A 54761-nucleotide genomic window follows, 5' to 3' on the forward strand; every position below is an offset into this window, starting at 1 on the left:
GAATAGGTTTCACTGCGCAGCAGGCCCCAGCAGATAATACCGCCCATTGAGCCGCAGGCCACCACCACCCGGGCTCCCGGGGACACCTGTTTCTGAGACTGGATCAGGGCCGCGACATCCGCCGTGCCACGCCGGTCAAAGCTGGTAATGTCCACGGTCAGATAGGCCCCGCCATTGCGGACCATCAGGTTCTGGATTCGGTTGAAATTGCCACCGAAGGAGACATCATTCATGCCCTGGAAGCGGTTGCCTCCCTGGCCATGAACATAGATCACAATGGTTCTTGCCCCGCCTTTCCACTTGCCAGTGCCCATATATTTGATGGTCCGGCCATTGGCCTGAAGCTTCGCGCTGCCGCGGCCGCGTTTGGGCTTGTAGGACACGTAGTTGCCGAAGACCTTGCGTTCGTCCACCTCGTCCCGGTCCCTGAGGTCCCGTTGCTTGGAATATTCCACGACGATGAAATCACCGTCATAGAGGGTTTCGCTCACGGTCTTGTAGCGGAACAGCCGGTCCTTGTAAGGTTTCAGCGCCTCGGCCTGCGCGGCGCCGGACCCAGCCACCGGAATCGCGCTCGGGACGGCGAGCCCCGCCGCCAGAACGATTCCCCCGAGACGCCGGGCCAGCCGGAATGACATCGATCTGTGCAGCATGGCACCCTTTCCGTTACGATAGCAGGTGATCGGTTCAGCCTGTCTTTAAAGGACCGGTGAAAAATGTCATCCCCATGGCATTTTTGACACAGAAACGCCAATCTGTTGAACCATTTTCAACACTTTCCAGCCTAACCTATGCTTGGCGCTTGGTTAGTTCAATCGAACGCTGCCTGAGGGCTGCGGCTCCCCTTCCGCGCTGCTCCCCTCGACCAAAGACGCGTCCAGCCCCTTCTCCCCGCGCTGCGCAATCCGCACAAGATCTTCATTTGCAAGCACAAATCCGCTCCCTTTTTGAAGAGATCGCCAGAACTACCTAGAAATCTGCGGGTTTTATCCACATTCGGTTTGCCACCCTGAATAACTTTCTTGCAAATTGCGACTTTAAGAAATTGGTAACCATAAAATTCCAAGACTGCCGTTCAGACAGATCCGACAGAGGTCTCTTTGCAAGACAATGCTCGGCAAGTTCAGGAGAACCCAGATGCCAGTCATTTCCTTTGCCAATGCAAAAGGTGGCGCCGGTAAGACCACCGCCGCCCTGCTGCTGGCGACAGAAGTCGCCGCCCGGGGAAAACGCGTGACCATTTTCGATGCGGATCCGCAAAAATGGATCTCCAAATGGTTCGAGCTGCCGGTGCAATGCCCAGGCATCTCGGTTGTCAGTGAAATGTCGCCTGCCTCCATTGCCGAACAGATCACGCATGCGGCGGAATTCTCCGACTATGTGATCGTGGATCTTGAGGGAACGGAGAACCTCGTGGTGGCCAACGCGCTGTCCGTCTCCGATCTTGTGGTCATCCCGATTCAGGGCTCTTCCATGGATGCCAGGGGCGGCGCCAAAATCCTGACCCTGATCAAGAAGCTGGAAAAGATTGTCCGCCAGGACATTAAGCACTGTGTGGTGCTGACACGCACCAATGCGGCGGTCACCACACGGGCGATGAAAGCGGTGCAGGATTTCCTGTCGGCGCAGAATATCGACGTCCTGATGACCCCGATTGTCGAGCGGGCCGCCTTCCGGGACCTGTTCGAATTTGGAGGAGGCCTCGCCAATCTGAACGCAGGCCAGGTGTCAGGGATGGAAAAGGCCCGTGAAAACGCGGCGCTTTATGCCGCTGAGATCCTGGAGCGAGCCATCAAGGTACCGAAAAAACGCTGGTACAACGTCTTCAAACGCGCCAGTTGACGCGCTCCGTCTTCTCATGAGGAAAGCCGGGCACTGCCCGGCTTTTGCCTATTTAGCTCTGGTCTTCCCCGCCCGCCGCAGTATTGTGGCGCAAAAGACATTGCTGCCGTTCCGGTCGGCCGTCTCCCGGGGAAGAGACCATGATTTCTGTTCAAATCCAGACCCTCGCGGCCACCGCTGCCTGCCTGCTGCTGGCCGGATGTTTCGGCGAAGACGGCGGCGTCGCCCTGGGCACGCTGGAACGGGATCGGGTTGCGCTGACCGCGACCGCCAACGAGGTGCTGATCGATCTACCCGTTAGCGAGGGCAGTTTCGTTCAAAAGGGCACGGTTCTGGCCCGGCTCAATCCGGCTGAACAGCAGGCCATCGTCAATCAGGCCCAGGCGGAGGTGCAGAAAGCCAAAGCCAATCTGGAAAAACTGGAAAATGGCGCCCGCGCGGAAGACATTGCCAAGGCCCGGGCCTCTGTCGCCGGGGCCAAGGCAGAGCTGCTGGATGCCGAAGCCTCCTTCAAGCGCTACAATGACCTGACCAGACGCGGCACCACCAGCCAGGCTCAGCTTGACAGCGCCGTTGCGGGCAGGGATGCGGCAGCTGCCAGCCTGAAAAGCGCACAAGAAGAGCTGCGGGAACTGGAGACTGGTACACGGCCGGAGGATCTGGCTATCGCCCGGGCCGAACTGGCAGCAGCCGAGGCCAGCCTGGCCACCCAGGAAACCATCCTCTCGGACCTGACCATCACCGCCTCGCGCGACGGGGTTCTGGACAGCCTGCCTTGGAACCTCGGGGAGCGGGTAACGGCCGGCAGTCCGGTCGCCGTCATGCTGGCCGGAGATGCGCCCTATGCCCGGGTCTATGTGCCTGAACCCTACCGGGTGCAGATCAAGGAAGGCGACAGTCTTCAGGTAAGGATTGACGGGCTGGACGCCCTGGTGGATGGCAAGGTGCGCTGGATCAGTTCCGATCCCTCCTTCACCCCCTATTACGCACTCAACCAGTCCGAACGGGCCCGGCTGATGTATGTGGCGGAAATCCAGCTGCCGGAAAGCGCGGCCTCCCTGCCTAACGGAGTTCCTGCCCAGGTCCTCCTGCCGTGAGCGCGCCGCCCTCAGAAATCGTCGTCAAGGCCCAGGGGCTGGTCAAATCCTTCAAGGGCTTCCGGGCGGTCGATGGCCTGGACCTGACCATTGAAAAGGGCATGATCTATGGATTTCTGGGGCCCAATGGCTGCGGCAAGACCACGGCCATGCGCATGCTCACGGGTCTTTTGACCCCGACAGAAGGCTCTGTGGAAGTGCTCGGGCTTGCCATACCGAAGGATGCGGAAGCCCTGAAATACCGGATCGGCTACATGACCCAGACCTTCTCGCTCTATGGCGATTTGACGGTGCTGGAAAATCTCAGCTTCATGGCAACAATCTATGGCCTGTCCCCGCACAAGCGGAAGGCCCGCATTGCCGAGGTGCTGGACCGTTACGCCCTGACGGAGCTAAAGGACCGCTTCGCCGGCAAGATGAGTGGAGGCCAGCGGCAGCGCCTGGCGCTTGCCACAGCCGTCCTGCACGAACCGCAACTGCTGTTTCTGGACGAGCCAACCTCGGCTGTGGACCCGGAATCGCGCCGGCATTTCTGGGAACAGCTCTTTGATCTGGTGGAAGGCGGTACCTCCATCATCGTCACCACCCATTTCATGGACGAGGCGGAGCGCTGCCACAAGATCGCGATCCTGGAAGCGGGTCAGAAACGCGCCGACGGGGCGCCCAAGGAGCTGATGGCCGCAATGGGCGCCAATGTGGTGGAAATCGGGGGGCCAAACCTCAGGGACATCCGCCGCCGCTTGCTGGGCACCGAGGAGATTGTCGCCGCCGCACAACTGGGCGCGCGGCTGCGCGTTCTGGTCAAGGATACGATTCCCGATCCGCAAGCCTTCTTGCGCGCCCGGCCAGAGACCGGCGGTGCCAGCCTGATTGAACAGGTGCGGCCCAATCTGGAAGATGTGTTTGTCACGGCCACGGGGGAAGGACGGCAATGATGGCCCTGTCCCGTATTCACGCCGTTTTCATGAAGGAACTGTCCCAGTTGCGCCGGGACCGGATGACCTTCGGCATGGTGCTCATGATCCCGCTGATCCAGCTGGTTTTGTTCGGCTATGCCATCAACACCAATCTCCGGGACATTCCGGTTGCGGTGGTCGACCAGAGTCAGACGGGCCTCAGCCGCATCCTGATCCAGATGGTGCAAGCCACCCGGGTCGTGGACGTGACCGAACATCTGGCCAGCCCTGAAGATGCGGAAGCGGCCATCAAGGCGGCCCGGGTGCGGGCGGCATTCATTCTGCCGAAGGATCTGTCCCAGCGGGTGGCCCGCTCTTCCGCGATCGGCCTCGGCACCCCGGCCTCCACCGACATGGAAACCAGCCGCCCGGTCGCCCAATGGATCGTCGACGGTTCAGACACGATGATTGCTGGCGCGATCAAGGGCCTGCGCAATATGCCGCTGAGCGAATTGACGAAGCAGGCGCCCAACAGGTCGACGCCAACCTTCGAGGTCGCCCTGTTCTTTAACCCGGAGCAGCGCACGGCCGTGAATATCGTGCCCGGGCTGGTGGGTATCATCCTCACCATGACCATGGTGATGTTCACCTCCGCTGCCATCGTGCGCGAGCGCGAGCGCGGCAATATGGAGATGCTGATCAACACCCCCATCCGCCCGATAGAGCTGATGATCGGCAAGATCATTCCCTATATTTTCATCGGCCTCCTCCAGATGCTGATCATTCTGGGGCTCGGCCATATTCTGTTCAGCGTGCCTTTCGGCACCCAGCTGCCAGCCCTTTTTGCCGGGACGCTGCTCTTTATCGGCGCCAGCCTGTCCCTCGGACTGGTTCTGTCGACGATCGCGCAAAGCCAGCTTCAGGCCACGCAGATGACCATCTTCGTGCTGCTGCCCTCCATCCTGCTGTCCGGCTTCATCTTCCCCTATGAAGGCATGCCGCTGGCCGCCCAGTATATCGCGGAAATTTTTCCAGCAACCCATTTCATGCGCATGATCCGGGGCTTTGTGCTGCGTGATGCCGGGCTGCTTGACCTCCATCGCGACGTGCTCTGGATGCTGGGCTTTTTTATTGTCGGCCTGAGCATCGCCGCCTTGCGGTTCAAGAAGCGGCTGGACTGACAGAGACTGGGGCGGGCGTTCTTGGGCTGCTTTACCTTGCCTTGGGGTCGGCAACCTGTTTGGGCTGCGGCCCAGTGTCCACACGCGGGTTTGCGGTCCTGAGCACCGGCGTTTGTTCGGAGACATTCTCCCGGCTTTCCCGCCAGACCACGAACATGCCAGACCCGATGATGACGCAGGACCCGAGCGCAACATAAAGGTCCGGAATCTCGCCGAAAAAGAGCGCACCGAAGAGGCTTGCCCAGAGAATCTGGCTGTATTGCATCGGGGCGACAAAGGCGGCGGGCGCGGACCGGTACGCCCCCAGAATGCACAGCTGCGCCAGAACCGACATAAACCCAACCACCGCCATCAGCCCCAGATCCGGCAGCGAAACCGGCACATAGACCACCGGCAGGGTCATGGACATGACCATCATGGACAACAGCAGGGGATAGAGGATCAGAACCGCCGGGCGTTCCTTGCCGCCCAGCTTGCGCGCCAGAATCGACGCCAGGGCGCTGGCCGAGGCGGCCGTCAGCCCGGCAATATGGCCCGCTGTCAGCTCGGTCACCCCCGGACGCAAGACAATGAGAACGCCGACGAGCCCGGCAATCACTGCACCCCATCTCTGCATCCTGACCGTCTCGCCCAGCAGCGGCACGGACAGGGCCGTCACCAGCAGCGGTGTAGCAAACAGCAGTGAATAGACCTCGGCAAGCGGCAGCATGGTGAAGGCGTAAAAGGCGCAGGACATGGCCGTGATCGTCATCGCCGAGCGCAACAGCACCAGAAACGGATGGCGCGGCCGGAAATTGTCCACCGCCTTGTCCGCCAGCATGATCATCGACATGGGCACAAAGGCAAACAGCATGGAAAAAAAGATGATCTGAAAGACCTGATAGGTCTCCCCGAGCGCCTTGATCAGGGCGTCATGGCTGGAAAAGACCGCAAAGGCGCCAAGAGCGGCCAGAAGGCCCTTGAAAGTGGATGTCATGCCCGGCGCCCCCGATCCGGCGAAGCCAAGGCTCACCGCCGCTTGTCCCGTCCCTGATACGGCCCGGCTTTCACGGCAGATCCGGACGAACCGGATACTTTCAAAAAACAGGCCTGATCCGTTGTTAGCAGAAAGACGGGCGGGGCCAAAGGGGCTGCGGCGGGCGGCCTCTACCCTCCCCCAAGCAATCTCTCTTGCTGGATACCGATCTGACAGCGCCAGGCATTAGAATGGCAGAAACGGGTTTCCCCTTGGGCCGTTGTCTGAGAACGAACCGGGTTGAAAGCCGGGTCAGACGAAAACCCGGGCCAGGGTTGCCACAGCCAGGGCCGTTGCCGCCCGTTTGGGGCCGTCAAACTGGCCGGCCCCCTGACCGGGAACCTCCAGATGAACCCGGTTCAGATCGGAAGCGTCCAAATGGTCCAGATCCGCAGCCTTGGCGGCTTCCTCTGCCGACCATCGAATGTCATCCAGCATGCGCACAAGCTTGTGCCAGATATGCAGCGGCGGCGCCTCGCTGGTGCTGCACCAGCGAGCAATTTCATCCCTGGAAACGTCAAGAGCCACAGCTGCCTCTTCGTCAGAAAGGTCGACATATCGCAGCACGTCACTGAAATTGCTCATATTATTTCCCCGAGCGCATATTGCTCCACACTCCTCTTGAGCCATATTGCGCTGCAATATGGCAAATTCCAGTCCTTGACTCGAATTTGGTTAAATACTGCACCGGCAAAGGAAATGGCGCAGATGCTGTCCGCGTGATTCCCGGCGGGGCTCTCGGCAATTCTTGCATGCTTGCGTGATAGAGAACCGCGATCAGACTCCGCTGATCCGTCAATTAACTGAAATCGCACGACAAAACCGATATCGGTGGAAAACAGATGTCCGCCCAATTGTGCGGTTCCGTTAATGATAAGTTTATTTCACGACATGAATTGACCACTTTTTTGCCGCCGGACCTCTTCAATGAAGTTTAAGGGAAAGTCCTTTATTGCGATCGTACTGTCACCTGAACCGCCTTTTGATGCGTGGTTCAAGGAGATCGACCGGATTCTGTCCCGGTCTCCCGGTTTCTTTATCGACCGTCCGATTATTCTTGATGTGCGCGGCAGCAACATTCCGATCGAGGATCTGGAAGAACTTCTGGACGGATTGGGCGAGCGCTCCATCCGCGTCATGGGCATTGACGGGGTTTCCGGCACACGCCTGAAGAAAGGCATGCCCCCGAGCTTTGGGGGCGGCCGCCTGACCTCCGACGTGGAAGTGCCTGAGCCCGCTGCGTCCGCCGAATCGGCTAAGGCTCCGGCCTCCGAGGCGCCTGCGCGCACCGACAAGGCCGCCAATGCGGAGGACATGCCCATGTCGGAGACCAAAAACGGTCGGAAATCAGGGGAGATGAACGGGGCATCCCAAAATGGCCATTCTTTTGCCAAACCTGTCAAAGATGACCAAACGTCAATTGTAATCAATGAGCCGGTTCGCTCAGGCCAGAGCATCATGCACCCGGACGGGGATGTGACGGTGATCGGATCGGTCAGTTCGGGGGCGGAGATCATCGCCGGTGGCTCCATCCATGTCTACGGCGCCCTGCGCGGCCGGGCGCTGGCAGGTGTGGCCGGCCAGGACGATGCCAGAATTTTCTGCACCAAGCTGGATGCGGAACTGGTCTCCATCAACGGTCTCTACAAGGTCGCCGACGACTTCGACGGCACATTGCGCAACGCGCCGGCACAAATCCGGTTCGAAAACGAAACGCTTGTGTTTGAAGAACTGAATTAACCAAGGGTCCGCCCCAAGAACTGGGGCCGGAGCCAAATACAAAATGGGACGAACACCATGAGCAACGCCACTGTCGTTGTGGTCACGTCTGGCAAAGGAGGTGTGGGCAAAACAACCACCACCGCCGCTATTGCCTCGGCGCTGGCCAAAGAAGGGTATCAGGTCTGCGCAATCGATTTCGACGTCGGGCTACGCAATCTTGATCTGATCATGGGCGCCGAGCGCCGGGTTGTGTTCGACCTTGTCAATGTGGTGCGCGGCGAAGCGTCCATCAAACAGGCCCTTGTGCGCGACAAGAAGCTGAACAACCTCTACCTTCTGCCCGCGTCCCAGACCCGGGACAAGGACGCCCTGACCGAAGAAGGCGTCGCCAGCGTGATCAGCGAACTGCGCATGTATTTCGACTGGATCATCTGCGACAGTCCTGCCGGGATCGAACGCGGCGCCACGCTGGCCATGCGCCATGCGGATGAGGCGATCATCGTGTCCAATCCGGAAGTCTCTTCCGTGCGTGACTGTGACCGGATCATCGGTCTTCTGGATGCCAAGACCAAGGTTGCCGAAGACGGCGGCCGGATGCCCAAGCATCTGATGATCACCCGCTATGACCTGGATCGGGCCAAGACTGGCGACATGTTGGCCACTGACGATGTGGTGGACATTCTCTCCGTTCCGCTGATCGGTGTCGTTCCGGAAAGCAAGGACGTTTTGAAAGCCTCCAACGTGGGCTTGCCGGTGACCCTGTCCGACGAGAACTCTGCCCCGGCCAAGGCCTATACGGAAGCCACACGGCGGCTTCTGGGGGAAAACATCCCCGTAACCATCCCTGAGGAGAAGAAGGGGCTTCTGGGCAAGCTCTTCAAAGGGAGGGCTGCATGAACATCATGAGCCTCTTTGGCAAAAGAGGCGAAACTGCCTCTGTTGCCAAGAACCGGCTGCAAATTCTTCTGGCGCATGAACGGGCCGATGACGGCACCGACGCTGTCCTGATTTCGAGCCTGCGCGAAGACATTCTGGCGGTTGTCGCTAAGCGGGTGGAAATCGATCCGGATTCGGTCCGTCTGGAAATGGACCGCACGGGCGATGTCACCACACTGGGCATTGATATAGAGCTGCCGGCCGCCAAGGCGTCCTGAGCTCCAAGCCCCCCTGAAAACAGTCCATGAACCGGCCTATGGGCCGGTTCGTTCTGCTCGGAGGCCCGCTCGTCCAGCGCCCTGATGGCGTGCTCAGGATGAGTCTGCGGCAAAAATGCTGTCCTGTTCAAGAAAGTCTCCAGAATAGACAGAAACCTGGCCCCGCCCCTGCCGTTTTGCCGCATAAAGCGCCATATCCGCCTGCCGGAGCAGCTGCGTCGGATTGGGAGAAAAGGCCACGCCGACACTGGCTCCAAGTTCGAGCGGAACCCCTCTCAAGGTCACATCCCGATTGAGCTGCTCAAGGATGGCCCGCGCAGAGGCCAGAATCCGGTCTTTACCGGCGTCCCCGAAAATCACAATGAATTCGTCTCCACCAAGGCGCAGGACCGTGTCCGCCTCCCGGGCCAGGGCTGACAGGCACTTGCCGACATAGCGCAGAACCTCATCCCCGATCTCATGTCCATGGGTGTCGTTGATGCCCTTGAAACGGTCGAGATCCAGAAAAAGCAGCGCGTGGCCTGCTGGAGGCACCGGGGCCTGATCCAGCTCTTCCAGCTTTTCATCCAGATACCGCCGGTTGCCCAGCCCGGTTAACGGATCCTGGCGCACCTGCTCTGCAAGCATCTCGCGAGTCTGTTCCGCCTGAAACTTGGCTTCCGCAAGCGCCTTGACCAGGTCGGCGGCGCTGCGGAAAAACATGCGCGCAGTCAGATACATACAGCCATAGACAATCAGAACCCCTACACCGAGAAGCGGCAGCAGGCGCTGGCCCGGCAGCGCGGGCGACCAGATAAAATATCTCGTCTTGCCATCGCCCAAGGGGCCAACCCTGAGCCCGGCCTGCTGCGGCCCCGGAGAGGCAGTGGACAGATGCAACCCCGGCAGCTGATACTTCCGGGCGATTTCGTTCAAAAACCTGTCCCCAACGGTCTGCCCAAAGACAAGAACATGGTCTGTCACTTCAGAAACGCCGTCCCGTGTCTCCGACATGACAACAGCGCTCACCAGATGCAAAGACGGGAGAGTGCCGATCAGGCCACTTACCGGTGCGGGCGGTTCTCTTGGGCGCGCAACGCGCGCCCGGGCAATCAGATCCTTGATCTGCGGTCCGTAGCGGTCCTCCAGAACGCTCACTGCCGCCTTGCCGTCTACGAGATTGACCATTGGATGGTTCGCGCCGGTCAGCACATGGATCGCGTCGACCTGAAAATCATACTGGTTGGCATCGGACAAGGCGGTATCTGCCCAGTCCATATCCGCGGCGGCGGCGAGGTCCACAACCGCGCCGCTCAACTGGGCATGGTTTTTCGCCAGCTGTTCAAGACGCTCGGTCCGGTCACGCAGAACGGACCGGAAGATCTGCTCGGATGTGCGGATGATGCTCTGATCCAGAAACCAGGCAAGCAACATGACCACCGCCAGCAGGCTGAACCCGCCGATCGCGACAGTCGCCCAGAAGGGCCGCGACAATTTCCGGACTTCGGCGGCCCGCTCTTCAGCGCTGGCCCTGTGAGGCACACTCACGTCATCGTCCTTACGTCTGGCGGCCCCGGACGCAGAGCCCAACCTGTTTCTGATTGCCTTCATGTTTCTCCGAACACGCGACAGAGACAGCCCTATCGTAGAGGAGAAAAAAGTGAATTCAACGTACAAAGGTCAGCAATAAGAGAGAGTTACAAGAAAATTTGATAAATTAAGTTGCGGTATCGGCTCGTTGCAATCAGTTCCCACCGGAAAATTCAGAAATTTATCATCGTCAGTTCTTGCGATACCTCCATCGTGCAACTGCTCTTCCAAGAGAAAATCGATTTTCAGCGGTTTTTCCTGTCACTGCCCGTCACCAGGGCGTTCAACGCCAAAGAAAAACGGCAGACTGCAGTTGAACTGAAACGCGCATGCCCTCAGCCCCGGACAGAGGTGGCTTGGCGGCAGGCACGCCGGACAGATGCCTTGTCCGGCGCATCGTCACCTTGCGTTCGCAGGAGAGCGAGCAAGGCGGCTCACGCCTCGTAGACGATCTCCCGCGTCTCGCGGAAGGTCACATCGGGGAATTTTTCGGTGATGTGACCGATTTCCCAGGCGTTCTTGAACAAGAACACCGGCTTGTCGTCCCGGTCATTGGCAACCGACATGCGGTGGCCTTCGATGATCGTCTGCAGGGTCTGGCTGTCGGTCTCAATCCAGCGGGCGGTGGTATAGGGCACGGCCTCAAAACCGATTTCCGTGCCATATTCCGCTTTCAGACGGTCCACAACCACATCCAGCTGCAGGGCGCCGACCACGCCGACAATCCAGTTGGAACCCAGATCCGGCTTGAAGATCTGAACCAAGCCTTCTTCAGCCAGATCCTGCAGGCCCTGGCGCATCTGCTTGACCCGCATCGTATCGGACAGGCGCACCCGGCGCAGGATTTCCGGGGCAAAGGCTGGCAGGCCAGTGACGTGAATGTTCTCGCCCTCGGTCAACGTGTCGCCCACGCGCAACTGGCCGTGGTTGGGCACGCCGATCACATCGCCCGGATAGGCGAGATCGGCAATCTCACGCTCTTCGGCAAAGAAAAAGATCGGCGCGGACACCGCGATCTGTTTGCCAGCACGCACATGTTTCAGCTTCATGCCCCGCTTGAACGTGCCTGAACACAGGCGCACAAAAGCAATCCTGTCCCGGTGCTTGGGGTCCATATTGGCCTGAACCTTGAAGACAAAGCCGGTGACCTTGTCTTCCTGGGGCATGATAGTGCGCCCGCCGGTGGCCGGCTGGGAATGGGGCGGCGGGGCAAAGGCGGCGATGAAATCAAGCACTTCCTCAATGCCGTAATCTCTGAGGGCCGAGCCGAAAAAGACCGGTGTCAAATGACCTTCCAGAAAGCTGTCCCGGTCGAATTCCGCATAGCCTTCCGCGCCAAGCTCCACATTCTCAGTCAGCTCTTCCATGATCCGGTCGAAGACCGTACCGGTCAGCATTTCATCCTCAAGACCCGACACGTCCTTGGTCTCGGCATAGGCTCCGCCCCGCTCGCCCTCGGAAGTATGGAATTTCTTCTGCTGCCAGTCATACACCCCAAAGAAATCGGAGCCCATGCCCACAGGCCAAGTCTGCGGCGAGACATCCAGCGCCAGTGCTTCCTGCACTTCATCCAGGATTTCCAGGGCGTGGCGCCCTTCCCGGTCGATCTTGTTGACGAAGGTGATGATCGGAATGTCGCGCAGGCGGCAGACTTCAAAAAGCTTGCGGGTCTGGGTCTCGATGCCCTTGGCCGCGTCAATCACCATGATTGCCGCATCCACGGCGGTGAGCGTGCGGTAGGTGTCTTCGGAAAAGTCCTCATGGCCCGGCGTGTCGAGCAGATTGTAGATGATGCCCTTGCGCTCGAAAGTCATGACAGAGGACGAAACGGAAATGCCGCGTTCCTGCTCGATCTTCATCCAGTCGGAGCGGGCCCGGCGGCGCTCGCCGCGCGCGCGCACTTGCCCGGCCGTGCGGATCGCGCCCCCCGAAAGGAGCAGCTTTTCCGTCAAGGTTGTCTTACCGGCATCCGGGTGGGAAATGATCGCGAAGGTGCGCCGGACCTGATAGGGCGCCGCGCCGTTTGGGCCTGCCATGGGTGTCTCCTGATCCGTTGTTCCGGCGGGCCTGCGCACTCTCGGCGGTTGAAACCGGTGCGCAGCAGCACTCTTGAGGGCCGGATGGATTGATGTTTCGTTGGCGCAAGGTCATAGAGAGAAACCGGCTGAATTTCCAGCATAGAATCTCCGCCCTCGCCCCGGGCCGGATCCGGATGGGCCCATAACCATAGGAGAGCGTCTTGAGCCGCACCGCCTGCCTCCTCACCGGCCTCCTCATGATCGCCGCAACCGCTGCCCTGCTTCTGGCCATGGGCCGTATCCCGGTCTGCTCCTGCGGCTATGTGCTGTTCTGGACACCCGCAGACGATCTGGCCGGGTCCTCCCAGCACATTGCCGACTGGTACACCTTCTCCCATATCATTCACGGCTTTCTTTTTTACGGCCTGTTCTGGCTGGTGCTCCGCCACCGCTTCGTGGGCGAGCGGGCGCTTGGGGCGATCCTGCTCGAAGCGGCCTGGGAAATCGTTGAAAACAGCCCCTGGATCATCGACCGCTACCGGGAGGCCACCATTGCCGCCACCTATACCGGCGACAGCGTGCTCAATTCGGTATTCGACATTATATGGATGCTGGCCGGGTTCTTCTTTGCATGGCGCGTGCCAGTCTGGCTCACGGTCCTGACCGCCATTGCTTTCGAACTTCTGGCCCTCTGGGTCATCCGGGACAATCTGACGCTGAATGTGCTGATGCTGGTCTATCCGCTTGAGGCGGTCAAAACCTGGCAGGGCGGATGACCCATCTGCGCCTGTTTTTCATCCGGCCCGGCAGCCCATTCCGGGCCGCCGGAGGCAAAAATGGGTCCGGGATCTTTTTCGGGACGTGGTTTCGAGGTATCGATGTAATCGATTACAGTCTTGTAAACCCCCGGACAACGCGGGGGGCATATGGAGGAGTATTATGGGGAACACCGCACAAGAGAGCCAGCAGACCCGCCCGATCCGCCTTGGTATGGTCGGCGGCGGCAAGGATGCTTTTATCGGCGCGGTCCACAGGATCGCAGCCCGGCTGGATGGACGCTACGAGCTGGTGGCAGGCGCCCTGTCCTCCACCCCGGAAAAGGCCCTGGAATCGGGCCGTGCCCTTGGCCTGAGGGAAGATCGCATCTACGCCTCTTTTGCAGACATGGCCAAGCGCGAGGCAAGGTTGAAGGACGGGATTGAGGCGGTGGCCATTGTCACGCCGAACCATGTGCACTATCCGGCCGCGCGGGAATTTCTGAAACGCGGCATTCATGTCATCTGCGACAAGCCCCTGACCTCCACCCTGCCCGATGCCAAAAAGCTGGCCAAGGCAGCGGAAAGCTCCAGCGCGCTTTTTTTCCTCACCCACAATTACACCGGCTATCCCATGGTCCGGCAGGCGCGCGAAATGGTGCAAAACGGTGATCTCGGCACCCTCCGGGTCGTTCAGGTGGAATATCCGCAAGACTGGCTGACCATCGCGCAAAGCAACAAGCAGGCTGAATGGCGCACCGACCCGGCCCGCTCCGGCGCAGGCGGCTCGACCGGGGACATCGGCTCACATGCCTATAATCTGGCCTGTTTCATCACCGGCCAATCCGCCGAGAGCCTTGCCGCCGATCTGCAATCCTTCGTGCCGGGCCGTCAGGTGGATGACAATGCCCATGTCATGCTGCGCTTTGCCAGCGGAGCCCGTGGGATGCTCTGGTGTTCCCAGGTCGCGCCCGGCAACGAGAACAATCTCAAGATCCGGGTCTATGGGGACAAGGGCGGCCTGGAGTGGCACCAGGAGCACCCGAACCATCTATATGTCACGCCGTTCGGCGAGCCGAAGCGCATCGTGACAAGGGGGGGCGCCGGCATGCTGGAGAGTGTCGCGGGGGCCACCCGCATCCCACCGGGCCATCCGGAAGGTTATCTTGAGGGCTTTGCCAATCTATACAAGGACGCGGCCGATGCCATCCGGGCCCATCAGACCGGCAAAAAGATCCCCCATCTCGTGCCGGATATTTCAGACGGGCTCGCCGGTATGCGCTTCATCGACGCCTGCGTCCGGTCCTCGGCAAAGAATGCTGCCTGGGTGAAACTGGAAAACTAGGAAACCGGGTCTGCCGGGCGCTCCGGCACCCCATGTTTTTACACCTGAGAAGACGCCGGGGCGGGCGTAAAACCGGCCCGGTAGACCGCGTTTCGGATCCTGCCCGCAGCCCGCGAAGACGGCAAAAGACCTATTCGCAGAACATCTTTGATACCGTTTTCCTCATTTTTATCAGAAGGTTGCATTACCTCCTCCGACTAGGGACACAAACCCGCTTTACAAAAGTAATAAAGTAATACTTAATAATTTCCGTGAGGATAAAATACCTTGTGGAGGAGACTATGAAACTCAAGGCAATGCTTGTTGCCGGAGCGATGGCGCTTGTTCCGGCAAGCGCCCTGGCCGGCGACCTGACCATCGGTTTTTCTCAGATCGGATCTGAGTCCGGCTGGAGGGCTGCGGAAACAACGGTGACCAAACAGGAAGCTGAAAAACGCGGCATCACACTGAAATTCGCAGATGCCCAGCAAAAGCAGGAAAACCAGATCAAGGCCATCCGCTCGTTCATCGCGCAAGGCGTGGACGCGATCCTAATGGCGCCGGTTGTGGCAACCGGGTGGGACGAGGTTCTGGAAGAAGCCAAGGATGCGGAAATCCCGGTCATTCTGCTGGACCGGACCGTCGATGCCTCTGACGATCTTTACATGACGGCAGTGACATCGGATCTGGTGCATGAAGGCCGGGTCGCCGGAAAGTGGCTGGCCGAGGAAGTGGCCGGACAACAATGCGACATTGTCGAACTTCAGGGCACCACCGGGTCATCTCCGGCGATTGACCGGAAGAAAGGCTTTGAGGAGGGCATTGCCGGGAATGACAATCTGAAGATTGTCCGCAGCCAGACCGGCGACTTCACCCGCAGCCAGGGCAAGGTTGTCATGGAAAGCTTCCTCAAAGCGCTTGGCGGCGAGAACATCTGTGCCCTTTATGCCCACAATGATGACATGGCCGTTGGCGCCATTCAGGCCATCAAGGAAGCCGGTCTGAAACCGGGACAGGACATCAAGATCGTCTCGATCGATTCCGTGCCGGACATTCACCTGGCCATGGCCAATGGCGAAGCCAATGCCACCATCGAGCTGACGCCGAACATGGCGGGCCCGGCGCTGGATGCCCTCGAAGCCTATCTGGCGGACGGCACCGTACCACCGAAGTGGATTCAGACCGAGTCCAAGCTCTACACACTCAAGGATGACAACAAGGCCATCTACGAGATGAAAAAAGATCTCGGATACTGATCCGGGATTGCGCGTGCCGGGCAGGCCTCCCGCCCGGCACGCACCTCTGGCGTGCCAGACCAAAAGCAAAGAAAACGGACTTTCCGGGGGAGCCCACCCATGGCCAGCGCGCCAACCCCTTTGCTGAATTGCAAGGGCATTTCCAAATTCTTTCCCGGCGCCATTGCGCTGGATGCCGTCGATCTGACGCTTTATCCCGGTGAAGTCCATGCCCTTTTGGGGGAAAACGGGGCCGGAAAATCAACCCTGATCAAATGCCTGACCGGCGCCTACCGGCGCGACGGTGGAACCATTCTCCTGGACGGCCAGGAGATTGCGCCGCGCAGCACGGAACACAGCCAGAAGCTGGGCATCGGCACAGTCTATCAGGAAGTCAATCTGCTGCCGAATTTGAGCGTTGCCGAAAACCTCTTTCTTGGCCGCCAGCCCGTGACGCGGGGCCTGATTGCCCAGCGCCGGATGCTGACCATGGCGCGCGACCTTCTGGCCGAGTTCGGACTGGACCTGAACCCGGCCGACCCGTTGTCGGCCTATTCGGTCGCCGTTCAACAGGTGGTGGCCATTGCCAGGGCCGTGGAACTGTCCGGCAAGGTGCTGATCCTGGATGAACCGACCGCCAGTCTCGACCGGGACGAGGTCGCGCTGGTGTTTTCGGTGATCGAAAAACTCAAGGCCCGTGGCCTTGCCATTGTCTTCATCACCCATTTTCTCGACCAGGTCTTTGAGATTTGCGACCGGGCGACGATCTTGCGCAATGGCCGGGTCATCGGCACGCGCAAATTGGCCGAAACCAGCCAGACCGACATCGTCACTTTGATGCTCGGCCGCCAGCTGGAAGACCGGATTCATGACCGCCCCCCCGCCGCCGCGGGAGACACTCTGATCCAGCTAAAGGATTTCGGCCGCCGCGGCGTGATTGAGCCTTTCGACCTGACGATCCGCAAGGGCGAGGTTGTCGGTCTGGCTGGCCTGCTGGGCTCTGGCCGCACGGAAACGGCCAGTCTTGTGTTTGGCGCCATTCAGGCGGACCAGGGCGAAGCCCTTTTGGAAGGCCGCAAGATCGCGCTGCGCAGCCCTCAGGAGGCCATCGGGCACCGCTTCGCACTGTGTCCGGAAGACCGGAAGAATGACGGCATTGTCGGAGACCTTTCGGTTCGGGAAAATATCGTGCTGGCCCTTCAGGCCCGCCAAGGCTGGTTCCGGCCGCTGCCCAAGGCGAAAGTCGATGAACTGGCTGAAGCCTATGTGCGGGCCCTCGACATCCGCCTTGCCAGCCTGGACATGCCGATCCGGCTTTTGTCCGGTGGCAATCAGCAAAAGGCGCTGCTCGCCCGCTGGCTGGCCACCAACCCGTCCTTTCTCATCCTGGACGAACCGACACGGGGCATTGATGTTGGCGCTCATGCGGAAATTATCGCCCTGATCGAGCAGCTCAGGGAAGACGGCATGGCCCTGCTGGTGGCCTCTTCAGAACTTGAGGAACTGGTTGCCTATTCCACCCGTGTCATTGTCTTGCGCGACCGTCGCCAGGTGGGCGAATTGCAGGGCGACGACATCACGCCAGCCAATATTGTCAGCGCGATTGCCGACGAAACCTGGGAAGAGGTCGTTTGATGCCCACTCAGCTGTCTTCAAGCCTCAAACGCCTCGCACCGCAACTGATCATCCTTGCAGCCGTGCTGGTCCTGAACGTTCTGGTCTTTCCGGATTTCTTCAAGATCGAATTCCAGAACGGCCGGCTTTTCGGCAATCTGGTTGATGTGCTGAACCGGGGCGCGCCCACCGCACTCCTGTGCATCGGCATGACGCTGGTCATTGCCACGCGCGGGATCGACCTGTCGGTCGGCGCGGTGATGGCCATTGCCGGAGCGGTGGCCGCCTCCCTCGTCACGGATGGCCAGTCCTGGCAGACCGCGCTTGCGGGCGCCCTTGCAACCGGCACCTTGTGCGGGATCTGGAACGGTTTTCTGGTGGCTTTCCTGCGCATTCAGCCCATTGTGGCAACGCTTGTGCTGATGGTGGCGGGCCGGGGCATCGCCCAGCTGGTGACCGAAGGCACAATCCTGACATTCGTCAATCCGGGCCTGATCCATCTGGGCGCCGGCACTGTCTTCGGCCTGCCCACTCCCATCCTGATCTGGCTGGTTCTTGGCTGTCTTGTGACCGCCTTGGTGCGCCGGACCGCTCTCGGCATGCTGATTGAGGCCATCGGCATCAATGAAAGCTCCTCCCGTCTGGCCGGGATCAACAGCCGTGTCCTCATCTTGTCCGTCTATCTGATTTCCGGGTTCTGTGCCGCACTGGCCGGTGTCATCGTTGCTGCCGACATCAAGGGGGCAGATGCGAACAATGCCGGGTTGTGGCTGGAGCTGGACGCCATTCTGGCGGTCGTGATCGGCGGCAATTCCCTGCTCGGCGGACGGTTTTCCATTCTCGCCTCGCTCATCGGCGCCTTGATCATCCAGTCGGTGAATTCGGTCATCCTTCTGTCCGGCCTGCCGCCGGAGTTCAATCTGGTGATCAAGGCGCTGATCATCATCGCCATTCTCATTCTCCAGTCGCCGACGGTCAAACACGCGCTTTATATCCTGCGCGCGTCCGCCCCGCCGCTGCCCTCCGACTCCGTTTCAGACGCGAAGGAAAGCACGCAATGATCCGCTCGACCCACCTCCCGCTTCTGGTGACCATTGCCACGTTCGTGCTCGCCTACAGCCTCTGCGCCTGGCAGTACCCGTCGATGCTGTCGACCCGGGTCTTCGCCAACCTTCTGACCGATAATGCCTTTCTCGGCATTGCCGCCGTCGGCATGACCTTCGTCATCCTGTCCGGCGGGATCGATCTGTCCGTGGGCTCCGTCATCGCCTTTACCGGTGTGTTTCTGGCCGTGATCCTGCGCGACACATCCATCCATCCGCTGGCCGCCTTTGCCCTGGTGCTGGTCATCACGATTGCTTTCGGCGCGGCCATGGGGGCGATGATCCACTATCTGGACATGCCCCCCTTTATCGTGACCCTTGCGGGCATGTTCCTTGCCCGTGGGGCCGCCTATGTCCTGTCGACGGAAAGTGTACCGATCACCCACGAATTTTATGACACTCTTCAGTCACTCTACTGGAAGGCTCCGGGCGGTGGCCGTTTCCGCCTGACCGGCCTGATCATGCTGCTGGTGTTTGTGGCCGGGATTGTCATCTCCCGCCGGACCCGGTTCGGCCAGAATATCTACGCAATCGGCGGAGGCCTTTCGACGGCAAAGCTCATGGGCGTGCCACTGGCGACCACCACCATCGGCATCTATGCGGTTTCCGGGGGGCTGGCCGGTCTCGCCGGGATCGTCTTTTCGCTCTACACCTCAGCCGGGTATTCGCTGGCCACCGTCGGGGTGGAACTGGATGCCATCGCCGCTGTGGTTATCGGAGGCACGCTTTTGACCGGTGGCCGGGGCTTTGTTGCCGGAACCTTCTTTGGCATCTTGATCATGGGCTTGATACAAACATTTATTGTTTTCGACGGTACCTTGTCGAGTTGGTGGACCAAGATCGTCATCGGATGTCTGCTTTTCGGCTTCATATTGCTGCAGAAGGGTCTCACTTGGGCAACGACACTCCGCCAAAAACCAGCGATCGCGTTCGCCGCGCACTCATGACCTTCGTCACAACCGGCGGACTGGGCAACCAAATCGGCAACCAGACCGATCAGGTTGTCGAACAGCTTGGCAAGGCCATCGTTGCGGGAGAGTATCCTCCCGAGACGATGATTCCGCTCGACCCGGATATCTGCGAGATGTTCAACGTCTCCCGCACCGTCGTGCGGGAGGCCAAGAAGACGCTGATTGCCAAAGGGCTGATCCAGTCCAAGGCGAAGGTAGGCACCCATGTCCGGCCGGCCACCGGCTGGCATATGTTTGACCCGGATGTGCTGCGCTGGCACGCGGCCTTGAAAAATGCCCACCCCTATCTGGAAGAACTGTTCGAGATCCGGCTGATTTTCGAACCGGCCGCAGCCAGTCAGGCCGCCCGCCGGGCCAGCGATGCGGATTGCGTTGCCTTGTCCAGACTGTGTGACAACCTGGCTCGCGGAGAAGACCGGGCCGCTATCGCCATTGCGGATCTGGAATTTCACAAGCTGATCCTGAAACTATCCGGAAACCGGTTTCTCCAGTCGCTTGGTGATCTGGTTCAGGCAGCGCTCTATTCGCTGTTTGTCGCCGAGGCCAATGAGCGCAATGATCAGGAAGCCAGAGAATTTGTCGCCCGCCACCGGGCCATTGTCACCGCCATCACCGCCGGAGACGCGGCCGCTGCTGCCAAGGCGATGGAACATGTCATTCTTGAAGGCCGCCGCGCGGAACTTCAGACATAACCAACGCCCTTATCCCATCCTCTTGAAAACCCATGGCAAACCGGCACTCCGCCGGTCTGCCGAAGCGCATATCAGGCGCGCAGCAGGAGCATATTGCAGGCGGGTCAAGCCGCGCGGACCTGCGTGAGAAAAGCCCCGACCCCGTCCTGAAGCACGCGGGCGCGCTCTGTCAGCTTGTCGGCTGCAAGACGCACCCCGCTGCAGGTCCGCTGGGTTTCCTGTGCCGCCTCAGCCACCTTGCCGACGCTGCCGGTGACCAGCTGGGTGCCTTGAGAGGCTTCACAGGCGCTTTTGGCGATCATCCGCGTGGCGCCACCCTGCTCTTCCGAAGAGGCCGCCACGGTCTGGGCCAGGGCGCTTATCTTCTGAACAGATTCTGCAATCTTTTCAACCGCCTCAACGGAATGGCCGGACGCCTGCTCAATTTCCTCTATCTGCGTCTTGATTTCATCCGTTGCCTTCGAGGTCTGTTCAGCAAGCTGCTTGACCTCGGAGGCCACGACTGCAAAGCCCTTGCCGGCCTCCCCGGCCCGTGCCGCCTCGATGGTGGCGTTGAGGGCCAGAAGATTGGTCTGCTCGGCAATCGCCTGAATAAGATTGGTCACCGCCGCCACTTTTGACACGACTTCGCTCAATTTGTGAACAGCCTGGGTCGTGCTCTGGGTTTCGTCCGCGGCCGCATTGGACAGATCCGAGGCATCGGAAATCTGCTTCGATACATCCAGGATCTTGGCCGACAGTTCCTCTGCGGCAGCGGCCACGGTTTTCACATTTCCAGACGCCTGCTCAGCCGCCGAGGTGGCTGCAACCACTTCCTCGCTCGCCTCATTGGCAACCGCAGACATGGCTTCTGCATCCTGGAACAGCTGTTCGGCCGCGCTCAGGACATCCCCGACAATGCCCCCCACAGTGTCCTCAAAACTCGAGGCCAGCGCACTCATCTCTTCCCGTTTTTCCGCTTCGGCCCGGTCTGCCTGCAAGGCTTGCTCTTCGCGCAGGCACCCGGTTTCCAGGGCAGTCTGCTTGAAGATGGCTGTGGCCCGTAAAATCTCGCCAACTTCATCCTGGCCCCGTGCTTGGGGCACCTCAACCGACAAATCCCCTTCGGCCAGCTTTTTAACCGTCCCGGCCAGATTGGGCAGAAGCCGGACCGGCCTCAGACACCAATAGGCAACCGCACTGCCGATCACCACTGCAATGCCGCAGATGGTTGCCATCAGCACCTGAAGCCCTTCAATGACCCGGTTCACCTCCACGCCAATGGCATGGTTCTTGGCTTCCTGCAGGTCGATAAACTGGTTGATCCGCTTAAGCCAGATGACAAAGGCGGGCCGGGCCTCGGCCATCAAAAGCGTCTGGGCTTCAGAGATCTGCCCCGCCTTGCGAAAGGCAATCACCTTCGCAATCAAGGGCATTGTATGGGCCCCGATATCGTTGATGCTGCCCAGGATCTTCAAGTCTTCCGCTGCGGACATGTCGCCCGGTTTGAGGATCTTGCTCATGACGGCAGCGGCCTTGGCATAGAACGCTTCCAGCCGGGCAATATCGGTCAGTGCCTCCTCAAGCTCCTTGTCCGATGAGACCAGAACCACATCGCGCAAGGCGATGGCGCGGTCATGGACGCTGCCCCTGAAGTTGATGGCCTGGCGCTGGCGGACGCTGTTGACGTCATTCACTTCGCTCAGGTTGGCGTTTACGCCATTGACTTCATGAATACCGTAGCCTGCGATCAGAACAGCCAAAATCAATACGAATGCAAATCCAATCGTCAGGCGCGCAGAAATGCTGATGTCTTGCAGGATTCTCATTTCACACCTCAACTGATGAAACATCTTGAGGTTGAAAGGACCAAACTAACGATTGGTAAAAATTAAAATTAATTCTAGATATTTCTTACAGTGTATTGATTTAATAGATTAATTTATTCAACCCCGGCAAAAACCCATCAGCTTTCCGCTTCGGGAATCTGTAGAAAACAGGCACATCACCACTGGCAAAGAGCTGTGCGCCCAGGCTCGCTGTCTTCCCTTGGAGCAAGTCGCCTTTCATCAGGTTCACCTTTCACTGCCTGAAATCATGGATCTCAACGCAAATGACGAAACGGTTTGAACACATAGGAACGCGACACGCGCCCCAACGTCAAAAATGGAAGTCGTCGGCCGTCACCCGGCGCCCCAGGGCAAGCGCGTCACACACATGGATCATGGGAGCCAGATCCAGATCACTGCGCCTGGATGCAACCAGATCCGCCATGCGGGCATAGAGATTGGCATATTCATGATCGCCGCCCTGCCGGACCAGTTCTCCCTCAACGTCTAGCCGTGCCCCACCAAGGGATAGCCTTGCACTGCCCTCATCCGTGTCCACAAGAATATCCCAGGTTTGCGGCCCTTCCTGGCGCCAGTCGAAAGCGGCCGACACCTGCGCTCCGCCGGGATCGGCAAAGCTGAGCCTGGCCGCGATCGGCGTGGCCCGGTTTGCCGGGACCTCCAGCGTTGCCTCTTTCAGATGCACGGGATGGGGCAAGATTTCCGTGAGGATGGACAGGGCATTGATGCCCGGGTCAAAAACGCCCATGCCGCCTGGCTCCCAGATCCAGTCCTGCCCCGGATGCCAGCGGCGCACATCTTCCTTCCAGGTGATCTCCAGCCGTTTCAGGCGGCGGACTGCCAGCCACGCTTTCAGATCCGGAACACAATCTGCGTAGCGCGAATGCCAGGTTGCGAAGATCGACACCCCCTGTTTGAGGGCAAGCCCTTCCAGCGTGAAACACTCTGCCAGGCTTTGGCCCGGTGGCTTTTCCAGCATCACATGCTTGCCTGCCTTTATCGCTTTGGCCGCATAGTCGAACCTTGGCTGCGGCGGAATGGCAAGCGAGATCGTGCTGATATCCGGCCGCCGTTCCAAAAGTGCATCCAGCGATCCGTAATTTTCAACGCCCTGAACTTCCGCGTTGCGGCTCACCACCGCTTCAAGTGACCAGTCCGGATTGTCCGCAATTGCTGGAAGATGCTGGTCGCGGGCGATCTTGCCAATGCCAACCAGGGCCAGTTTTTCACTCATTAGTGGGAATCCTTTGGCACGGCGGAGCCCCGGCAGCCTTTGAGGAAATCAAAGTCAGCGCCCGTATCTGCCCCTTCGACATGGTCATGATAGAGCCTTGCATACCCGCTTTGCGGCACCTCGTGGGTCGGGGTCCAGGCGGCAAGGCGGGCTTTAAGCTCCTCTTCCGGGATATCCAGGTGGAGCCTGCGGCCCGGTACATCCAGCTCGATCATGTCACCGGTGCGCACAACGGCCAGCGGTCCGCCTGCGGCCGCTTCCGGTGTCGTGTGCAGAACCACAGTGCCATAGGCTGTGCCGGACATGCGCGCATCGGAAATGCGCACCATGTCGGTGATGCCCTGTCTCAAGACCTTCGGCGGCAAGCCCATATTGCCGACCTCCGACAGGCCCGGGTAGCCTTTGGGGCCGCAATTCTTCAGGACCATCACACAGGTCTCGTCGATCTCCAGCGCCTCATCATTGATACGGGCCTTGTAGTCGTCAATGTCTTCAAACACGACGGCCCGGCCCCGGTGTTGCATCAGATGGGGCGATGCCGCAGACGGTTTCAGGACCGCGCCGCTGGGGGCAAGGTTCCCCTTCAGAACAGCAATTCCACCCTGCTGGGTCAGGGCCTTCTCCGCAGGCAGGATGACATCCTCGTTCCAATTCCGTGCATCCTTGACCTGCTCCCAAGCGGTTTGACCGGAGACGGTCAGCGCCTCCTTGTGCAGCAGCCCTGCCTCGCCGAGATGGCGCAGCACCACCGGCAGGCCGCCCGCATAGAAAAACTCCTCCATCAGATATTTGCCCGACGGCATGAGGTTGACGATGGTCGGAATGTCTCGCCCGAGCCGGTCCCAGTCCTCCAGGGTGAGATCGAGGCCCACACGCCCGGCAATAGCCAGAAGATGGACCACGGCATTGGTCGAACCGCCAATCGCCCCATTGGTTCGGATCGCGTTTTCAAAGGCCTGACGTGTCAACACGTCGGAAGGCTTCAGATCGTCCTTGACCATCTGCACGATGCGCCGCCCGGACAGATGCGCCATGACCCGGCGCCGGCTGTCCACGGCCGGAATGGCCGCATTCCCGGACAGCGCCATGCCGAGCGCCTCCGCCATGGAGGCCATGGAGGAGGCCGTGCCCATGGTGTTGCAGGTGCCCGGCGACCGGCTCATGGCCACTTCCGCCTCCAAAAACTCCTCACCGCTCATCTCGCCCGCTTTCACGGCTTCCGAGAATTTCCACAAATGGGTGCCGGAGCCGACCCGCTCCCCTTGAAACCACCCATTCAGCATGGGCCCACCGGTGACGACGATCGCCGGAAGGTCCACAGAGGCTGCGCCCATCAACAGGGCTGGCGTTGTCTTGTCACAGCCCACCAGAAGCACCACTCCGTCCAGCGGGGTGGCGCGGATCGCTTCTTCCACATCCATGCTGGCCAGATTGCGGAACATCATGGCAGTAGGCCGCAACGTGCTTTCCCCAGTGGAGAACACCGGAAATTCCAGCGGGAAGCCCCCAGCTTCATAGATGCCGTGTTTGACCCGCTCCGCCAGATCCCGCAAATGGGCATTGCACGGCGTCAGCTGGGACCATGTGTTGCAGATCCCGATCACCGGCCGCCCGTCAAACAGGTCATCCGGCAGACCCTGGTTCTTCATCCAGCTGCGATGGTAGATGTGATCGCGGCTTGTGCCGCCGAACCATTCGGCGGAACGCAATTTGCGGGGCCAGTCTGCCGGTTTGAACGCCATTCCTAAAGCACTTTCACAATCGCGGCTGAGGGATCGCTTGCCTGAAACGTCAGCCGGTTTTTAAGAGACACACCGAATCCTGGCGCCGAAATTTCAATCTCGTCCCCCTCCCGGCAGGACATCCCGTCCGCAAAGGAGAGTGTTGCGGTTCCGAACATGTGCACATGCAGATCGCCGGGCTGGCGGAAAACGTCATATTTGAAATGGTGGTGTTCCAGATTGGCAATGGTGTGGGACATGTTGGCTTCGCCGGACAGGAACGGCTTCTCCCACACCACGGCCCCGCCCCGGAGGATCCGGCTTGTCCCTTCAACATTGTCCGGCAGCGGCCCGACAAGCATTTCCGGCCCGAAAGAGGCAGGCCGCAGCTTGGAATGGGCAAGATAGAGGTAATTCTGCCGCTCCATCACATGGTCGGAAAATTCGTTTGCGAGCGCAAAGCCGACCCTGAACGGTGTGCCGTCCCCGGCCACCACATAGATGCCTGCAATTTCCGGCTCTTCGCCGCCATCTTCACAAAAGCCCGGACTGACAAGATCACCGCCGGGGACAACGGCGCAGCTGCCATTGCCCTTGTAGAACCATTCCGGCTGCACGCCCGCTTTGCCCGCATCCGGCCGTCCCCCGGCAAGGCCCATGCGGAACATTTTCATGGAATCAGTCACATGGTCGTCAGCATCCGGCTGATCTCCCGCATGCATCGCATCCCGTGTGGCCGCCGAACCCAGATGGGTCAGACCCGTTCCGGTCAGGTGCAAATGGGCCTTGTCCGGATGGTGGATCGGCAGAAGCAGACGCTTCTCGTCTGCCAGCCGGTCCAGATCGACAGCGGTTCCAAGCGCATGGCCGCGAATGCACTCGGTCAGGGTCTGGCCGTTTTCAATGGCCCGCAGGACCAGGTCATAGCTGGAGGCAGCACCTTGCAGAAGACAGGCTTCGCTGCCATTGCGGATGACGACGCCGACAGAGCCGTTCTCGTGGAGCATCTGGGAAATAAGCATCGGATCAGCCCTGCTTGTTCTTGTTGTAGACATCGAAAATAACGGCGGCGAGCAGCACCAGCCCCTTGATCATCTGCTGATAATCAATACCGATGCCCATGATCGACATGCCGTTGTTGAGAACCCCCATCAGGAACGCCCCGACCACCGCGCCGATGATCGTGCCGACACCGCCCGACATGGAAGCGCCACCGATGAAGACTGCCGCGATCACATCCAGTTCCAGGGCAAACCCCGCTTTCGGGGTGGCGGTGTTGAGACGCGCGGCAAAGACAAGCCCTGCGGCGGCGGCCAGAACACCCATATTGGTGAAAGCCAGGAAGGTCAGCCGCTCGGTCTTGATGCCCGACAGCTTGGCCGCTTTCTGGTTGCCGCCAAGCGCGTAGATCCGGCGCCCGATGGTGGTGGTTTCCGTAATGAAGGCATAGATGACTGTCAGGATGCCCATGGTAATCAGCACATTCGGCAGGCCCCGGAAGACCGACAGCTTGAACATGACGAAGATCAGCGCGGAGGCAACAATGACCGTGCGCGCCACGAAGAAACTGAACGGCTCGTCCTCAATGCCATAGGCCTTGTTCTGGGCCCGCTGGCGCATGCCGATCCAGACAATAAGAGCGGCGGCGGCAATTCCGGTGACAAGGGCCAGAACATTGACCTTGCGCACGCTGAACAGTTCCGCCAGCCCCTGCCCGAGGCTTGCCGGGAAAATGTCCGGAACAAATCCGGTAGCGATCACCTGGAATTCCTTCGGGAACGGACCGACCGACTGGCCTTCCAGCAGCCACAGAGACAGACCGCGGAAAACAAGCATGCCCGCCAAAGTCACGATGAAGGACGGGATCTTCCAATAGGCCACCCAATAGCCCTGCGCCGCACCGATCAGCCCGCCAACCACCAAACAGGCAATGATGGTCACCAGCACATGCTGATCGAAATTGACGATCATGACGGCGGCCAGGGCCCCGATAAACCCCATCACCGAACCGACCGACAGGTCGATATTGCCCGAAACGATGACGACGAGCATGCCCAGCGCCATGATGATGATATAGGAGTTCTGCAACAGCAGGTTGGTGACATTGACCGCGCGCAGCAAGGTGCCGTCCGTGACGATCTGGAAAAACGCCATCACAGCGATCAATGCAAACAGCAGACCGTATTGTCTCAGATGAGATGACAGATACTCGCCGATGCTCTTGGTTTTTGGGGCCGGGCCGGCCTGCGTGTCGCCTTGTGCCAGTTCCATGGGTCTTGCTCTTTCACTCGTTGACTATGAGCGACATGATGCGCTCCTGACTCGCGTCCCGGGCGTTCAGTTCGCCCACGAGAGCCCCTTCATTCATGACGTAGATCCGGTCACACATGCCCAGCAGCTCCGGCATTTCGGAGGAGATCATGACGACCCCCTTTCCCTGATCTGCCAGGTCGTTGATGATGGTGTAGATCTCGTATTTCGCGCCGACATCGATCCCGCGGGTCGGCTCGTCCAGGATCAGGACTTCCGGCGAGGTGAACAGCCATTTGGCCAGAACCACCTTCTGCTGGTTGCCGCCGGAAAGGTTGACCGTTTTCTGGAAGACGCTCGGCGTCCTGATCGCCAGCGCGGACCTGTAGTCCTCGGCCACCCTTGTTTCCTCATTGCGCTTCAGGATGGACCCGGAGGACACCCCTTCCAGATTGGCCAGCGTGGTGTTGAAGCGGATGGTCTCGTCCAGCACCAGACCGAGCGCCTTGCGGTCCTCGGTGACATAGGAAATGCCGGAGGCAATCGCCCGGTCGACGCTGCTCACGTCAATCGGCTGGCCGCGCAGTTTCACAGACCCGGAAATGTTACGGCCGTAGGAGCGGCCGAACAGGGACATGGCCAGCTCGGTGCGCCCGGACCCCATAAGGCCCGCAATGCCGACCACTTCCCCTGCCCGCACCGTGAACGAGGCATTGCGGATGACCTTGCGTTCCGTGTGTTCCGGATGCCAGACAGTCCAGTCCGACACGTCCAACAAGGTCTCACCGGGACTGCGCTCATGTTTGGGATAGCGGTGCGTCATATCCCTGCCGACCATGTCGCGCACGATATCGTCTTCGCTCAAGCCGTCCGCCGCATCCAGATTGGAAACGGTGGTGCCGTCCCGGATCACAGTGACCGTGTCGGCCACATAACGCACTTCGTTGAGCTTGTGCGAAATGATGATACTGGTGACGCCCTGGGCCTTGAGTTCCAGCATCAGGTCCAGAAGCTTGCGGCTGTCATTTTCCTGAAGGGCCGCAGTCGGCTCGTCCAGGATCAGCAGCTTCACATCCTTGGACAGCGCCTTGGCGATTTCCACGAGCTGCTGCTTGCCGACACCGATGGAATCCACCTTTGTGGTGGGAGCTTCCTGCAGGCCGACCTTCGCCAGAAGCTCTCCGGTGCGCCGGTTGGTTTCGCGCCAGTTGATCATGCCCTTGGCAGCGCATTCGTTGCCCAGAAAGATGTTCTCGGCAATCGACAGTTCCGGCACCAGGGCAAGTTCCTGGTGGATGATGATAATGCCCTTCCGCTCGCTGTCGGAAATGCCTGAAAACTTTGCGGTTTCGCCTTCAAAAACGATATCGCCTTCATAGTCCCCGTGGGGATAGACCCCGGACAGGACTTTCATGAGGGTGGATTTTCCGGCGCCGTTTTCACCGACAACCGCATGGATCTCGCCTTCCTGAACATTCAGGTTCACGCGATCCAGGGCCTTCACACCCGGAAAGGACTTGCTGATATTTTGCATGGAAAGGAGTGCCATGACCCCGAAACTCCCGCTGGCGCTAAAGGACCCGCCCGCAGCCTTCAAGACCGCGGGCGGGACAAGTTTGAGAGTGAGGCTTATTTGACCTGGTCGGCGGTGTAGTAGCCGCTGCCGACAAGGATCTCTTCCCAGTTGCTGGCATCGACTGCAACCGGCTCCAGCAGGTAGGACGGCACCACCTTGACGCCATTGTTATAGGTCTTGGTATCGTTGATTTCCGGCTCGCCGCCATTCAGCAGGGCTTCGACCATGCCGACAGTCACCCGCGCCAGTTCCCGGGTATCCTTGAAAACGGTCGAGTATTGCTCGCCGGCCAGGATCGACTTGACGGACGGAACTTCGGCGTCCTGCCCAGTCACGATCGGCATCTTCTGGTCGCCAGAGCCGTAGCCGACCCCTTTCAGCGACGAGAGGATACCGATCGACAGGCCGTCATAGGGGCTGAGTGCACCATGAAGTGTTTTGTCTGTGTAGTGAGCGGACAGGAGGTTATCCATGCGGGCCTGGGCAACAGCCCCGTCCCAGCGCAAGGTCCCGACCGTGTCCATTCCCATCTGGCCTGACTGGATCACGATGGTGCCGTCGTCAATCAGCGGCTGCAGAACCGACATGGCCCCATCGTAGAAGAAATAGGCGTTGTTATCGTCCGGCGAGCCGCCGAAGAGTTCGACATTATACGGCCCGTCCCCGAACCGTTCTTTGAGGCCGCTGACCAGCGAGGTCGCCTGCTGGACCCCGACCTTGAAGTTGTCGAAGGTTGCGTAATAGTCGACATCGCCGCTGTCACGGATGAGGCGGTCATAGGCAATGACCTTGATGCCGGAAGCCGCGGCGTTTTCAAGGGCGTTGGACAGTGTGGTGCCGTCAATCGCGGCTATGACCAGCACGTCCACTCCCTTGGTGATCATGTTTTCGATCTGGGCGAGCTGGTTCGGAATATCGTCTTCCGCATATTGCAGGTCGGTGGCATATCCTGCGGCGTTGAACTGCTCGACCATGGAATTGCCGTCCGAAATCCAGCGGGCGGACGATTTGGTGGGCATTGCGATGCCAATGGTACCTTTGTCCGCCGCCAGGGCGACGCCAGACATGAGGGTTGCAGCTGCCGCGGCTGCGACAAGCGCCTTCGTTACAAATTTCATCTTTTCCTCCCAGCCGGTGCTTGCCGGCCATCAATATGCCTATGCATGCAAGCGCCTTGCATGGTCTTTGTGATGTGAAAATTTGACATGACCGTCAAATTATTATTCGTTATCTTTTCATACTATTTTTGGTATACTCTTAAAGGTAGCGAGACCTATGCCATTGGATCTGGTCCGGCGGGGCCTGAAAATCTCCCATTTACGGCTGCTTGCGGAGCTCGCCCGGCAAGCCCGGCTCACCGAGGCAGCGCTTGCGCTCGGCATCACACAACCGGCAGCATCCCGGCTGATTGCCGAGATTGAGCGGATCACGGATGCGGAGATCTACCAGCGCAGTGGCCGTGGCATCGAGCTGACGGATGTGGGCCGCACGTTGGCAGAGCGCTGTGTGCGGGTGCTTCAGGAATTTGCCGATGCGGGCCGGGACATCGAGCAGCACAAGGCGGGCCAGAGCGGCCATGTCAGCATCGGCTCTGTCACTGGTCCAGCCATTGAATATGTGATCCCCGCGCTCCGGCAGATCCGTCTCAGCTATCCGGACATCACGCTGTCGGTGGAGGTGGGCACCAGCCGGGTGCTGGCGCCGATGCTTCTGGAGGGGCGGTTGGACTTCTCTTTGAGCCGTGTGCCGACCAACGAAGACCCGGCGCTGTTTGAGGAAAAGCCGCTCACCCGCGAGCCGACCTGCATGATCGCCCGCGCCGGCCACCCGCTGACCCGCAGCGGTCCGCCCATTGCCGCGGAAGCGCTGCTGGCCTTCGACTGGGTATTGCCCTCGATCGGCTCCCCGATCCGCACAACAGCCGAACAGGCCTTGCGGGACAGGGGCTTGGCCTTGCCCTCACGCGTTCTGACCACCTCGTCCTTCCTGTTCACCCTGGCCACCATCCAGCAGACAAATGCCATCGGCCCGGTTGCCCAGTCGGTCGCCGCCAGCTTCACAGCCGCCCCGGACACAGACCTGTCCGGCACACTTGTCACCCTGGACACTGACCTGCCGCTCTCCGTTGAGACCTATTCCTTCCTGACCCGCAAAGCCCAGGTCCTGACCCCGGCCGCAAAGATTGTCGCGTCTCAAATCTTGCGGGCAGTGACGGGGTAAGCGGGCGGGGTGCAGCAGCGCAGGAAAGACGTTCAGGCACAGGCATTTGCCAGAGTGTTGTCACCAGCAGATCTGTCTGAACAGTCTAATTTCTTCAAGGGAAAGAGTGGTGCCCAGAGGCGGAATCGAACCACCGACACGCGGATTTTCAATCCGCTGCTCTACCAACTGAGCTATCTGGGCGTGCTTGCCGGACCAAAGAAACGCTGCCGTTCGCCGAAAGCCCGGTCCTTATAGAGGCTGGTTCTGAGCTTGTCCAGCACCCCGGCAAAGTTTTTTGCATTCAGAAGACTTTCCGGCTGGGGAAAACTTCAAATACGCGCAAGCCTTTGAAAAACAATTTTTTTCATGCCCCACAGCCGGTTCCTCCTATGGGGACCGGAGGTCTTCCAAGAGAGGCCGGGACACCCTGCCCGCAGAAGGGGCAACGGGCTCCCAAGGGGCAAAGCAAAGCGAGCACTCCTCCCCCGCCCTCTGGGCCGCCCCGGCCCTGCGCCGGGGACAAAGCTGGACCCATGTCCGGGCGGCTCCCGGAGTTCCGCTGCGCTGCGTCCGGGACGGCGCTTTGGCGTGTCACGATCAATCGGATTTGCCTGTTGCGGCCTGACATCAGAGATTTCAAAGCAAGGGACAAAACGCTTTGAAACCATTGGAACGCGACACGCATTGAAACTGGGTGGGGCCGCGCGCTTCAATGGCGCTCTTTCAAGGAGGCCTTTCCGTCGTCTTTCAGACACGTAAAAAGCGCGCCGGAAAGCGGCGCGCTTTCAAATGGGGAATGACAAAGTCTGCTTATTGCTCGGAAATCCGGCCGTCCGTATAGGGCTTGTAGCCATTGTGGGAGGCCAGATACTCGGCCACGACCGCTTCCAGGCCGGGGCCGTAGTCATAGGCGTTCATGCCGTTGGCCGAGAATACCTTGTAGCCGTCGCCGCCGCCGCGCATGTAGTTGTTTGAGACAACGCCATAGACCTTTTCCGGGTCAAGCGGCACAAAGGCCCCGTCTTCCAGAACTTCCACTACCAGAATGCGGCTGCCCGGGTCTTTCTTGCGGGTCCAGGAATATTTAAGACCAGCCACCTGCGGGAAGCGTCCCGCCCCTTCCTCCACCTGAGACACACCGTTTTCCAGCGCGGCAATGATGTCGGCGCCCTTGAGCTGGAAGGTGGACAGGGTGTTCTGGAACGGCAGAACCGTCAGGACCTCGCCCATGGTGACCTCACCGGCATCTATGGAGGCGCGCAGGCCGCCACCATTCTGGATCGCAACCTGAATGCCCTGGTCCTTCACCCGGTCCAGCATGGCATCGGCCACCAGCGTGCCCATCTGGCATTCGCCAGCGCGGCAGGAGCCCCGGTCGCCATCAATCACGGCCTCACTCCCCCCAATCACCCTGGATTTCAGCTCTTCAATCGGTGCGGCCAGTTCAGCCACCCGCTTGGCAAAGCCCTCATCGGGTGTGACAGACGCATCCAGCAGGATGGGCTCGCCTTCCGCTTTGATCAGATTGCCGTCATCATCCCAGGTGACTTCCAGATCGCCCAGGAACTTGCCATAGGCATAAGCCTGAACAATCGGGACCTCCTTGCCCTCCGGGTTCTTGACCTGCACCGGATACGGCCCTTCGGCCCGTTCCTGGGTGTTGGACAAAAGCGTGTGGGAATGGCCACCGACAATCACATCAATGCCGGAGACGGCTGCCGCGATCTCCTTGTCGCGGGACAGGCCCATATGGGTCACGGCGATGATCTTGTTAACCCCGGCCGCTTCCAGACCTTCCACCGCGCCTTTCAGATAGTCTTCCGCCTGAATGAACCGGACTCCCTCGCCCGGCGAGGACGTATCGACCGTATCTTCCGCCAGCGCGGACACAATACCGATCTTCTCCCCGCCCCGTTCCAGAATCAGAACACCGGGGATCTTGCCCTTGAGTGCCGGCTCGCCATTCACGTCGATATTGCCGGAAATCACCGGGAACGTGACCTTGCCGAGGAAATTCGCCAGGCCGTTGGGACCATCATCAAATTCGTGATTGCCCACGGCCATCACGTCAATGCCAAGGCCATTCATGAACTCAGCCGCAGCGTCGCCTTTGTAGGTGGTGTAGAAGAGCGAACCTTGGAACTGGTCACCAGCATCCACCGTGATCACGTTCTTGCCTTCGCCTTCAAGGACGGCGCGACGCTCTTCCAGCATGGTCTTGATGCGGGCGATGCCGCCGAAACATTTCCCTTCCGCCTCAGAGTCCGCGTCGCAGGTGGAATCGTATTTGTTGATCGATTCAATGCGCGAATGCAGATCGTTCAGATGCAAAATCGACAGGGAATAGTCGGCATATGCCGCGCTGGACAGGGCTGTCGTCATGGACAGCACGGCGGCGCTCAGAAAAAGGTTCTTCATCGGACCCTCACCCTTGATACTGTTTGTTATAAAGGCCACGGCAGTTCCGCCGCCCCGTTCACCCGCCCTGCCCGCGCAGACTTTCACAGCGCCAGTAAGCGCATCCCAAAGCGCCCACGCTCTGCGGACCGCAGCGCATATGCCGGGCGGCCGGTGTCGCCAGATCTTTGTTCAGATTTGTGACAACTGCAAGAGAGCTTCGCCCGATAGACTGCACTTAATTTAGTCGGATAACTATTTTTATCTGCTGCGAAAATAGATTACGTAGCGCAACACTCGATCAACTTGACGTTTAGTCATCCGAGAGCCTGACGCAAATCGCGGTTATTCAAGAGCATTCTCTTTTGCCTGCTGCGGTGAGATCAGGAACCTCACAAGAGGCACGGCACATCCGGGGACGCACAGTTTGAGCTGTCCACAGATGACACTGTGCCCCCGCAGGTGACAAACTCACTCGTCGGGAAAGTTGCTCTCGTCAATGTCGTCGGTCTCGACAACCGGAATCGTGTAGCCTTCCGAAAACCAGCGGTTCAGGTCGATCTTGGCACAGCGGTCCGAACAGAAGGGATAGTCTTCGCGGGTCGACAGTTTTGAGCAAATCGGGCAGGGCCGCATGCGCCGATCAGAAGGATTGCTGTCACTTTTAGTCATGGTTCCGGCTCCCCTTGTCCCTGCCCCCAAATCCATTGCTGTCTTCAGGCGGCGGCGTTGGCCCAGCCCTGGTGCACCGGATATCCGGCCGCATTCAACAGCCCGGCTGTTTCCACCAGGGGCAAACCGACCACGGACGGATAGGAGCCGACCAGCTTGACGACAAAGCTGCCTGCTAGCCCCTGGATGGCATAGCCCCCCGCCTTGCCGCGCCATTCGCCCGAGGCAATATAGTCGTCCATATCCTTGCGGGTCAGCCGCTTGAAGCGCACCCGGGTTTCTACCAGTTTGGAGCGGAGCTTGCCGTTTGCGTCCGACACCGCCACCCCTGTAAAGACCCGGTGCCCCCGGCCCGACAGAAGCGACAGGCACAGGACGGCCTGCTCGGTGAGTTCCGCCTTGGGCAGGGCCCTGCGGCCGACGGCCACGACCGTGTCGGCCGCCAGCACGATCCCGCCCCTCATGTCCGGCAACGCATCAGCCTTTGCGCGCACGGCCTGTGCCTTGGCGCGGGCAAGACGCACAGCCAGGGCGCGCGGGGTCTCATACTTTTTCGGGGTCTCGTCAATATCGCCCGGCAGGAGATGGTCCGGGTCCAGCCCGATCTGCTGCAGCAGCGCCAGGCGGCGCGGTGAAGCGGATGCGAGGATCAGCTGAGGGACATTGGTCATGAAAGCGCCTTGCAGCCCGTGCCACCGTGTCACCGCTTATTTGAAGCGGTAGGTGATCCGCCCCTTGGTCAGGTCATAAGGGGTCATTTCCACCAGAACCTTGTCGCCCGCAAGGACACGGATCCGGTTCTTGCGCATGCGCCCGGCGGTGTGGGCAATAATTTCGTGATCATTTTCCAGTTTTACGCGGAACGTCGCGTTCGGCAACAGTTCTGTTACGACGCCCGGAAACTCCAGAGCTTCTTCTTTGGCCATTTGATATCCTGAATAAAGCGGGTCCTGCCCGCGGGTGCGCGGCAAACTAACGGATAACCGATGGAAAGTGAACCTTTCTTTCCAACCCGTCCCAAAAGAACCCTCAGTCGGCTGCAGCCGGTGTCCAATCGAGCCGTTTCTTGATGCGAAGCGCCAGCTGATCGCGTACCGCGCGGTATTCCTCCAGGATACGGTCCCGGCTGCCGGTGGCCAGTGTCGGATCCATGGTCGGCCAGTATTCCACCTCCACCGCATCCGTGCGGGTCATGTCGAGCGCCTTGTGGTGGGCTTCAGGTGCCAGGGTCACGATCAGGTCGAAGCCGGATTCGTCCAGCTCCTCGAAAGTCTTGGGGCGGTGGCGGCTCATGTCGACACCAATTTCGGCCATCACCGCATCCACAAACGGGTCCACCTTGCCCTCGCGCACCCCGGCCGAACGTACATAAATCTTGCCTGGAAACAGCTGCTGCGTCAGGGCTTCGGCCATGGGCGAGCGGACGGAATTCATCCCGCAGGCAAACAGAACCGCCGTCGGACGCAGGCCCGGGCCGGTCATTCGGCTCAGCCCTTCCAGTGCAGGGCATAAACGAGGGTAAACAGGCGCCGGGCTGTCTGCATATCCACCTCGATCTTCCCCTCCAGCCGCTCCATCAGGATGGCCGAGCCTTCATTATGCACCCCGCGCCGCCCCATATCGATTGCCTCGATCTGGCTGGGGGTCGCGTGGCGGATCGCCTCATAATAGCTTTCGCAGATAAGATTGTAGTCCTTGACGATCTTGCGCAGGGGCGACAGGGACAGGACATGGGTCACCACCTCCTGCCCGGCTTCCGTTGAAATCCGGAAGACAAGCTTCTTTTCCACCACCGCAAGATTGAGAATGAAGTTCTGAGGCGGATGCCCGGCGGGCTGAAACCGGTTTTCCTCAATCAGGTCATAGATCGCCACGGCCCGGTCATGCTCCACTTCCGGGGTGGAGCGGGCGATGGAGGCTTCGTCCAACACCACATCCACCAGCCGGCCGCCGGCAGAGGAAGGACTGGAACTGGAGCGGGTGTCACCCATCTGCGGGAAGCCTCCTGCGTGGTTTCAGCTACATGTTCAGCCGGATGGACACAGAGCGCGCATGCGCGGACAAGCCCTCGGCTTCCCCAAGCGCAATGGCTGCGGGTCCCAGCTGGCGCAGGTTATCCGCATTGCATTTCAGGATCGAGATGCGTTTCACAAATTCCATCACCGAGAGGCCTGAGGAAAAACGGGCCGAGCGGGCCGTCGGCAGCACGTGGTTGGTGCCCCCCACATAGTCGCCAATGGCCTCCGGCGTATAATGGCCCAGGAACACAGCGCCCGCATTGCGCACTTTTTTCAGCAAATGCTCGGGATCGGCGACGGCCAGTTCCAGATGCTCCGGGGCGATCCGGTTGGCCAGCGGCATCGCCTTGTCCAGGTCGTCCACCAGAATGATGGCGCCAAACGCGTCCCAGCTGGCCCGGGCGACCTCTTCGCGTGGCAGAACCTTTAGCTGGGCCTCAACCGCCTTTTCCACCTCGGCCGCCAGCGCGGCACTATCGGTGATCAGGATCGATTGGGCCGCTGTATCATGTTCGGCCTGGGCCAGAAGGTCCGCCGCGAGCCAGTCCGCATTGTTGTCCCCATCCGCCACGATCAGCACTTCGGACGGCCCGGCGATCATGTCGATGCCGACCGTGCCGAACACCCGGCGTTTGGCGGCGGCCACAAAAGCGTTGCCCGGCCCGACAATCTTGGCCACCGGTGCAATGGTCTGAGTGCCATAGGCCAGAGCCGCCACTGCCTGGGCGCCGCCAATGCGGTAGATCTCCGAAACGCCCGCGATCTTCGCAGCCGCGAGAACGAGCGGGTTCAGGACCCCGTCCGGACTTGGAACCACCATGACAATGCGCTCCACCCCGGCGACTTTCGCCGGCAGCACATTCATCAACACAGAGCTTGGATAATTGGCCAGGCCGCCGGGCACATAAACGCCGACCGCGTCAACCGCCGTCCACAGGGAACCGAGTTCCACCCCAATCGCGTCCGTGTAGCGGTCATCGGCGGGCATCTGGCGGGCATGGTGGGCCAGGATACGGTCATGGGCCAGTTGCAGCGCCTCAAGGGTGTCTTGCGGCACTGCCTTGACGGCGGCCTCGATCTCACCGGCGGAGACGGTGAGATCGGCCATGGAGGCGGCCTCCAGCCGGTCGAATTTGGCGGTATAGTCAAGCACCGCCCGGTCGCCCTGTTCGCGCACATCCTCAAGGATGCCGCGGACAATCTGGTCGACATCTTCCGAGACTTCGCGCTTTCCGGCCAGAAGCGCCTTGAAAGCGGCCTCAAATCCGGCGTCGCTGCTGTTCAAGCGGAGAACCACGTTTTGCTCCATGCTGTTGGGGGCCTTTTCGGGGCCTTTGTTCTGGACGGCAGATCCTACCGCCTTTAAATGCGGGATCCAGAGCTTTCCGGTGACCTGATCCTCCCGGCAGTCTCACACCCTGCGAGAGGTCGCAATTCTAGATGCAGTCTGCAGTCTGAGGCGCCGGAATGGCAACTGGATCAGCTGCCAAGATCATGCTTTGGCAGATTGGGCGTTGACCACGCAGCTCCCAGATCCGAGAGCTGCGCCTCGATACATTCCACCTGAAGGGCAAGGCTCGCACCGCCAGCAAAGGCAAGCTGAATCGTGCCCGACGGGTCTTCGCCTGGCTCAAACGTCACCGCCAGAAGCTCCAGTACCTCGCCCCTGGCCTCCTGGCGGATGTTCTGTCCCTTCATGGCGGTGACCTGGGCAATGGCCAGGGCCGAACGGCGGCGCTCATGTTCCTTCGTGCGCTTGTCGGCTTTCTTGTCCCAGACAAAGCGGTTGAGCACAAACACCGCCTTCTTTTCCCTGGGCAGATAGCGGATGTCAGCAACGGTCAGAACGGCGTCCTGCAAATGGGCGGAGAGAACCTGAAGATCTTCCTGGTCGAGCGCGGCGAGTTTCAGTTGATCCATGGCGGCGTGATCGTGATCCGTTTTGTTTTTCGCAGCGCCCGGGAGGTCTCAGGGGCTGCACCACTTAGAATGTGTTCACGTAATGGGGATTGCCGCATTTTGCAACGCGCGAATGGCATCCGGGCACACCAGCGCCGGACCATCGGGGCGCAACACCCGATCAAAAACAGGATAGCGGCCCCCAGATGGTTGACTTTCAGATCCGGCGGAGCCGCTCCCCGGGACAGCCTATCCCGTGCGCAGGCGGCCCATGAAGCCGTCGATTTCCCGGCGCAGGACGCTGGCGGGCATTGCCAACTTAATTTGGCCGGACCGCATGGGAGCCCTTCTTGGGCGGATTTCAGGCGTTCATCTCACCGGTGTCGTCCTGCCATAGTCCGAATACATCTGCCCTTGCGTGCCGGCATGAGGCGGCCGACAGGGTGTATCGACGGCGACGGGGCCTGAAGATCGTGTTGATCTGATCGAGGGCGGACAGAAACCGCTGCACTCGCCGAGGCCATTTGAACCGGCCCATAAATTTCTCCCGTTTGCGCGTCGGGCGGTTGGAATTCTCAATCCTGTTATGATGAAAGCTGATTTGGGAATCCCTTACATGCAGACGCCGTCAGGAGCCTCTTGCTATAAGTTTGCACCATTTGATGCTGGAAAGCAGACCCGGTCAAATCGTGCAGACTTATCGTACGATGCTCTAACCGGAAATGCGTTCGATCTGGGCACCGCAGCGGGTCAACTTGTCTTCCAGGCGCTCAAAACCCCGGTCCAGATGATAGACCCGGCTGACCGTGGTCTCGCCCTCGGCCGCAAGACCGGCGATCACAAGGGAGACGGAGGCACGCAGGTCCGTTGCCATGACGGGCGCGCCGCGCAAGGTTGAGACACCTTCCACAGTCGCCGTGCGGCCATCCACCTGAATCTGGGCCCCAAGACGCGCCAGTTCCTGAACATGCATGAACCGGTTTTCAAAAATGGTCTCGGTGATGCGGCTGGAGCCGCCGGCCTTGGTCATCAATGCCATGAACTGGGCCTGAAGATCGGTCGGGAAGCCCGGGAAGGGTTCCGTGGTCACATCCACCGGCTGAATGCCATTGCCGTTCCGGTAGACCTTGAGACCCTCGGAGGTCTGGGTGATGTCCGCGCCGGTCTGACGCAGGGTGTCCAGCGCCGTGTCCAGAAGCGTGCCCTGGGCGCCCTGCAGCAGCACATCGCCGCCCGCCATGGCCACCGCCATGGCATAGGTCCCGGTCTCGATCCGGTCAGGCACCACCGCGTGATGGGCCCCGTGAAGGCGCGGCACGCCCTTGATGCGAATGGTCGAGGTGCCCTCGCCCTCGATCTGCGCGCCCATGGCCTTCAGACAGCGGGCCAGATCAACCACTTCGGGCTCGCGGGCCGCATTGACAAGTTCGGTCTCCCCCTTGGCCAGGGTTGCCGCCATCATGATCGTGTGGGTCGCACCAACGGAAACTTTCGGGAACGCCACACGCGCGCCTGTCAGACCGTTCGGCGCACGCACAACCACATAGCCCCCTTCAATCTCGATCTCGGCCCCAAGGGCGCTCAGGCCGTCAATGAAAAAATCGACAGGGCGGGTGCCGATGGCACAGCCGCCGGGCAGCGACACCCGCGCTTCGCCCATGCGGGCCACCAGCGGGCCAATCACCCAGAAACTGGCGCGCATCTTGGAGACAAGCTCATAGGGCGCGGTGGTGTCGACAATCTCGCGGGCAGTCAGGTTCAGCGTTTGTCCGGCCAGCTCATCCTGGCCGTTGCGCTTGCCATTGACAGAATAATCCACCCCGTGATTGGACAGGATCTGGGTCAGAAGCGCCACATCGCGCAGGCGCGGCACGTTGGACAGCGTAAGGGTCTCGTCGGTCAGAAGCGACGCTATCATCAATGGCAGCGTTGCGTTCTTGGCCCCGGAAATCGGAATGACACCATTCAGCTCCGCCCCACCGACAACCTTGATACTGTCCATATGCCACCCCGGCCGGGCTTGAGCCCCGGCAACGCTTGTTGAAATTGATCGGTCACACCAAACCTGCGGTCTACACACAAGTTGTGGTCCATGCAAGACAGGCTTCGGCTGTGAAGACGGCGTTTTCATGGCCATCAGCGCCCGGCAGCGCCGGTCCGTCGAAAAGCGTCAAATCCATCAGGATCTTGGCAGGCCGCGCGCTCCGCAAAGCCCTTGCTTGCGCTCCTCCAACAAGTGCGCTGACGTGCCTCCGCGCCAGGGCCAACTTGAGACGACAAACCACGGCAGGTTTGCGTGATTCTGCCCGCTTGTGCCCCCGAAAGGTCTGCGGGGATGGCCGCCGCCTGCCGGATCAGCTGTCTTTGCGCGCTTTGGCCGCGCTTTTGCGCCGGCGCAAATTGGCCCGCAACGCCTCTGCCAGCCGGTCTTCCCGCGACGGCTTGGCCGGTTTCGCCCCTTCAGGCCCGGCTTGCGCTCCGGCCTCGCCAGACGCATCACCAGCGCCCCGCTGAGGGTCTATGTGTTGAGGGCCGGTCGCCTCCGGGCTCTTGCCATCTCCGCTCATTGCGTGCGCCTTTGTCTTCCCCTGGTCCCCGATAGATCCTCAGAAAATCTTTCCCAGGTCTTCATCAACAGATCCCCGCAGACCTTCAGCAGAGATCTGCTCCGGTCTGTATCCGGCTTCTTGTGCCCGACCACTGCTGCAACAGCAAGTCTGTGGGCGCCCTGCCCGGTCCGGCTCACATATCCACAGGCGGTCTGCGCGGCCAAAAGGCCGTTGAAAATCAGGCCGGGCACGGCGTTTGCCCAGCCTCACCGGCCTGACTGGCAAGCGCCTTGAAAAAAAACCAAAACACAGCTTGCGTCCCAAAGCCGCTTATGGCAAAAGCGCCCTCATTCCGGTCGGCCGCGCTGATCGGGGCCAGCAGGTGCGTCCCGAACCACTTTGATTTTCTTGAAAATCCAGTGCCGACGCCAGGCTTTTTCAAAAAGCCCAATGCTGCCGTAGCTCAGGGGTAGAGCACTCCCTTGGTAAGGGAGAGGTCGAGAGTTCAAATCTCTCCGGCAGCACCATCGTTTCCCAACAAAAACAGTAGCATAACAAACCGTGTCGGCAAGCCACTATCAATCTGTGGTCGACAAACGCTGTTTAATGGCGTTCGAAAGTGGTGCAGATTTGGTGCACCACGTGTCTGGACCTGTGACGTTTTATGCCGCTCCAGGTTCTCATTTACGCGGCCCTGGCTTCGAATGCCAAGGCGCTTTTCTGGCGGGCAGAATTGGGAAGAGACGGTCGAGCGACGGGAGCCCGTTTGCGTTGAAGACTTAACCGCAAATCAAATTGGAAAGATGTTGATTGCCTGTGTCATGCGCCCAACGTGCCCCCGGGACCTGCGAGCAACTTCCGGACCATGCACTGAGCCCGGCCAATTCCCTGTCCCAAAGGCTTCCGCCTTTCAGGCCTGCCTGTCTGCCCGTCTCATGGAAACGGAAAACGGTATCTCATACCAAGCGCACTTGATGATGACCTATTTGACCGTGCTTGGATGGTCTTCGGCTAGGAGCGCGTCGCAGGCCGATACGGGGTATCGGGCCAGACGTGCGACAACGTCCGGAGTCCCTCCAAGCGCGGCCTCCGGTGACCCAATTCCGCCCAACGGACATCGTTGCACCGCTTATCCGGTCAACCAGACCGGGTCGCGCGATGCGCCTAGCCGTTGAACGGAATTGGGGCATCAAACAGGTCATCATCAAGTGCGCTTGGTATCAGGCCTCAAGGGGGATCTCGTGTCAGAGTGCACGCCCGCGCACGGCGTCCAAACGGTGTTCACGCCCCCCGCGTGGAAGGTCTGAGCTGCCCTGCTCTGCCTGCTTGTCTTTCTCCGCCTCCGCCTCCGTCTCCGTGGCCGCAAACACCGCGCCGATACCGATCAGAATCGGGCCGCCATCGGTCAAGGATGCCACGCCGCCGGCCAGGGCCGAAAGGGGGCCGTGCCAGGTGGCGGCGGTGGGGCGGGAGATGCTGGTCATGAGGCGCGCCGGGGTGTCCGGGGCGCAGCCCCTTTCCATCAGCCGGGCGCTGATCTGCCCGGCCATGCGCCCGCCCATGTAAAAAACCGTGGTTGTGGCCGGATCCGCCAGGCCCTGCCAGTCGACGGTTTCGGGCAATTGGCCGTTTTTGGCGTGGCCGGTGACAAACCGCACGGACTGGGCGTGGTCCCGATGGGTCAAGGACACGCCCAGCTCGGCCGCCATGGCGGAGGCGGCGGTGATGCCGGGCACGATGGTGGCCGGAATGCCGGCCTCTGCCAGCTCACGCAGCTCTTCGCCCGCCCGGCCGAAAATGGCCGGGTCGCCGGATTTCAGCCGCACCACATGTTTGCCGCGTCTGGCAAGGCGCACCATCAGGGCGTTGATCTCCTCCTGGCGGCAGCTGTCCCGCCCGCCGCGCTTGCCCACCAGCAGGCGCCGGGCTTCCCGGCGGGCCAGTTCCAGAACACTGTCATCCACCAGATCGTCAAACAGGATCACATCGGCCGATTGCAGGGCGCGCATCGCTTTCAACGTCAGATGCTCCGCGTCTCCCGGCCCCGCGCCCACAAGCGTCACCCGGCCGGCCGGCGCGTCCTGCGCCTCGCGCAGCAGATCTTCCAGGCCGCCCGCTCCGGCCAGATCCGGAGCCGGGCGGGTGGAAAAGGCAAGATCCGTAAACCGCTCCCAGAACCGGCGGCGCTCTGCGCCTGCCGACAGCGTCTCAAGCACTTTGGCCCGCAGGTTTCCGGCCAGCTGCGCCCAGCCGGTCAAGGCAGGTGGCAGCAGGGTTTCAATGCGCCTGCGGATGGCCTGAGCGAGAATCGGCGCCACCCCGCTGGTGGAAATGCCGATCACCACAGGCGAGCGGTTGACGAGGGAGCCGAACTGAAAATCACAGAATTGCGGGCGGTCGATGAGATTGACCGGCACCCCGGCGCTGCGGGACGCGCAAAAGAACGCCTGGGCCTCACCCTCGCTTTGGGCATCGCCAATGGCCAGTGCGGCTCCGGCAAAACTGTCCGTCCCCCAAGGCCGGGCGTGATGGTGAAAGCGGCCGGTTTCAGCCCCGCTTTGGCCGCTGCTTTGGCCGCCGTCCTGGTCTTGATCCGGCGCATTGTCCCGATCCTGATACCCGTTCTGAGCCTGCTCACCGGCCAGGCCCTCTCCAGCCAGAAGCGCCTCAAACGCGGAGCTCAAGACCGGGGCATAGATATGGACCTCGGCCCCGGTGGCGGCCAGCAGCTCCGCCTTCCAGGCAGCGGCGTCCGAGCCGCCCGCCAGCACAACCTTGCGCGCTTTGAGCGGAAAAAACAGGGGCAGACTGGCCAGCGACCCGACCCGGGCACGGCGCTTTGCCGGGCGCTCAACCGGCTTGCGCAATCTCGGCGCCATCAGCGGTCTCCTTCGCAACCGTGTCAAGAATGGACTGGATTTCGGAGCGGCAGGAGCCGCAATTGGTGCCCGCCTTCAAACAGGCCCCGATGGCCGCCTGGCTGCCCGCCCCCTTTGCGGCAGCCGCCGCGATCTGCGCGCTGCCCACCTGGAAACAGGCACAGACCAGAGCGCCCGTGTCCGGCCGGTCCGCAGGCGGTTTGGCACCCAGCACCTGAAACCGGTCCTTGCGGGCCATGGGCGCGGCTTCCAACAGCCCGCAGGCCCATTGACGCGCCACCGTTACCGGCTGGCGGGCGAAGAAAAACGCGCCCAGAAAGGTCTCCCCGTCCCAGCCGGCCACCCGCAGCAGCCCCACGCCCTGGTCCTCCATCTGCAACAGCTCAGCGCCGGGCCCAAGCGCGGTGCGGGCCAGCGCGGCAAGATCGGCATCTTGCTGGCCTGCCAGCTCTACGCGCCAGCCGCCTGGGGCCGGGGCCAGAGCCCAATAATCCGTTGCGAGCGCCCCGGGCTTGTGCCTCAGCACCGCAAAGCCGTACCAGGTGACGGGCTGTTTGGAGAGCGCAACGGGGGTGAATTTCAGCCCCGGCTGGCCGGATACCGGATCGGTGTCAGGGGCGACCACCGCATCCACACGGCCGTTGGACGCAAACTGATCCGTCCAGTGCATGGGCACAAACACACGGCCCTTGCCCGTGCGCTCCGTCACCAGGGCGCGCACGGTCACCGCCCCATGGGGGCTTTTGATCTTCACAAGATCCGCCGGGCCGATGCCAAGCGCGGCCGCATCCTCCGGATGCACCTCCACAAAGGGTTCGGCAATATGGGCCGACAGCCGGGCCGTCTTTGCCGTGCGGGTCATGGTGTGCCACTGGTCGCGGATGCGCCCGGTGTTGAGCACAAAGGGAAAACGGCGCGGCCGTTTGCGCGGCAGGGCCTGGCGGACCGCAATGAAATTGGCGGTCCCGTCCGGAGTATAGAAGCCGCCGCTGCCAAAAAACCGCGAGTCCGCCGCGCTGGTCTGCCCGTCCGGGCAGGGCCATTGCACCGGCTCCAGGTGATCAAACCCGGCCCGGCTCAAATCCTTCAAGGCGCTGATATCGAAATCCCGGCTGCCGTCATTTTCAAGGCCGGACAGGGCCGCGTGCTCACGGAAGATCGCGTCCGGGCCGCCATAGTCAAAGGCTGCGGCAAAGCCCATGCGCCGGGCCACTTGGCTGAGCTGCCACCAGTCCGGCCGTGCTTTGCCCGGCGGGCTCAGAAAAGCCCGCTGGCGGGAGATCCGCCGCTCGGAATTGGTCACCGTGCCGTCCTTTTCGCCCCAGGCGGCAGAGGGGAGCAGCACATCCGCATGGGCGGCCGTGTCCGTATCCGCCGTCACATCGGAGACCACCACGAAGGGGCAGATTTTTAGCGCCACGGCGACCGCATCCGCATCGGGCAGGCTGTCGGCCGGGTTGGTGGCCATGATCCAGAGCGCCTTGATCTGGCCGTCGCGCACGGCGCGGAACAGGTCCACCGCCTTCAGGCCCGGCCGGTCCGCCATGGCCGGGCTCTGCCAAAAACGCTGCACCAGCGCCCGGTGGGCCGGGTCTTCCAGCGCCATGTGGGCCGCCAGCATGTTGGCAAGGCCGCCAACCTCCCGCCCGCCCATGGCATTGGGCTGGCCGGTGACCGAAAACGGCCCCATGCCCGGCTTGCCGATCCGCCCGGTTGCAAGATGCGTGTTGACGATTGCGTTGACCTTGTCGGTGCCGGTGACAGACTGGTTGACCCCCTGGCTGTAGAGCGTGACGGTTTTTTCCGTGCGCGCCACCATGGTGTAGAAGGTCGCCAGATCCCTGGGCGCAAGACCCGTTGCCTCTGCAATCCGGTTGATTTCGCACGGCCCGGCGGCAGTGAGTGCCGCCTCAAGGCCGCTGGTATGGGCGCCGATATAGGCCTCATTCAGGGCCCCGGCTTCCGACAGGAATGCCAGAAGACCATTGAAAAGCGCCACATCCGTGTCGGGGTTCAAGGCCAGATGCAGGTCCGCCAGGCCGGTAGTGGCTGTAGTGCGGGGGTCAACCACCACAACCCGCATATGCGGATTTTCAGCTTTTGCCGCCTCCACCCTTTGAAACAGTACCGGATGGCACCAGGCCAGATTGGAGCCCACCAGCACCAGCAGATCGCAGCTTTCCAGATCCTCATAGGTGCCCGGCACCGTGTCGCTGCCAAAGGCCCGCTTGTGGCCCGCAACGGACGAGGCCATGCACAGGCGCGAATTGGTGTCGATATTGGCGGAGCCGATAAACCCTTTCATCAGCTTGTTGGCGGCGTAATAATCCTCGGTGAGGATCTGGCCGGACACATAAAACGCTACGCTGTCCGGCCCATGCCTGCGCACGGCTTCGGAAAACCGGCGGGCCACAAGATCAAGCGCCGTGTCCCAGCTGCTTTCAGTGCCGTTGATGTTCGGGGTCAGGAGCCGGCCGTCCAGCGACAGGGTTTCCCCGAGCGCGGAGCCCTTGGAACAGAGCCGGCCGAAATTGGCCGGATGCTCCGGATCCCCCTGAATGGCAACACGGCCATCCGGCTGAAGTGTCGCCAGAACACCGCAGCCCACGCCGCAATAGGGGCATGTTGTCCTGACCGTCTTGTGTTCGGTTTTAACGGTCACCCTTGCCTCCTCTCCTCCCCAGTCCCGGGCGTGCCGCGAGCCAGCCGCCGCCAGTTGCCGGGGGATTGATGGGGTTGGTACTCATGTGTCCGGTCAGCAAGCATGCCGGGCCGGAGCCCTGGCTGCCATCAGCGAAGATCTGTTCTTCCAGTGCATGGCCGTACCGCACGCCACAGCTCCAGGACCGGCAGGGGCCGCGTCAGGGTCTGCCGCCCCGTGTTCTGGGCTGCCGCCGGTCTGATTTTGATTTCCGCCGTTGCAGCTGCGCATTTTTGCCTCATCCGGCAAGGCTGCAACGGCCGCCATAGGGTCCAGGGGAGCCCTCCCCTGATAGGCCTGGCCGAAAATCAGGGTCTCGCGCATCTGCGAAACATCCGTCTGGTTTTTCAAAAGATCAAAGAACCAGGGACCATCTGCGGTCTCCCCGTAGAGCACCGCCCCGACAAGGCGGTCGCCTTTCAGAACCAGGCGCTTGTAGACACCGGCGGCCGCATCCTGCAGCACGATCTCTTCCCGGTCGCCGGCTTGCGAAAAATCCCCGGCGGAATAAAGATCCACGCCGGTCACCTTAAGCTTGGTGGCGGTGACCGACCCGCCATAGGTGTGCGATCCGCCCAGAAGATTGTCCGCAACCACCTTGGCCATATCATAGAGCGGGGCCACCAGCCCGTAGCACTGGCCCCGGTGCTCCACACATTCGCCAAGCGCGAAAATATCCGGATCGGATGTGCGCATGTCATCGCCGACCTTGATGCCGCGCCCGACGGTGAGCCCTGCGGATTGCGCCAGTTGCACCGCCGGGCGGATGCCCACGGCCATGACGATGAGGCTGGCGCTGATCTCGGTGCCGTCCTCCAGACGGATTGCCTTCACACGGCCCGTGCCGTCATCGACGATCTCCCGGCTGTTGGCCTGGGTGCGCACCTCAATGCCGCGCCGCCTGAATGCGTCTTCAAGAAGCGCCCCGGCCGCTGGATCAAGCTGGCGCTCCATCAGGCCCGGCATGAGATGCAGCACCGTCACTTCCATGCCCTGCTGCCTCAGCCCGGCAGCCGCCTCAAGGCCCAGCAGGCCGCCGCCGATCACAACCGCCCGGCCGCCCCGGGCAGCGGCCTTCAGCATCCGGCCGACATCATCCAGATCCCGGTAAGTCAGCACGCCCTCAAGGTCCCGGCCCGGCAGCGGAAGAATGACCGGGCTGGAGCCGGTAGCGATCACCAGCTTGTCATAGCTGGCCGTCTGGCCGGTTTCCGCGGTCACTGTCCGGGCGTCCCGGTCGATCCGGGTCACCCTGGCCCCCTTGTGCAGGGTGACATTGTGGCCTGTGTACCAGGCGTCCCCGTGTGTGATGATGTCCTCATAGGTCTTTTCCCCCGAGAGCACCGGCGACAGCATGAGGCGGTTGTAGTTCACCCTCGGTTCGGCGTTGAAAATGGTCACGTCAAAGGCATCGGCGTCCCTCTCGAACAGGTGTTCGAGCATACGCCCCGGCGCCATGCCGTTGCCGATGACAACAAGCTTCTGTTTTGTCATGTGTTTCACTCCGCAGCTTCCACCGCAGCCTTCTGACGGGCCATGCGGGCGGCCCGTTTTTCCTGAATGGAAGTAAGCTGGTCTTCGCTCGGGTCCGCGCCCCCTTCATAGGCTTCCAGGAAATCCAGAAGCTCTTCCCGGTAGGCGTAGTAATCCGGATGGGCGAGCAGGTCTTTACGGGAGCGCGGACGCGGCAGATCCACCTCCATGATATTGCCGATGCGGGCATTGGGCCCGTTGGACATCATCACCACCCGGTCGGCCAGCAAAATGGCCTCGTCCACGTCATGGGTGACGCAAACCGCCGTCACCTGGGTGCGTTTCCACACATCCATCAAGACGTCCTGCAGTTCCCAGCGGGTCAGGCTGTCCAGCATGCCGAAGGGTTCGTCCAGCAACAGCAGCTTGGGCGACAGTGCAAAGGCCCGGGCAATGCCAACCCGCTGTTTCATACCGTTGGACAGGTCCACCGCCGCCTTTGTCATGGCATCCGCCAGTCCGACCTTCGAGAGGTAATATTCGATGACGTCGCGCTTTTCGGCCTTCGAGGCATGGGGATAGACCTTGTCGACCCCAAGGGCGACATTCTCATAGGCGGTCAGCCAGGGCATCAGGCTGGGCGCCTGAAACACCACGGCCCGGTCCGGTCCGGCCTGGGTCACATGGGTGCCGTCCAGAACAATCGCGCCTTCCGTGATCGGGTTGAGGCCCGCCACCATGGACAGGACCGTCGACTTGCCGCAGCCGGAATGGCCGATCAGGGTGATGAACTCGCCCTTGGTCATCTTCAGCTCGAACCCGTCGACTACCGTCAGCGGCCCCTTGGGCGTCGGATAGACCTTCTTCAGCTGAGAGAATTCCAAATACCGGTCGTCCCTGACGGTCTCCGCCGCCCGCTCATAGGCCGCCGGCAACGGGTCCTTGTCCCCGGCACGCTGGGTGATCGGCACGATATCCGGCAGCACGATGTCGCGCTCCAGATCCGCCCCGCGTTCCGCGCCAGCTTCCATGAGATATTCCGTAATTTCAGCGCGCAGGCGGATGAAATCATCATCATGGTTGAGGTCACCGCGTTCGCGCGGGCGTTTGAAAGGCACCTTGAATTCCGGCCCGAGCGTCGCCGCTGCGCCCGGTTTCAAGGGCAAGATCCGGTCCGCCAGAAGAATGGCCTCGTCGACATCATTGGTGATGAGTACGATGGTCTTCTTTTCCTTGTCGCAAATGGCGGCAAACTCGTCCTGCAACTTGGCGCGGGTGAGCGCGTCAAGCGCCGACAGCGGCTCGTCCAATAGCAGAAGGTCCGGCTGCATGGCCAGCGCCCGCGCCACGGCCACCCGCTGACGCATGCCGCCGGAAAGCTCCGCCGGTTTGCGGTCACGGGCATGGGAGAGACCGACCATCTCGATATAGCGGTCACAGATGGCCTGTCTTTCCCGGGAAGACTTTTTCCTGAACACCGTGTCGACCGCCAGGGCCACATTTCCGGCCACCGACAGCCAGGGCATCAGCGAATAGGACTGAAAAACAACGCCCCGGTCCGACCCGGGCCCGTCAATCTCCTTGCCCTTGAAGACGATGCCGCCCGCGTCAGCGTCAATCAGCCCGGCCAGAAGGGAGATAAGCGTGGTCTTGCCGGTGCCGGAAAAGCCAACAATGGCAATGAACTCGCCCTCCTCCACCTTCAGATTTATATCCTCCAGCACGGGCGTGCGGTTCGCGCCTTCGCCATAGGCCTTGGAGACAGCGGAGATTTCCAGAAAGGACATACCGGCTGCTCCCTAGCGGTTGGCGCTGAAGGTGAAGGCGCGCTGCAGGGCGAACATCAACCGGTCGAGCATGAAGCCAATCAGGCCGATGGTCACAACTGCTACCATGATCTTGGCCAGCGACTGGGAGGATCCGTTCTGGAATTCATCCCAGACGAATTTGCCCAGCCCCGGGTTCTGCGCCAGCATTTCCGCAGCAATCAGGACCATCCACCCCACGCCCAGCGACAGGCGCAGGCCGGTGAAGATCAGCGGCAGGGACGAGGGCAGAACCAGCTTTGTGATCGTTTTCCAGGTGGGCAGCTGCAGCACCCGGCCCACATTCATCAGATCCTTGTCAACCGAGGCGACGCCCAGCGCCGTGTTTATGAGGGTCGGCCACATGGAGCACAAGGTCACGGTCACCGCCGAGATCAGCAGGGATTTCGACAGCCAGTCATAGGGATTGGCATAGGTGGCCGAGACGATCATGGTCACGATGGGCAGCCAGGCAAGCGGCGAGACCGGTTTGAAAATCTGGATCAGGGGATTGATGGCCCCGTTAAAGGCCCGCGACAGGCCAGATGCGATACCCAGCGGCACGGCAATCACGGTCGCAATCAAAAAACCGAGACCGACCGTCTTCAGCGAGGTCCCGATCTGGTCAATGTAGGTGGGTTTGCCGGTATAGGTGCGCCACTTGATCTTGTCGGTCTTGCCTTCAGCTTCATATTTCGCGTTGCGCTTGTCCTGACGGTCATAAAATGCGGCCGCCTTCTCACGCTCGCGCACATGGTCGTCCCACAGGTTAACCGCCTGGCTCCAGACCTGGGCCGGACCGGGCACGGCCCCGAGCGAGGTCTGGACCTGGGGCGCCAGCACGCCCCACAGGACGAGAAAAGCAATGATGCCCAGCAGGGGGATCAAAAGCACACGCTTCAGCTCCCTCAGCTGCTCCTTAGAGCTGTCACCGGCTGCCATTTTCATCAGGGGAACCAGCCAGGAGAAGCCTAGGGCATCCAGCCAGCCACCGGTCTTGTTGATCCAGGTGAACACTTTTTCTTTCCGGGCAGCCCGGGTCAGATCTTCAGATCCGGCAGTCTCGGCATTGGCCATGGGAAAAGTCCCCGATGTGGAGCAATTCCTGGAACGGCGGACTCTGGTTCTGCGTCCGGAATTGCGTGAAAACAAAGAGTTGGGACAGGTTTTTGACGCTGATTTGAAGGTACCTGCTCCAGCACATCAGCCTGCGTCCGCAAACACGGGACCGGCAGACCCTGCTGCCGGTCCCGGGCAGGCCTTAGCCTCCCACGACGGAATTACCGTCCACGACCTGCTTGTCCTTCAGGCCAATCGGCAAGCTGTCGATATAGGCGTTGGGCTGTTTGCCGTCATAGGGAATGCCGTCAATAATGTCGGCTGCCGGGGTCGGTTCGCGGTAGCCATCGGTATCCCAGGGGAAATCCTCTTCGGCCACGTGGCCTTCTTCCACCAGCATGCGCGCAGCTTTCAGGTAAATGTCCGGCTGATAGACGGATTTGGCGACCTCGTCATACCAGCTGTCGGGCTTGTATTCCGGGATCTGCCCCCAGCGGCGCATCTGGGTCAGGTACCAGACCGCATCGGAATAGAACGGATAGGTGGCATAGTAGCGGTAGAAGACGTTGAAGTCGGGCACTTCGCGCTTGTCGCCCTTTTCATATTCGAACGTGCCAGTCATGGAATTGGCGATCACTTCCGCATCCGCCCCCACATATTCGGACCGGGCGAGGATTTCGACCGCTTCCATCCGGTTGGCGTTGTTGTTCTCGTCCAGCCACTTGGCGGCCCGGATCAGAGCCTTGGTGATAGCCAGCGTCGTGTTCGGGTTTTCCTCGGTGAACTGCTTGGTCAGGCCGAACACTTTTTCCGGGTTGTTCTTCCAGATCTCATAGTCGGTGATCACAGGCACGCCGATGCCCTTGAAGACCGCCTGCTGGTTCCAGGGTTCACCGACGCAGTAGCCATAGATCGTGCCCGCTTCCAGGGTCGCAGGCATTTGCGGTGGCGGGGTCACGGAAAGCAGCGCATCGGCCTGGATCTGACCGGAAATATCGGTCTTGGAATAGAAGCCAGGATGAATATCGCCAGAGGCCAGCCAGTAGCGCAGCTCGTAATTGTGGGTGGAGACCGGGAACACCATGCCCATGTTGAAGGGTTTGCCTTCATCAATGAACTGATCCACCACCGGCTTCAGGGCAGAGGCCTTGATCGGATGGACCGGCTTGCCGTCGGGCTCCATTTCAATGTGGGGTTTCATCATCTCCCAAATCTCGTTGGACACGGTGATGCCGTTGCCGTTGAGATCCATGGAGAACGGCGTCACGATATGCGCCTTGGTGCCAAAGCCGATGGTCGCCGCCAGCGGCTGGCCAGCCAGCATGTGGGCACCGTCCAGCTCGCCGGTGATGACCCGGTCCAGAAGCACCTTCCAGTTGGCCTGGGGCTCAAGGGTGACAAACAGCCCCTCATCCTCGAAATAGCCAAGCTCATAGGCAATGGCCAGCGGCGCCATGTCGGTGAGTTTGATGAAGCCGAAGGTCAGCTCGTCCTTTTCCACATCCAGCATCTCGGCAAAGGCCGTCGAGGCCGGGCCAAATGCCGTGGCCGCCATCAAGGCGCCGAGTGCCAGACGGCGGGTCATCCCGTTTTTCGGTGTCTGTGTCACGTCCTGTTCCCTCATACGTTCCGCGTCCTTTAACCAGACGCTGACTCACAAAAAGAAAGCCGCCGTCTTGACCTGCGCATGGGAGGAGGAGATGCAGATCAGAACGGCGGCTTTGCCTGGGCGCCCGTCTCTGGGCGCTATATGATTTCGGCCAGCGTCGGCCTCACGGAATTCACAGCAGGAAGCGTGCCAACTTGGCAGATATTTTTTCTTTCTTTTTTTTCAATATTTTAGTTCAACCCTCTGGCTCTCTTGGGCGCGCACCCGCTCCAAACGTGCAGCTCTTTTTTCAGGCAGACGCCTTTTCTTTGTGCAATGCAGCGTTTCTTCGACCGCCCCGGATCAGGCTGCCTGGACCGATCCAGAAAGCGCCGCGTTCATCCAGCTTCAAACTGCTTTGTCTTTTGCATTCACATCTCTGGTGTCTGGCAGCGACGAGCACACCCGATGAAGCGGGATTTGGTTTAGAGTATCGCGCGATAAGTCTGCACGATGCTCTAGCCAGCGGCCTGATCGAAAAGGGACATGGGGGGCGCGTCCGGCTGACTGCCGATGTTCAAGGCCTGCCGGTAAGTGTTGGGACAAAAAACCCCGGCAACGGTCGCCATGGCCTCAGGCTCAATGGCCTCGGCCTGCCCCCAGCGCACCATCTGCTCGTAAAACCATTGGCCCTGGGCCGGAGATGGAGCCGCCTTGGCACCACCGGAAAAGGTCAGGAAATCCGGGATCGTACGGGAGGTGGTGCGGCCAAACCGCATCTCACCGCCAAGGGCCGGCCGGCAGATCTCCGGCGCGCAGGCCAGATAGTCCGGACCGGACAGAATAGACGTCAGCCGCCCCACATTCTGCGGGTCTGCGCACCAGTCCGCCGCCCGCGAGACGGCCCTTAAAAGAGCCGCCAGGGTTTCGGGATGCGCTTCGGCCCAGCGGCGCGTGACCCCCAGCACCTTTTCCGGGCTGTCGGGCCAGATCGCCTGTTTATAGGTGGCGATCCGGCCGGTTCCGGCCACCACGGCGGCCGTGTTCCAGGGCTCACCAACGCAATAGCCGTCGAGCTGCCCCGCCGCCAGGGCGTCCGGCATGAGCTGAGGGGCCAGAACGGTGATTTCGACATCCCGGTCCGGGTCGATCCCGGCCGCTGCCAGCCAGTAGCGCAATTCATAGGCGTGGCCGGAAAAGGGATGCACGACCCCGAAACGCAAGGGGGCCTCGTCCTTGCCTGCCCGCAGCGCCAAGACCTTTGAAAGCGCTGCGCCTGTGGAGGCTGGGCCACCCGTGCGGTCGGCCCCGTTCTCCACCATGTCCTGCCACAGCGCCGTCGCCACGGTGATGGCATTGCCCCCAAGGCCCAGCACCATGGGCGCCAGCATGGGCACGGCAAGGCTTGTCAGATTGAGACTGGCCGCAATCGGCATCGGCGCCAGCATATGGGCCACATCGAAATGCCCGACCCCGACCCGGTCGCGGATATTGGCCCAGGAGGTTTCCCGCACCAGCTTCAGGCTGATCCCCTCCTGCTCGGCAAAGCCCATCTCATGGGCCGCGACCAGAACCGCACTGTCCAGAAGCGGAATGAAGCCCGCGATTACGGGTGTCAACGGCTTGTCCATGATCCTCCGGTCTCCCTGATGGCCGCTCCTCCCCGGCCAGTTTGTCCTGTCCGCATCCGTCACTCTCCCAGCAGGCCACTGGCGATGACAAGGCTTTGGGCCACATCGATGATCTTGCGGCTCTGATTCATCGCCGTCCGGCGCAACAGGTCATAGGCTTGCTGTTCCGTCAGCCCTTTCGATTTCATAAGAATGCCCTTCGCCCGGTCGATGGTTTTGCGGTCCGCCAGCTCCGTGCGCGCATCTTCCAGATCCTGGGCCAGTTTGGAAAAGGCCCTGAAGCGACTGACGGCCATGTCCAGAATCGGTTTGACCCGCTCCCGCTTGAGGCCGTCGACCACATAGGCGGACACGCCCGCATCAACAGCCGCTTCGATGGACTGGCTGTCCGCCCTATCGACAAACATGGCAATCGGGCGCTGGACCGCGCGCGAGACCTGAAACATGTGTTCCAGCTGGTCCCGGTTCGGGTTTTCCAGATCAATGACGATCACATCCGGGTTGATGTCCGCGATCTGCCGGACAAGGCCATCCATCTGATGCACGAGAATAACGGACTCGTGGCCGGCATCGCGCAGTCCTTCTTCGATAATGGACGCGCGGATCTTATTGTCATCGATGACGAGGATCGAAATGCCACTGCTCATGCCCGCATTATGCGCAGAGCTATTTTTTATGCAACAAACATACTGCAGCGCAGCAAGAATTTGAGCCACCGGTCACAACGCGAGGATTTCCCTGCAGCTGAAACACCTGTTTACGGCACGCCTTGCCCGCCTGAATGGCCAGGGGCCCGCCCGTCTTGCCTGCCCCCGACCGGCTCTGTCTGCAGGCCCGCCCCAAAAGACGGAGCAGGTTTCGTCAAGGCCGGTCTGGCTCTCCCGTTGCGCTGGCCTGTTCGAGGGCAAACAGCAAGAGAAACCGCCGGTCAAACGGGTTGGCTTCAGGGCCCGTCTTCTAAGGTCTGTGGACATTTAGCGCAATGCGATGATCGCTGCGGCCAGGTTCCATGAGGCTTGATAGCTGGTATCGGTTTTATCGTATCTTGTATTTATGCCTCTGAACTCTTTGATTTTGCTGAAATAGTTTT

General features: G+C 60.7%; 44 protein-coding genes, 2 tRNA genes and 3 pseudogenes (1 of these 49 only partly in view). 16 read left to right on the plus strand and 33 right to left on the minus strand.

Features of this window, described 5'->3' with window-relative positions; translation table 11 throughout:
• Positions 1–653 carry the 5' portion of an alpha/beta hydrolase gene (locus ACXAIC_RS17620; protein ID WP_475182970.1) on the minus strand. 271 nt of this gene lie to the left of the window's left edge, so only the first 653 of its 924 coding nucleotides appear in the window; its start codon is at positions 651–653; its stop codon lies off the left edge, out of view.
• Positions 654–1137: 484 nt separating this feature from the next.
• Here ACXAIC_RS17620 and ACXAIC_RS17625 point away from each other — a divergent pair, with 484 nt between their 5' ends.
• From ACXAIC_RS17625 to ACXAIC_RS17640, 4 genes are all read left to right on the plus strand, one after another.
• Positions 1138–1842, plus strand: coding sequence for an AAA family ATPase (locus ACXAIC_RS17625; protein ID WP_475182973.1), 705 nt, complete (start codon positions 1138–1140; stop codon positions 1840–1842).
• A gap of 140 nt (positions 1843–1982) precedes the next feature.
• Positions 1983–2939, plus strand: a complete 957-nt coding sequence (locus ACXAIC_RS17630) for an HlyD family secretion protein (protein ID WP_475182977.1) — start codon at positions 1983–1985, stop codon at positions 2937–2939.
• The gene (locus tag ACXAIC_RS17635) at positions 2936–3874 is read left to right on the plus strand and encodes an ABC transporter ATP-binding protein (RefSeq protein ID WP_475182981.1); all 939 of its coding nucleotides are present in this window, start codon (positions 2936–2938) and stop codon (positions 3872–3874) included. Before ACXAIC_RS17630 ends, ACXAIC_RS17635 begins: the two co-directional genes overlap by 4 nt.
• Positions 3874–5016 carry an ABC transporter permease gene (locus ACXAIC_RS17640; RefSeq protein ID WP_475182983.1) on the plus strand — a complete coding sequence of 381 codons (1143 nt, stop codon included), beginning with the start codon at positions 3874–3876 and terminating at the stop codon, positions 5014–5016. Before ACXAIC_RS17635 ends, ACXAIC_RS17640 begins: the two co-directional genes overlap by 1 nt.
• 31 nt (positions 5017–5047) lie before the next feature.
• Here ACXAIC_RS17640 and ACXAIC_RS17645 read toward each other — a convergent pair whose 3' ends face one another.
• Positions 5048–6028 (minus strand): DMT family transporter, encoded by a 981-nt coding sequence (locus tag ACXAIC_RS17645; protein WP_475182987.1) that lies wholly within the window; start codon positions 6026–6028, stop codon positions 5048–5050.
• A gap of 255 nt (positions 6029–6283) precedes the next feature.
• The gene (locus ACXAIC_RS17650; protein ID WP_475182989.1) at positions 6284–6616 is read right to left on the minus strand and encodes a hypothetical protein; all 333 of its coding nucleotides are present in this window, start codon (positions 6614–6616) and stop codon (positions 6284–6286) included.
• 342 nt (positions 6617–6958) lie between these two features.
• Between ACXAIC_RS17650 and minC the strand changes: the two genes are divergently transcribed.
• The 3 genes from minC to minE are packed head-to-tail and all read left to right on the plus strand — an operon-like array spanning position 6959 to position 8907.
• Positions 6959–7771: a septum site-determining protein MinC gene (minC, locus tag ACXAIC_RS17655; protein WP_475182993.1), complete on the plus strand. Its 813-nt coding sequence runs from the start codon at positions 6959–6961 to the stop codon at positions 7769–7771.
• 57 nt (positions 7772–7828) lie between these two features.
• Positions 7829–8650, plus strand: a complete 822-nt coding sequence (gene minD, locus ACXAIC_RS17660) for a septum site-determining protein MinD (RefSeq protein ID WP_475182997.1) — start codon at positions 7829–7831, stop codon at positions 8648–8650.
• Positions 8647–8907 (plus strand): cell division topological specificity factor MinE, encoded by a 261-nt coding sequence (gene minE / locus ACXAIC_RS17665; protein ID WP_475183002.1) that lies wholly within the window; start codon positions 8647–8649, stop codon positions 8905–8907. The genes minD and minE overlap by 4 nt, the downstream gene beginning before the upstream one ends.
• A gap of 93 nt (positions 8908–9000) precedes the next feature.
• On the opposite strand, the gene ACXAIC_RS17670 is transcribed toward minE, so the two are convergent.
• Entirely contained in the window at positions 9001–10434 is a 1434-nt protein-coding gene (locus ACXAIC_RS17670; RefSeq protein ID WP_475183006.1) for a GGDEF domain-containing protein, read from the minus strand.
• 476 nt (positions 10435–10910) lie between these two features.
• A complete protein-coding gene (locus ACXAIC_RS17675; protein ID WP_475183010.1) occupies positions 10911–12512 on the minus strand; it encodes a peptide chain release factor 3 in 1602 nt (533 codons plus the stop codon).
• A gap of 203 nt (positions 12513–12715) precedes the next feature.
• Here ACXAIC_RS17675 and ACXAIC_RS17680 point away from each other — a divergent pair, with 203 nt between their 5' ends.
• The 7 genes from ACXAIC_RS17680 (at position 12716) to ACXAIC_RS17710 (ending at position 20188) form a co-directional block, all read left to right on the plus strand.
• Positions 12716–13270: a DUF2585 domain-containing protein gene (locus tag ACXAIC_RS17680; protein ID WP_475183014.1), complete on the plus strand. Its 555-nt coding sequence runs from the start codon at positions 12716–12718 to the stop codon at positions 13268–13270.
• A 163-nt stretch (positions 13271–13433) separates the two neighbouring features.
• On the plus strand, positions 13434–14594 hold the full coding sequence (locus tag ACXAIC_RS17685) for a Gfo/Idh/MocA family protein (protein ID WP_475183020.1): 1161 nt from the start codon (positions 13434–13436) through the stop codon (positions 14592–14594).
• Positions 14595–14875: 281 nt separating this feature from the next.
• Entirely contained in the window at positions 14876–15829 is a 954-nt protein-coding gene (gene ytfQ, locus ACXAIC_RS17690; protein ID WP_475183025.1) for a galactofuranose ABC transporter, galactofuranose-binding protein YtfQ, read from the plus strand.
• A 99-nt stretch (positions 15830–15928) separates the two neighbouring features.
• Positions 15929–17443 (plus strand): sugar ABC transporter ATP-binding protein, encoded by a 1515-nt coding sequence (locus tag ACXAIC_RS17695; RefSeq protein ID WP_475183031.1) that lies wholly within the window; start codon positions 15929–15931, stop codon positions 17441–17443.
• Complete coding sequence (locus tag ACXAIC_RS17700; RefSeq protein WP_475183033.1) at positions 17443–18483, plus strand: ABC transporter permease; 1041 nt, start codon at positions 17443–17445, stop codon at positions 18481–18483. Before ACXAIC_RS17695 ends, ACXAIC_RS17700 begins: the two co-directional genes overlap by 1 nt.
• The gene (gene yjfF, locus ACXAIC_RS17705) at positions 18483–19472 is read left to right on the plus strand and encodes a galactofuranose ABC transporter, permease protein YjfF (protein ID WP_475183133.1); all 990 of its coding nucleotides are present in this window, start codon (positions 18483–18485) and stop codon (positions 19470–19472) included. Before ACXAIC_RS17700 ends, yjfF begins: the two co-directional genes overlap by 1 nt.
• Positions 19469–20188 carry a FadR/GntR family transcriptional regulator gene (locus ACXAIC_RS17710; RefSeq protein WP_475183038.1) on the plus strand — a complete coding sequence of 240 codons (720 nt, stop codon included), beginning with the start codon at positions 19469–19471 and terminating at the stop codon, positions 20186–20188. Before yjfF ends, ACXAIC_RS17710 begins: the two co-directional genes overlap by 4 nt.
• A gap of 104 nt (positions 20189–20292) precedes the next feature.
• Here ACXAIC_RS17710 and ACXAIC_RS17715 read toward each other — a convergent pair whose 3' ends face one another.
• The 7 genes from ACXAIC_RS17715 to chvE all read right to left on the minus strand — a co-directional run bounded on the left by ACXAIC_RS17715 (position 20293) and on the right by chvE (position 29916).
• Complete coding sequence (locus tag ACXAIC_RS17715) at positions 20293–21996, minus strand: methyl-accepting chemotaxis protein (protein ID WP_475183044.1); 1704 nt, start codon at positions 21994–21996, stop codon at positions 20293–20295.
• A 331-nt stretch (positions 21997–22327) separates the two neighbouring features.
• Positions 22328–23251 carry a Gfo/Idh/MocA family protein gene (locus ACXAIC_RS17720; protein WP_475183047.1) on the minus strand — a complete coding sequence of 308 codons (924 nt, stop codon included), beginning with the start codon at positions 23249–23251 and terminating at the stop codon, positions 22328–22330.
• Positions 23251–24993, minus strand: coding sequence for an L-arabinonate dehydratase (gene araD / locus ACXAIC_RS17725; RefSeq protein ID WP_475183050.1), 1743 nt, complete (start codon positions 24991–24993; stop codon positions 23251–23253). The genes ACXAIC_RS17720 and araD overlap by 1 nt, the downstream gene beginning before the upstream one ends.
• A 2-nt stretch (positions 24994–24995) precedes the next feature.
• Positions 24996–25994: an AraD1 family protein gene (gene araD1 / locus ACXAIC_RS17730; protein WP_475183052.1), complete on the minus strand. Its 999-nt coding sequence runs from the start codon at positions 25992–25994 to the stop codon at positions 24996–24998.
• A 4-nt stretch (positions 25995–25998) separates the two neighbouring features.
• A complete protein-coding gene (gene mmsB / locus ACXAIC_RS17735) occupies positions 25999–27243 on the minus strand; it encodes a multiple monosaccharide ABC transporter permease (RefSeq protein WP_475183054.1) in 1245 nt (414 codons plus the stop codon).
• A 13-nt stretch (positions 27244–27256) separates the two neighbouring features.
• Positions 27257–28771, minus strand: coding sequence for a multiple monosaccharide ABC transporter ATP-binding protein (mmsA, locus tag ACXAIC_RS17740; protein ID WP_475183057.1), 1515 nt, complete (start codon positions 28769–28771; stop codon positions 27257–27259).
• 80 nt (positions 28772–28851) lie between these two features.
• Complete coding sequence (gene chvE / locus ACXAIC_RS17745; protein WP_475183059.1) at positions 28852–29916, minus strand: multiple monosaccharide ABC transporter substrate-binding protein; 1065 nt, start codon at positions 29914–29916, stop codon at positions 28852–28854.
• Positions 29917–30073: 157 nt separating this feature from the next.
• Between chvE and ACXAIC_RS17750 the strand changes: the two genes are divergently transcribed.
• On the plus strand, positions 30074–31018 hold the full coding sequence (locus ACXAIC_RS17750; RefSeq protein WP_475183061.1) for a LysR substrate-binding domain-containing protein: 945 nt from the start codon (positions 30074–30076) through the stop codon (positions 31016–31018).
• A gap of 107 nt (positions 31019–31125) precedes the next feature.
• Here the strand turns inward: ACXAIC_RS17750 and ACXAIC_RS17755 are convergent.
• From ACXAIC_RS17755 to ACXAIC_RS17810, 12 genes and pseudogenes are all read right to left on the minus strand, one after another.
• Positions 31126–31201 (minus strand) — tRNA-Phe (locus ACXAIC_RS17755).
• 609 nt (positions 31202–31810) lie between these two features.
• Entirely contained in the window at positions 31811–33418 is a 1608-nt protein-coding gene (locus ACXAIC_RS17760) for a bifunctional metallophosphatase/5'-nucleotidase (protein ID WP_475183066.1), read from the minus strand.
• Positions 33419–33868: 450 nt separating this feature from the next.
• Positions 33869–34069 carry a DNA gyrase inhibitor YacG gene (gene yacG, locus ACXAIC_RS17765; RefSeq protein WP_475183071.1) on the minus strand — a complete coding sequence of 67 codons (201 nt, stop codon included), beginning with the start codon at positions 34067–34069 and terminating at the stop codon, positions 33869–33871.
• Positions 34070–34113: 44 nt separating this feature from the next.
• A complete protein-coding gene (locus ACXAIC_RS17770; RefSeq protein WP_475183075.1) occupies positions 34114–34740 on the minus strand; it encodes a Maf family nucleotide pyrophosphatase in 627 nt (208 codons plus the stop codon).
• 36 nt (positions 34741–34776) lie between these two features.
• On the minus strand, positions 34777–34995 hold the full coding sequence (gene infA / locus ACXAIC_RS17775; RefSeq protein ID WP_006939340.1) for a translation initiation factor IF-1: 219 nt from the start codon (positions 34993–34995) through the stop codon (positions 34777–34779).
• A 103-nt stretch (positions 34996–35098) separates the two neighbouring features.
• Positions 35099–35551, minus strand: coding sequence for an arsenate-mycothiol transferase ArsC (locus ACXAIC_RS17780; protein WP_475183078.1), 453 nt, complete (start codon positions 35549–35551; stop codon positions 35099–35101).
• Between the two features lie 5 nt (positions 35552–35556).
• On the minus strand, positions 35557–36060 hold the full coding sequence (locus ACXAIC_RS17785) for a UPF0262 family protein (RefSeq protein ID WP_475183081.1): 504 nt from the start codon (positions 36058–36060) through the stop codon (positions 35557–35559).
• 28 nt (positions 36061–36088) lie between these two features.
• Positions 36089–37384 carry a histidinol dehydrogenase gene (gene hisD, locus ACXAIC_RS17790; RefSeq protein ID WP_475183084.1) on the minus strand — a complete coding sequence of 432 codons (1296 nt, stop codon included), beginning with the start codon at positions 37382–37384 and terminating at the stop codon, positions 36089–36091.
• Between the two features lie 182 nt (positions 37385–37566).
• Positions 37567–38007, minus strand: coding sequence for a DUF2948 family protein (locus ACXAIC_RS17795; protein ID WP_475183088.1), 441 nt, complete (start codon positions 38005–38007; stop codon positions 37567–37569).
• 340 nt (positions 38008–38347) lie between these two features.
• A pseudogene (locus ACXAIC_RS17800) lies at positions 38348–38575 on the minus strand (IS6 family transposase); the annotation flags it as partial.
• Positions 38576–38698: 123 nt separating this feature from the next.
• Positions 38699–39988 carry a UDP-N-acetylglucosamine 1-carboxyvinyltransferase gene (murA, locus tag ACXAIC_RS17805; RefSeq protein ID WP_475183093.1) on the minus strand — a complete coding sequence of 430 codons (1290 nt, stop codon included), beginning with the start codon at positions 39986–39988 and terminating at the stop codon, positions 38699–38701.
• A 352-nt stretch (positions 39989–40340) separates the two neighbouring features.
• Positions 40341–40553 (minus strand): hypothetical protein, encoded by a 213-nt coding sequence (locus ACXAIC_RS17810; protein ID WP_475183097.1) that lies wholly within the window; start codon positions 40551–40553, stop codon positions 40341–40343.
• Positions 40554–40987: 434 nt separating this feature from the next.
• On the opposite strand from ACXAIC_RS17810, the gene ACXAIC_RS17815 reads away from it, so the two are divergent.
• Positions 40988–41062 (plus strand) — tRNA-Thr (locus ACXAIC_RS17815).
• 717 nt (positions 41063–41779) lie between these two features.
• Here the strand turns inward: ACXAIC_RS17815 and cysG are convergent.
• The 9 genes and pseudogenes from cysG to ACXAIC_RS17860 form a co-directional block, all read right to left on the minus strand.
• Entirely contained in the window at positions 41780–43414 is a 1635-nt protein-coding gene (gene cysG, locus ACXAIC_RS17820) for a siroheme synthase CysG (RefSeq protein WP_475183100.1), read from the minus strand.
• Positions 43386–46076, minus strand: a complete 2691-nt coding sequence (locus ACXAIC_RS17825) for a molybdopterin-dependent oxidoreductase (RefSeq protein ID WP_475183105.1) — start codon at positions 46074–46076, stop codon at positions 43386–43388. Before ACXAIC_RS17825 ends, cysG begins: the two co-directional genes overlap by 29 nt.
• A 252-nt stretch (positions 46077–46328) precedes the next feature.
• Positions 46329–47609, minus strand: a pseudogene (locus ACXAIC_RS17830) (NAD(P)/FAD-dependent oxidoreductase); the annotation flags it as partial.
• Positions 47610–47614: 5 nt separating this feature from the next.
• Positions 47615–49375, minus strand: a complete 1761-nt coding sequence (locus ACXAIC_RS17835; protein WP_475183110.1) for an ABC transporter ATP-binding protein — start codon at positions 49373–49375, stop codon at positions 47615–47617.
• Between the two features lie 12 nt (positions 49376–49387).
• Complete coding sequence (locus ACXAIC_RS17840; protein WP_475183115.1) at positions 49388–50470, minus strand: ABC transporter permease; 1083 nt, start codon at positions 50468–50470, stop codon at positions 49388–49390.
• Positions 50471–50654: 184 nt separating this feature from the next.
• The gene (locus ACXAIC_RS17845) at positions 50655–52037 is read right to left on the minus strand and encodes a CmpA/NrtA family ABC transporter substrate-binding protein (RefSeq protein WP_475183139.1); all 1383 of its coding nucleotides are present in this window, start codon (positions 52035–52037) and stop codon (positions 50655–50657) included.
• Positions 52038–52558: 521 nt separating this feature from the next.
• On the minus strand, positions 52559–53671 hold the full coding sequence (locus ACXAIC_RS17850) for a CmpA/NrtA family ABC transporter substrate-binding protein (RefSeq protein ID WP_475183120.1): 1113 nt from the start codon (positions 53669–53671) through the stop codon (positions 52559–52561).
• A 59-nt stretch (positions 53672–53730) separates the two neighbouring features.
• The gene (locus ACXAIC_RS17855; RefSeq protein WP_475183128.1) at positions 53731–54318 is read right to left on the minus strand and encodes an ANTAR domain-containing response regulator; all 588 of its coding nucleotides are present in this window, start codon (positions 54316–54318) and stop codon (positions 53731–53733) included.
• A 327-nt stretch (positions 54319–54645) separates the two neighbouring features.
• Positions 54646–54761 (minus strand): annotated as a pseudogene (locus ACXAIC_RS17860) (IS5/IS1182 family transposase); the annotation flags it as partial.

This window comes from Roseibium sp. AWQ4_254, assembly GCF_056161025.1.

Coding starts and splice junctions, on each gene's coding strand:
- ACXAIC_RS17770 (WP_475183075.1), bottom strand. CDS start 34,740: ATGACCAATGTCCCTCAGCTGATCCTCGCATCCGCTTCACCGCGCCGC.
- chvE (WP_475183059.1), bottom strand. CDS start 29,916: ATGAAATTTGTAACGAAGGCGCTTGTCGCAGCCGCGGCAGCTGCAACC.
- ACXAIC_RS17760 (WP_475183066.1), bottom strand. CDS start 33,418: ATGAAGAACCTTTTTCTGAGCGCCGCCGTGCTGTCCATGACGACAGCC.
- murA (WP_475183093.1), bottom strand. CDS start 39,988: ATGGACAGTATCAAGGTTGTCGGTGGGGCGGAGCTGAATGGTGTCATT.
- mmsB (WP_475183054.1), bottom strand. CDS start 27,243: ATGGAACTGGCACAAGGCGACACGCAGGCCGGCCCGGCCCCAAAAACC.
- ACXAIC_RS17700 (WP_475183033.1), top strand. CDS start 17,443: ATGCCCACTCAGCTGTCTTCAAGCCTCAAACGCCTCGCACCGCAACTG.
- ACXAIC_RS17640 (WP_475182983.1), top strand. CDS start 3,874: ATGGCCCTGTCCCGTATTCACGCCGTTTTCATGAAGGAACTGTCCCAG.
- araD1 (WP_475183052.1), bottom strand. CDS start 25,994: ATGCTTATTTCCCAGATGCTCCACGAGAACGGCTCTGTCGGCGTCGTC.
- ACXAIC_RS17710 (WP_475183038.1), top strand. CDS start 19,469: ATGACCTTCGTCACAACCGGCGGACTGGGCAACCAAATCGGCAACCAG.
- yacG (WP_475183071.1), bottom strand. CDS start 34,069: ATGACTAAAAGTGACAGCAATCCTTCTGATCGGCGCATGCGGCCCTGC.
- minD (WP_475182997.1), top strand. CDS start 7,829: ATGAGCAACGCCACTGTCGTTGTGGTCACGTCTGGCAAAGGAGGTGTG.
- ACXAIC_RS17855 (WP_475183128.1), bottom strand. CDS start 54,318: ATGAGCAGTGGCATTTCGATCCTCGTCATCGATGACAATAAGATCCGC.
- ACXAIC_RS17715 (WP_475183044.1), bottom strand. CDS start 21,996: ATGAGAATCCTGCAAGACATCAGCATTTCTGCGCGCCTGACGATTGGA.
- ACXAIC_RS17835 (WP_475183110.1), bottom strand. CDS start 49,375: ATGTCCTTTCTGGAAATCTCCGCTGTCTCCAAGGCCTATGGCGAAGGC.
- ACXAIC_RS17625 (WP_475182973.1), top strand. CDS start 1,138: ATGCCAGTCATTTCCTTTGCCAATGCAAAAGGTGGCGCCGGTAAGACC.
- ACXAIC_RS17675 (WP_475183010.1), bottom strand. CDS start 12,512: ATGGCAGGCCCAAACGGCGCGGCGCCCTATCAGGTCCGGCGCACCTTC.
- minE (WP_475183002.1), top strand. CDS start 8,647: ATGAACATCATGAGCCTCTTTGGCAAAAGAGGCGAAACTGCCTCTGTT.
- infA (WP_006939340.1), bottom strand. CDS start 34,995: ATGGCCAAAGAAGAAGCTCTGGAGTTTCCGGGCGTCGTAACAGAACTG.
- ACXAIC_RS17845 (WP_475183139.1), bottom strand. CDS start 52,037: ATGACCCGCCGTCTGGCACTCGGCGCCTTGATGGCGGCCACGGCATTT.
- ACXAIC_RS17650 (WP_475182989.1), bottom strand. CDS start 6,616: ATGAGCAATTTCAGTGACGTGCTGCGATATGTCGACCTTTCTGACGAA.
- araD (WP_475183050.1), bottom strand. CDS start 24,993: ATGGCGTTCAAACCGGCAGACTGGCCCCGCAAATTGCGTTCCGCCGAA.
- ACXAIC_RS17840 (WP_475183115.1), bottom strand. CDS start 50,470: ATGGCCAATGCCGAGACTGCCGGATCTGAAGATCTGACCCGGGCTGCC.
- ACXAIC_RS17630 (WP_475182977.1), top strand. CDS start 1,983: ATGATTTCTGTTCAAATCCAGACCCTCGCGGCCACCGCTGCCTGCCTG.
- ACXAIC_RS17795 (WP_475183088.1), bottom strand. CDS start 38,007: ATGGATCAACTGAAACTCGCCGCGCTCGACCAGGAAGATCTTCAGGTT.
- ACXAIC_RS17695 (WP_475183031.1), top strand. CDS start 15,929: ATGGCCAGCGCGCCAACCCCTTTGCTGAATTGCAAGGGCATTTCCAAA.
- ACXAIC_RS17720 (WP_475183047.1), bottom strand. CDS start 23,251: ATGAGTGAAAAACTGGCCCTGGTTGGCATTGGCAAGATCGCCCGCGAC.
- ACXAIC_RS17785 (WP_475183081.1), bottom strand. CDS start 36,060: ATGGGTGACACCCGCTCCAGTTCCAGTCCTTCCTCTGCCGGCGGCCGG.
- ACXAIC_RS17850 (WP_475183120.1), bottom strand. CDS start 53,671: ATGGACAAGCCGTTGACACCCGTAATCGCGGGCTTCATTCCGCTTCTG.
- minC (WP_475182993.1), top strand. CDS start 6,959: ATGAAGTTTAAGGGAAAGTCCTTTATTGCGATCGTACTGTCACCTGAA.
- ACXAIC_RS17750 (WP_475183061.1), top strand. CDS start 30,074: ATGCCATTGGATCTGGTCCGGCGGGGCCTGAAAATCTCCCATTTACGG.
- ACXAIC_RS17780 (WP_475183078.1), bottom strand. CDS start 35,551: ATGACCGGCCCGGGCCTGCGTCCGACGGCGGTTCTGTTTGCCTGCGGG.
- cysG (WP_475183100.1), bottom strand. CDS start 43,414: ATGGCGCCGAGATTGCGCAAGCCGGTTGAGCGCCCGGCAAAGCGCCGT.
- mmsA (WP_475183057.1), bottom strand. CDS start 28,771: ATGGCACTCCTTTCCATGCAAAATATCAGCAAGTCCTTTCCGGGTGTG.
- ACXAIC_RS17685 (WP_475183020.1), top strand. CDS start 13,434: ATGGGGAACACCGCACAAGAGAGCCAGCAGACCCGCCCGATCCGCCTT.
- ACXAIC_RS17810 (WP_475183097.1), bottom strand. CDS start 40,553: ATGAGCGGAGATGGCAAGAGCCCGGAGGCGACCGGCCCTCAACACATA.
- ytfQ (WP_475183025.1), top strand. CDS start 14,876: ATGAAACTCAAGGCAATGCTTGTTGCCGGAGCGATGGCGCTTGTTCCG.